The following is a 57,671-nucleotide window of genomic DNA, read 5'->3' as shown; positions in this document are numbered from 1 at the left end:
CATGTACGAGGCGTACGGCCCGAACGGCATCGCCCTGCTCGTCGAGTGCCTCACCGACAACAAGAACCGCGCGGCGGCCGACGTCCGCACCGCCATGACCCGCAACGGCGGCACCATGGCCGACCCGGGCAGCGTGGCCTACAACTTCGCGCGCAAGGGCGTCATCAGCGTGCCCCACGGCGAGAGCGTCACCGAGGACGACGTCCTCGGCGCGGTCCTCGACTTCGGCGTCGACGACGTCCTCGACCACGGTGAGAGCTTCGAGGTCCGAGTCGAGCCGAGCGAGCTCGTGCCGGCCCGGTCGGCGCTGCAGGAGGCGGGCATCGACTACGACTCAGCCGATGTCGAGTTCGTCGCGTCGCTCCAGGTCGAGGCCGACGCCGAGACCGCCCGCAAGGTGTTCCGGCTGATCGACGCGCTCGAGGACTCGGACGACGTGCAGAACGTCTACACGAACCTCGACATCACCGCTGCGGTGCGCGCCGAGCTCGAGAACGAGGAGTGACCCGGTGACCCCGGGTCGACGGGGAGGCGCGCGCTGATGCGCGTCCTCGGGATCGATCCGGGGCTCACCCGGTGCGGCGTCGGCATCGTCGACGTCGCCCGCGATCGGCGGGCCACTCTGGTGCACGTCAGCGTGCTGCGCACTCCCGTCGACGACCCGCTCGAGCGGCGCCTGCTGGCGCTGGGCGACGGCATCGAGGCGCTCCTCGACGAGCACCGCCCGGACGCCGTCGCGATCGAACGCGTCTTCGCGCAGAACAACGTGCGCACCGTCATGGGCATAGCCCAGATCAGCGGAGTGGCGCTCGTCGCGGCGGCCCGCCGCTCCCTCCCGGTCGGCATGCACACGCCGAGCGAGGTGAAGGCCGCGGTCACGGGCTACGGAGCCGCCGACAAGCGGCAGGTCACCGCGATGATCCAGCGCGTGCTCCGCCTGGACGCGCCTCCGACTCCGGCCGACGCGGCCGATGCGCTGGCTCTCGCGGTCTGCCACGCGTGGCGGGCTCCGCTCGCCGCCGGACCGTCGTCCGCGACGGAGGGGGAGACGCCGGCGCAGCGTGCGTGGCGCGCCGCGGAGGCCTCCACTCGAACGCCTGTTCGAGCATCTAGACTGACGCGGTGATCTCCTCCCTCCGCGGCACCGTCCTCTCCGCCCGCGGGAGTCTCGCCGTGATCGACGTCCACGGCGTCGGCTACGCGGTCAACGTGACTCCGCAGCACGCGCTCGAGATGCGCGTCGGCGACGAGACGACGGTCACGACCACGCTCATCGTCCGCGAGGACTCGCTCACGCTCTACGGCTTCCCGGACGAGGAGCAGCTCGAGATCTTCGAGCTCCTCATCGCGGTGACCGGAGTCGGGCCGAAGTCGGCTCTGGGCGTCCTCGGGGCCGTCGAGCCCGAGCGCATCGCGCAGGCGGTCGCCGACGAGGACGACGCGGTGTTCCGCAAGGTCTCGGGCATCGGCCCGAAGACGGCGAAGCTCATCATCCTGTCGCTCGCGGGCAAGCTCGCGGTCCGCCCGCGCGCCGCCCGCGGCTCGGGGCCGGGAGCGACCGCCGCGCAGAGCGTGCTGTCGGCGCTCGTCGGCCTCGGCTGGCCCGAGCGCATCGCGGCCGAGGTGGTCGACGAGATCCTCCTCGACGCCCAGGCGTCCGACGCCGCGAACGTGCAGGCTCTCCTGCGCCTCGCACTCGCCCGACTCGGGCCGGCGGCCCGCTCGTGAGCGGCGACGGACTGCTCGGGCCCGAGGTCGTCTCCGAGGCCGAGATCGCCTTCGAGGGCGCGCTGCGGCCCAAGAGCCTCAGCGAGTTCGTCGGGCAGCGCAAGGTCCGCGGGCAGCTCGAGCTCCTGCTGAAGGCCGCGGCGATGCAGGCGCGGACGCCCGACCACATCCTGCTCGCCGGTCCTCCCGGCCTCGGCAAGACCACTCTCGCGATGATCGTGGCGGAGGAGAGCTCGTCGCCGCTGCGCCTCTCGAGCGGTCCGGCGATCCAGCACGCCGGCGACCTCGCGGCCGTCCTGTCGTCACTCCTTCCCGGCGAGATCCTCTTCATCGACGAGATCCACCGCATGGCCCGCTCCGCCGAGGAGATGCTCTACCTCGCGATGGAGGACTTCCGGATCGACATCATGGTCGGCAAGGGCGCCGGAGCGACGTCGGTGCCGCTCGACCTCGCCCCGTTCACGCTCGTCGGAGCCACCACCCGGTCGGGCCTGCTCCCGAACCCCCTCCGCGACCGCTTCGGCTTCACCGCGCACCTCGAGTTCTACGCCGAGGACGAGCTGCGCCAGGTCCTCGCCCGCGCCGCCCGGCTGCTCGAGCTCGACATCGACTCGGACGCGATCGCCGAGATCGCCGGTCGCTGCCGGGGCACGCCCCGCATCGCGAACCGCCTGCTGCGGCGCGTGCGCGACTTCGCCCTCGTGCACGGCGGCCGCGCCGACGTCACGGCCGTCCGGGCCGCGCTCGATCTCTACGACGTCGATGCGCTCGGCCTCGACCGCCTCGACCGCGCCGTCATGGAGATCGTGCTGACCCGGTTCGACGGCGGGCCCGTCGGGCTCAACACCCTCGCCGTCTCGGTGGGGGAGGAGGCCGAGACCGTCGAGGCAGTGGTCGAGCCCTTCCTCGTGCGGATCGGCCTGCTGACCCGCACTCCGCGCGGCCGCGTCGCCACTCCCGCGGCCTGGCGGCATTTCGGGCTCGACCCGCGCGGGGCCGCCGGGTCCCAGCAGTCGCTCTTCGGGGATGACCTATAATCTTCAAGGCCCGACGGGCCGCTCGATCCCGCGCACCCGGCTGAGACGCCGCGCGGAGTCGCCACCCACTCCGGAAGGCTCACCCATGGATCCGACGATCATCCTGCTCGTCCTGCTGCTCGCCGTGATGATCATCTTCATGTTCCGCAACAACAAGAAGCGCCAGCGCGACGCGGAGAACATGAAGAACAACCTGGTCCCGGGGGTCGAGCTGATGACCGGCTCCGGCCTCTTCGGCACCGTCGTCTCGATCGACGACGACGCCAACAAGATCGTCATCGAGTCGACGCCCGGCACGCTGCTGACGATCCACCGCCAGGCCATCGCGCGCCTGATCGACCCGAGCGAGAACGAGGTCGCGGCCGACGAGGACGAGACCGTCGCCGTCGACGGCACCGCCCCCGCGTTCGGCGAGCGCGACGCCGCGCACCAGGCCGACCCGCTGGTCGACCCGATCGAGCGCGACCGCAAGCCCGACGCGCAGTAGTCTCCTCGGCGGGCACGGGCGCACGAGCGCCCGGCCCGCCCCTCGTTCCTCCGGGTCCGTCCCGGCACGTCATCGCCGACCGAAGAGAAAGCTGAGCCCTGGGTGGCCGCATCAACCCCCGTCCGGAAGGCCCGGCGCTCTCTGAGCTGGCTCGGTGTCCTGATCCTCGCTCTCGTCGGTCTGAACACCGCCGCCGTCCTCTGGGGCGGCGGGTCCTGGACTCCGAAGCTCGCCCTCGACCTCGAGGGCGGCACGCAGATCGTGCTCCAGCCGCAGCTGAACGACGGTGACACGGTCTCGTCGGAGCAGCTGACCCAGGCGGTCTCGATCATCCGCCAGCGCATCGACGCGTCCGGCGTCTCCGAGGCCGAGATCACGACCCAGGGCTCGAGCAACATCGTCGTCTCCATCCCGGGAACTCCCGACGACGAGACGCTGCAGCGCATCGAGGCGTCGGCGAAGCTCGACTTCCGTCCCGTCCTCGTCGGCAGCCAGGCCACGAACACCGCGGTCGGAGGCGACTCCACGTCCTCGCCGACGCCCACGCCGGTCGATCCCGCGCTCTCGACCGAGCCCACCGCGGAGCCGACCGACGCCAGCGACCTCGCATACATCACTCCGGCGCTCGAGGCGCAGTACACCGCGTTCGACTGCGCGTTCCTCAACAGCCAGGATCCGAACCTCGCCCCCGCGGACCAGCCGCTGATCACCTGCGACGACACCGGGACGGTCAAGTACATCCTCGGCCCGGTCGAGGTGACCGGCGAGGACATCGCCGATGCCTCGAACGGCCTCGTCACGACGCAGTCGGGAGCCAGCACCGGCACCTGGGCCGTGAACCTCTCGTTCGACGACGCCGGGACCACCGCCTTCTCGGATGTCACGACCCGCCTCGTCGCCCTGCAGGGCGCTCAGAACCAGTTCGCGATCGTGCTCGACGGACGCGTCATCTCGGCGCCGTCCACCAACGCCGCGATCACCGACGGCAACGCGCAGATCACGGGCTCCTTCACCCAGGAGTCGTCGAAGACGCTCGCGGACCAGCTCAAGTACGGCGCCCTGCCGATCGGCTTCCAGGTGCAGAGCTCGGACAGCATTTCGGCCACGCTCGGCACGGCTCAGCTCGCGAGCGGTCTGCTCGCGGGCCTGATCGGCCTGATCCTCGTCGTCGTCTACTCCCTCGCCCAGTACCGGGTGCTCGGAGCGGTCACGATCGCCTCGCTGATCGTCGCCGCGGTCGTCACCTACCTCGTCGTGACGCTCCTCTCGTGGCGGGAGGGACTGCGCCTCTCGCTCGCGGGAGTCGCGGGTCTGATCGTCGCGATCGGCATCACGGCCGACTCCTTCATCGTCTACTTCGAGCGCATCCGCGACGAGCTCCGCGACGGTCGCGGCCTGGAGTCGGCGGTCGAGGCCGGCTGGCGGCGTGCGCTGCGCACCATCTTCGCCTCCGACATGGTGAACCTGCTCGCGGCGGTGGTGCTGTTCATCCTCGCCGTCGGCAGCGTCCGCGGCTTCGCCTTCACGCTCGGCATCACGACGCTGATCGACCTCGTGGTCGTGATCCTCTTCACGCACCCGATGCTGCAACTGCTCGCCACGACACGGTTCTTCTCGGACGGGCACAAGCTCTCCGGGCTCGATCCCCGGGCGCTGGGCGCCGTCTACCGGGGCCGTGCGGCGTTCCGTCCGCAGGACGCCGTCGTCGCCGGCAAGGGCTCCTCCGCCGCCCGCGAGGCCGCGAAGCGCCAGACCATCGCCGAGCGCAAGGCCGCCGAGGCGGCGCGCACTCCCGGCTCCTCCGACTCGACCAAGGACGCGTGATGGCCAGCTTCTCGCAGTTCGGCAACGACCTCTACACCGGCAAGCGCTCGATCGACTTCGTCGGACGGCGCCGCACCTGGTACCTGATCTCGCTCGTCCTGATCCTGATCACGGTGCTCGGCACGGTCGCCCGCGGCGGCTTCAACTTCAGCATCGAGTTCACCGGCGGCTCCGAGTTCACGGTCTCCTCGCCGTCGAGCCTCGACCAGGCGACGGCGACCGACGCGGTCACCGCGGTCTCGCCCGAGACCGTTCCGCGCGTCTCGGTCGTCGGCGACGACTCGATCCGCGTGCAGACCGATCAGCTCTCGACGGACGAGTCGACCGCGGTCCGCAACTCCCTCGCTGAGGCGTACGACGTCCCGAACGACCAGGTCACGTCCTCCTTCATCGGAGCATCGTGGGGCAACGACATCACGCAGCAGGCCCTGCGCGGTCTGATCATCTTCGTGGTGCTCGCCTCGCTGGCCATGTGGGCCTACTTCCGCACCTGGAAGATGTCGCTCGCCGCGATCGTCGCCCTCGTGCACGACCTCGTGATCGTCGCCGGCGTCTACGGCATCACCGGCACGGAGGTGTCGCCCGCCGCGGTCATCGGCCTCCTGACGATCCTCGGCTACTCGCTCTACGACACCGTGGTGGTGTTCGACAAGATCCGCGAGAACACGGCCGAGGCGCTGGGCAGCACGACGAAGACGTTCGCCGAGACGGTGAACCTCGCCGAGAACCAGACCCTGGTCCGCTCGATCAACACGTCGATCGTGGCGGCGCTGCCCGTCGGCGCGATCCTCGTGATCGGCGCGTTCGTGCTCGGAGCCGGGACGCTCCGCGACATCTCGCTCGCCCTGCTGATCGGCATCATCGTCGGCACGTACTCGACGATCTTCGTCGCGGCGCCCCTCTACGCGCAGCTGCGCGGCCGGGAGGTCGACGTCGCCCGCAATGACAAGCGCGTCGAGGCGGCGCGCCTGAAGGCGGGCACGCCCGCCGTCGAGCAGAGCGCGTAGGAGCAGCGATGGCCGAGTTCTCGCAGGTCTCCGCGGCCGACGCCGTCGGACTCGTCGCGCGCGACGAGGTGTGGCTCCTGGACGTCCGGGAGCCGCACGAGTGGGCGCTCGGCCACGCCGCCGCCGCGCACCACATCCCGATGAACCAGATCGGCGCACGCCAGGACGAGCTGCCCGCGGAGGCGCCGATCCTGGTCGTCTGCCACTCCGGGGTCCGCTCCGCGATGGTCGTGCAGGCCCTCGAGGGCGCGGGCTACGAGGCGGCCAACGTCGACGCCGGGATGACCGCGTGGGCGGCCGCCGGGGGAGACGTCGTCGACGACGAGGGCCGCCCCGGACGCATCGACTGACGGCTCCGGGGTTCGCCCCGGGCGGATCGGTCGGCGGCACGTTCCGCAGGCGCGATAATGGGGCGATGGAGATGCCCGCGTGACGGAAACCACGACCACGTCGTCGACCGCTGCCCTGCGCAGACTGGTCCCCCGGATCTTCTCGCGCGCGCAGCCCTCCGGTGCGGTCGACACCCTCGTGCGCACGGTGCGGATGCACCACCCCAAGAGCGACATCGCCCTCATCGAGCGTGCGTACTCGGTCGCCGAGCGCGCCCACTCGGGGCAGAAGCGCCGGAGCGGCGAGCCCTACATCACGCACCCGCTCGCGGTCGCGCAGATCCTGGCCGATCTCGGCATCGGCTCGAAGACCATCGCCGCGGCCCTCCTGCACGACACGGTCGAGGACACCGACTACAAGCTCGACGAGCTCCGCGCCGACTTCGGCGACGAGGTCGCCATGCTCGTCGACGGCGTCACCAAGCTCGACAAGGTCAAGTACGGCGACAGCGCCCAGGCCGAGACCGTCCGCAAGATGATCGTCGCGATGTCGAAGGACATCCGCGTCCTGATCATCAAGCTCGCCGACCGCCTGCACAACGCGCGGACCTGGGGCTTCGTGCCCGCCGAGTCCGCCGCCCGCAAGGCGACCGAGACGCTCGAGATCTACGCGCCCCTCGCGCACCGCCTCGGCATCCAGGCGATCAAGTGGGAGCTCGAGGACCTGTCGTTCGCGGTGCTCTATCCCAAGATCTACAACGAGATCGAGAGCCTCGTGAAGCGCCGGACGCCTCAGCGCGAGGAGTTCGTGCAGAGCGTCATCGACCTGATCGGCGAGGATCTGCGGGCCGGCAAGATCCGCGGCCGCGTCGTCGGGCGTCCGAAGCAGTACTACTCGATCTACCAGAAGATGGTCGTCCGAGGTCGCGAGTTCGACGAGATCTACGACCTGGTCGGCATCCGCGTCCTCGTGAACTCGGTCCGCGACTGCTACGCCGTGCTGGGGTCGATCCACGCGCGCTGGACGCCGATGCCGGGCCGGTTCAAGGACTACATCGCGACCCCGAAGTTCAACCTCTACCAGTCGCTGCACACGACGGTCGTCGGCCCCAAGGGCCGAGCCGTCGAGATCCAGATCCGCACCAACGAGATGCATCAGCACGCCGAGTTCGGCATCGCGGCGCACTGGAAGTACAAGGAGCAGATGGCGACGGGCAAGGTGCCCACGTCCGGCTCGAACGACACCGACCTCGCCTGGCTGGCGCACCTCTCGGACTGGCAGTCCGAGACGACCGACCCGAACGAGTTCCTCGACTCCCTCCGCTTCGAGATCGGCGCGAAGGAGGTCTACGTCTTCACTCCGAAGGGCCGGGTCATCGGCCTGCCCACCGGAGCGACCCCGGTCGACTTCGCCTACGCCGTGCACACCGAGGTCGGCCACCGCACGATGGGCGCCAAGGTCAACGGCCGTCTGGTGCCGCTCGAGTCCTCGCTGACCACCGGCGATGTCGTCGAGGTGTTCACCTCGAAGAACCCCGACAGCGGCCCCAGCCAGGACTGGCTGAACTTCGTGCAGAGCCCGCGGGCCCGCAACAAGATCCGCCAGTGGTTCACGAAGGAGCGCCGCGACGAGGCGATCGAGCAGGGCAAGGACTCCATCGCCCGTGCCATGCGCAAGCAGAACCTGCCGCTGCAGAAGCTGATGAGCCAGGACACCTTCACCGAGGTGGCCAGCCAGCTGCGCTACAACGACGTGGAGGCGCTCTACGCGGCCGTCGGCGAGGGGCACGTGTCGACGCAGTCGGTTCTCGAGAAGGTCGTCGCGTCGATCCAGGGCGATCCGGAGTCGGACGAGAACGAGGTCACGCTCCCGCGCTCCCCGCGACCGCGGAGCCGCAGCAGCGAGTCGGGCGTCCTGGTCAAGGGCGCGCCGGACATCCTGGTCAAGCTCGCGAAGTGCTGCACCCCGGTCCCGGGCGACCAGATCGTCGGCTTCGTCACGCGCGGAGCCGGGGTCTCGGTCCACCAGGCCAACTGCCACAACGTGCAGGAACTCCTGAAGGAGCCCGAGCGGATCGTGGACGTGGAGTGGGCGCCGTCCTCCAAGAGCATCTTCCTGGTGCAGATCCAGGTCGAGGCGCTGGACCGCTCCGGTCTGCTGAGCGACGTGACGCGCGTGCTCTCGGAGCACCACGTCAACATCCTCTCGGCGACGGTGTCGACCTCCAGCGACCGGCTCGCGATCAGCCGCTTCGTCTTCGAGATGGGCGACACCACTCACCTCGACCGCGTGCTGAACGCCGTCCGGCGCATCGACGCCGTCTACGACGTGTACCGGGTCAACGCGGGCTGAGAGGCCCTGACGGCGGCCGCGCGCCCAGCGCGGCCGTCAGTCGGCGTTCGGCGATGCGGCGTCCGGCCACGGCGCTTCCCGCCGACTCGAGTGCAGCGAGAACGTCCTCCAGAGCGGTGCCGGTCGTCAGCGCGAGCGACCGGAGCAGGGAGTCGTCGCAGGCGTCCGGGACGCGGGTCAGGTCGATCAGGGTGCGCACCGGAGTCGTGACCGGGCAGCCGCCGATCGAGACGACGTCCGCGGCGGGCAGCCGAACCTCGTGGAAGCGCACGCGGGCACGGGGCTGTGGCCGGAGGCGGTGCTCGCGGTCGATCGAGGCGCTGTGCAGCGCGGGCGGCTCGGTCGTCGCTCCGTGCACCCAGGCGGCGCTCGAGCGGTCGGCGACCGTGCCGCGGGGCAGGACCGCGAGGAGCGCGGCCCCCCGCTCCGCTGCTCCGGTCGGCAGATCGCACAGCACGAATCCCTCGTCGAGGGCACGGACCTCGCCGTCGAGGCGGGCGGCGCACAGCTCGGCGAGCGGGAGATGGCCGGGGAGCAGAACGGAGGGGAGGCGCGTCATCCCTCGAGAGTGGACGACGCGCCTCCCCTCCGGAGGCGTTCACGGCGATCTGTGGAGGGATCGGAGCGGGGGAGGGAGGACCCTCCGATCAGCCCAGGGCGTCCAGCCACACCTTGCGGGCGTCGAGCGCCTCCTGCGCCTGGGCGATGGCCGCGCGGTCGCCGCGGGCCTTCGCCTCGTCGAGCTCGTCCTGCAGCTTCTGGATCGCCGAGGTGAGCTGCGAGGCGAGACCCTCGGAGCGCGCCTTCCGCTCGGGGTTGCTGCGGTTCCAGTGCTCCTCGTCGAGCTTGCGCACGTGCGCCTCGACCTTGCGGAGCCGGTCCTCGATCGTGCGGACCTGCTCGCGGGGGACGCGGCCGACCTCGTCCCAGCGCTCCTGGATGGAGAGGAGCGCGCGCTTGGCCTTCTCGCGGTCCTGCTCCTGCAGGAGCGGCTCGGCCTCCTCGAGGAGGGCGAGCTTGCGGTCGAGGTTCTCGGTGTACTCGACGCTCTCCTGCGCGACGATCTCGGCCTTCGCGCCGTAGATCGCATCGCCGGCCGCCTTGAAGCGGGCCCAGAGCGCGTCGTCGAACCGCTTGCCGGCGCGTCCGGCGACCCGCCAGCTCTCGAGGAGGGTGCGGTACTCCGGGATCGCGTCGGCGCCGCGCGGCACGAGCGCCTCGGCCTGGTCGATCAGCGACTGCTTCGCCGCCTTCGCCTCGCGGTGCGCGGAGTCGAGGTCGGCGAAGAACGCCTTGCGGTTCTGCTCGATCGTGGTGCGGGCACCGCGGAAGCGGCGCCAGAGCTCGTTGGCCTCGTTCTTGGGCAGCCGGGGACCCTGCTGCTGGTGGCTCTGCCAGCGGGCGAACAGCTCGTCGATCGCGGCGCTCGCCTGCTTCCACTGCGTCTTGGCGGGGTCGACGGCCGCGAGGGCCTCGGCCTCGGCCACGATCGCCTCGCGGTACGCGAGCGCCTCGGCCAGCACGGCCTTCGACTCGGCGGCCTGCTGCTCGGTGAGGTCCTCGACCGATCCGCTCAGTGCGCTGACGCGGGTCTGCAGGGCCTCGAGATCACCGACGGCGTGCGCCTCGGCGATCGCCGCGGTCAGCGACTGCACGGTCCGGGCGACGTCCGCGGCGGGTGCTCCGCGCTTCGCCCGCTGCTCGAGCAGGGAGACCTGCCCGGCCAGCTCGGTGTACTTGCGCTCGTAGTAGGCGAGCGCCTCCTCGGGGGTGGCGTCGGGGTACTGGCCGACCTCGCGCTCCCCGTCTCCGACTCGGACGTAGACCGTCCCGTCGTCGTCGACTCGTCCCCACGGCTGCTGGTCACTCATCGCTCGGAGCCTCACCTTGCTGTTCGATGTCGTGCTGTTCGATGTCCGTCGCGTCGGGTGGCCGATCGGGCTCGACGGCCGGTAGGCCGGGTACCGCGCTCGGCCGCGAACGGGCAGTGACGATCAGCCTATTGCACGGGGGCGCCCCCGGCTCCTGCCCGCGTGGGCGGCGGCCGGCCTCAGCGCGTCTACTGGAGCGTGACGGAGGTGATCGCGACCGGCTCGGCGGGCGCGCCGTCGGTGGATCCGTCGGCGGTGCCCTTCGCGACGACGTCGGCCACGAGGGCGTCGAGCCCGGAGGTCACCTGTCCGATGACGGTGTAGCCGCCGGCCGCGTCGGCGGGGAGGGTCGTGTCCTCGTAGACGACGAAGAACTGGCTGCCCTGGCTGTAGCCGTTGCCCGACTGCCGCGCCATCGCGATGGTCCCCGCGGGGTAGAGCCCGTCCTCCGGGGCGTTCTCGACGGGGCCGTAGCTGTAGCCCGGTCCGCCGGTGCCGTCCCCGTCGGGGTCGCCGCACTGGAGGACGAAGAGGCCCTCGGTGGTCAGGCGGTGGCAGGAGACGCCGTCGTAGAAGCCCGACTGCGCGAGGGAGAGGAAGGAGGAGACGGCCTGCGGGGCCGCAGCGCCGGCGAGCGTGATCCCCAGTGCGTCCGTGTTGATCGTCATCTCACCGGTCCAGTCGCGGCCCTCGGCGATGTCGGCCGAGGGCACATCGCCGGTGTTCTCGCCGGTGGCGGCGGGGGTCGGGGTCGCACTCGTGCTCGCGGACGGCTCGGCGACGGGGGTGCCCGGTCCGCCGGAGAAGTAGAGGACCTGGGCGAGGACGGCGAGGGCGATCACGACGACTCCGGCCACGGCGGCGATCACATTGTCGCGTCGGCGGCGCTCCGCCCGCGTGCGGTGGAGGGCCTGGCGGGCCTGGTAGGCCCGGAGCCGGGTGCGCGCCTCGCGATCGTTCGACTTTCCCTGGGCCACGTGTTCCTCCGACGTCTCCGGTCGCGCCCCGGCGGCGCGGCGCTCCGCGCGCAGGCGCAGACCGAGAGGAGCCTACGAGAATCGGCGCGGCGACTCCACACGGCGCTCCGCCCGCGCCGGTGCCCGTGTCGGAGCCCCTGGTTACGCTGGTGCGCATGACCATGCAGCAGGCAGGACTCCGCTCGGGGGCGACTCCGCTCGCCGTGCGGATGCGCCCGCGCAGCCTCGACGAGGTCGCCGGGCAGCGCCACCTGCTGACGCGGGGCTCGCCCCTCGTCGCCCTCGCCGCCGACACCACGGGGGAGCGCGGCGCCGTGTCGGTCATCCTGTGGGGGCCGCCGGGCACCGGCAAGACGACGCTCGCGCAGGCCGTGGCGCACTCGAGCGGGCGGCGGTTCGTCGAGCTGTCGGCGGTCACGGCCGGAGTGAAGGACGTGCGGCAGGTGATGGAGGAGGCGCTCTCCACGCGCGATCTGTACGGCACCTCGACGGTCCTGTTCCTCGACGAGATCCACCGCTTCACCAAGGCGCAGCAGGACGCGCTGCTGCCGGGGGTCGAGAACGGCTGGGTCATCCTGATCGCCGCGACGACCGAGAACCCGTCGTTCTCGGTGATCGCGCCCCTGCTGTCGCGCTCGCTCCTGCTCACCCTCGAGCCGCTGAGCGACGACGACCTCGGGATCCTGGTCGATCGCGCCCTCGTCGACGAGCGCGGGCTGCGTGGCACCGTCGCCCTCGATCCCGAGGCCCGGGCGAGCATCGTCCGGCTGGCCTCGGGCGACGCGCGCCGCGCGCTGACGGCGCTCGAGGCGGCGGCGACGTCCGCGCGCTCCGATGCGAGGGAGGCGGACCGGGCCGCGCGCGCGTCCGACTCCGACGAGGAGGACGACGAGGACGACGACGTCCCCGTCGAGGACGACGCCCCGGCCCCGGAGCCCGAGCTCCCGCTCATCACGACCGAGGTCGTCGCCCGCGCGGTCGACCGGGCGCTGCTGCGCTACGACCGCAACGGCGACGAGCACTACGACGTCATCAGCGCGTTCATCAAGTCGATCCGCGGCTCCGACGTCGATGCGGCACTGCACTACCTCGCCCGGATGATCGAAGCGGGGGAGGATCCGCGGTTCATCGCCCGGCGCATCATCGTCTCGGCCTCCGAGGACATCGGCATGGCCGACCCGCAGGCCCTGGTCATCGCCGTGGCGGCCGCCGACGCCGTCCAGCTCATCGGCATGCCGGAGGGGCGGATCCCGCTCGCCCAGGCCGTCGTGCACCTCGCGACCGCTCCCAAGTCGAACGCGTCCTACACCGCGCTCGACGCGGCCATCGCCGACGTGCGCGCGGGCAAGGCGGGCCGGGTGCCGCCGCACCTGCGCGACGCGCACTACCCGGGCGCCAAGCGGCTCGGCCACGGGAAGGGCTACCGCTACCCGCACGACGCCGACCTGGGCGTCCTGCAGCAGCAGTACCTGCCGGACTCGCTCGACCGCGCCCGGTACTACGAGCCGACCGAGCACGGCAACGAGCGGGACGTCTCGGCTCGGCTGTCGAAGCTGATGAGGATCATCCGGGGCTCCTGAGCAACCGAGTGAAGGCCGATCGGCGCCGAAGCCGATCCGGGCGGAGACCGCGCAGGGCTGAGGAACGCGGCTCCTCCGTGATAGTCTTCTCCGGTTGCCCACCGCTCTGTAGCCGAGCGGAGCAGCGCATCCCTCTGAATCGCGCAGCTCGTCACCGCGGTCACCCTTCCGCACGCACCCGCGAGCGGACACGACCACGGCGCCCGCGCTCCACCCGGAGCACGTCGGCGAGAGCTGCGACCGAACCTCTCAGACCTTGGAAGGACCACAGTGTCGACCACCTCCCGTTCACGCTCGAAGACGCGCCTCTCGCGCGCCCTCGGCATCCCGCTGACCCCGAAGGCCGCCCGCTACCTCGAGAAGCGTCCCTACGCTCCCGGTGAGCACGGCCGCTCGAAGCGCAAGGCCGACTCCGACTACGCGGTCCGCCTGCGTGAGAAGCAGCGTCTGCGCGCCCAGTACGGCATCCGCGAGAAGCAGCTCCGCATCGCCTTCGGCGAGGCCCGCCGCACCCAGGGCCTGACCGGTGAGAACCTGGTCGAGCTCCTCGAGATGCGCCTCGACGCCCTCGTCCTGCGCTCCGGCTTCGCCCGCACCACGGCGCAGGCCCGCCAGTTCGTGACCCACCGTCACATCCTCGTCGACGGCAAGACCGTCGACCGTCCCTCCTTCCGCGTGAAGCCGGGCCAGGTCATCCACGTCAAGCAGCGCTCCGAGGGCACCGAGCCCTTCCAGGTCGCCGCCGCCGGTGGACACGTCGACGTGCTCCCCAAGACCCCGGGCTACCTCGAGGTCGAGATCGACAAGCTCCAGGCGACGCTGCTGCGCCGTCCGAAGCGCGCCGAGGTTCCCGTGACCTGCGAGGTCCAGCTGGTCGTCGAGTACTACGCCGCCCGCTGATCCACTCCTGACCCGGTCGCTCGACCGACGTCCCAGAAGGCCCCGGCTCACCGCCGGGGCCTTCTGCCGTCCCGGGGGCGCATCGGCCGGAGCGCACGCCCGGCCGGTGCTCCTGCCGGCCCGGCCCGCGCCTCGTCGCTAGGCTGGAGTGCCGCAATCGGGCGGCGCCGAACGGAGGTCACCGTGTCCGGTGGAGACATCGCAGGACTCATCGCCGCAGGAGTGTTCGCGATCCTGGTCGCGATCGCCGCGATCCCGCTGTGGAAGCTGGGACGCGTGTTCGACAGCACCAGCGAGGCGATCAAGCAGGCCAGCGACGGTCTCACCCCGATCCTCGACGAGTCGGCCTCCACGCTCCGCGAGGCCAACCAGCAGCTCGCCCGCGTCGACACGATCACCAAGGACGTGGCGGAGGTGACCGGCAACGTGAACGCCCTCGTCGCCCTCACCGCGGCGACCATCGGCGGGCCGCTGATCAAGCTTGCCGGCTTCACGGCGGGCGTCCGCGCGGTGCTGGTGGCCGGACGGACGGCCGACAAGGTCGGCGAGGCCGCCGGGCGGACCGCGGCGAAGCGCTCGAAGCCCACCCGCAGGTCCTCCTCCCGATAGCCGCAGGCTCGCGCCCTAGAATCGATCCGGTCGCCGCGCACCGCCGCGCCGCCCGCCACCCACCGCCGCGGAAGGAACCACCGTGAAGAACCTCGTCCTGGTCGTCGTCGGGATCGGCCTCGGCTTCGCGCTCGCGCACCAGGTCGCCCGCACGAGGGCCGGCGCCCGCCTCTTCGAGGACATCAACCGGAAGGCGAAGGAGCTCGGAGACGCCGTCTCCGAGGGCTACCACCAGCGGGAGGCCGAGCTGAAGGCCGCCATCGGCGAGGGCTGATCCCGCCCGCACTCCCGGCCGTCCGGCCACTCCCGCGTCGACACCGACCGAACACGTAACGGAACCCATGCAGACCGCCGAAATCCGCACCCGCTGGCTCGACTTCTTCGGAAGCCGCGGTCACACCGTGGTGCCGTCCGCCTCGCTCGTCAGCGAGGACCCGAGCCTCCTCTTCACCGTCGCCGGCATGGTGCCCTTCGTGCCGTACCTGACCGGAGTGGTCCCCGCGCCGTACCCGCGCGCGACCAGCGTGCAGAAGTGCATCCGCACCAACGACATCGAAGAGGTCGGCAAGACCCCGCGTCACGGCACGTTCTTCCAGATGAACGGCAACTTCTCCTTCGGCGACTACTTCAAGGAGGGGGCGATCGGCTACGCCTGGGAGCTCCTGACCGGCGCCGAGGGCGACGGCGGCCTGGGCTTCGACGAGAAGGACCTGTGGGTCACCGTCTACAAGGACGACGACGAGGCCATCGCGCTGTGGAAGACGATCGCGGGTCTGCCCGACGAGCGGATCCAGCGCCTGGACAAGGACACCAACTACTGGTCCACCGGCCAGCCCGGTCCGGCCGGCCCCTGCTCCGAGATCTTCTTCGACCGCGGACCCGCGTACGGCATCGACGGCGGCCCCGCCACCGACGACGACCGCTACGTCGAGATCTGGAACCTCGTCTTCATGCAGTACCTGCGCGGCGAGGGCACGAGCAAGGTCGACTTCGACATCCTGGGCGAGCTGCCGCGCAAGAACATCGACACCGGCATGGGGCTCGAGCGCGTCGCGTTCCTCAAGCAGGGCGTCGAGAACATGTACGAGATCGACCAGGTCCGCCCGGTCCTCGACCGCGCGGCCGAGATCTCGGGCCGCCGCTACGGCGCCGATCACGATGACGACGTGCGCATGCGCGTCATCGCCGACCACGTGCGCTCCTCGCTGATGCTGCTGTCCGACGGGGTCACTCCGTCGAACGAGGGGCGCGGCTACATCCTGCGACGCCTGATGCGCCGCACGGTGCGCGCGATGCGCCTGCTCGGCGTGGACACCGCCGTCTTCCCCGAGCTGTTCGCGGCCTCGCGCGACGCGATGGCCGCCGCCTATCCCGAGGTGCAGACGGAGTACGAGCGCCTGTCGACGAGCGCGTTCGGCGAGGAGGAGGCGTTCCTGCGCACCCTCGCCGCGGGTACCGAGATCCTGGATCTCGCGGTGCTCAAGACCAGGAAGGCCGAGGCGGAGACGCTCCCGGGCGACACGGCGTTCCTCCTGCACGACACCTTCGGCTTCCCGATCGACCTCACCCTCGAGATCGCCGAGGAGTCCGGGCTCAGCGTCGACCGCGAGGCGTTCGACTCGCTGATGTCCGCGCAGCGCGCCCGCGCCAAGGCCGATGCGAAGTCGAAGAAGTCGGCCCTCGCCGACCTCTCGGTCTACGCCGCGTTCCGCGCGCACGGCGAGACCCTCTTCACCGGCTACGACGTCCTCGACACCGAGTCCCGCATCGTCGGCCTCGTCGTGGCCGGTCAGTCCGTGGCGAAGGCGTCGGCGGGCGACATCGCCGAGGTGATCCTCGAGGCGACCTCGCTCTACGCCGAGTCCGGCGGGCAGGAGGCCGACGCCGGCCGCATCGTCGGCAACGGCTTCGACCTCGAGGTCCTCGACGTGCAGAAGCCCGTCAAGGGGCTCATCAGCCACACCGTCCAGGTCGCGAGCGGCGAGGTCGGGGTCGGCGACGCCGCCACGTCGGTGGTCGATCGCGACTGGAGGCGCGGAGCGACGCAGGCGCACTCCGGCACGCACCTGATCCACGCGGCCCTCCGCCAGGTCCTCGGCCCGCAGGCGCACCAGTCCGGCTCCTACAACAAGGCCGGCTACCTGCGCCTCGACTTCTCCTGGAACCAGGCGCTGTCGCTCGACACCCGCAGCGAGATCGAGGACATCGCGAACACCGCCATCCGCGACAACCTCCAGGTCGTCACCCGCGAGCTGCCTCTCGACGAGGCCAAGGCGCTCGGCGCGATGGCCCTCTTCGGCGAGAAGTACGGCGACGTCGTGCGCGTCGTCGACATCGGCGGCCCCTGGTCGCGCGAGCTCTGTGCAGGCACCCACGTGGGGAGCTCCTCCGAGATCGGGCTGATCAGCCTGGTCAGCGAGTCGTCCGTCGGATCCACGAACCGCCGGGTCGAGTCGCTCGTGGGCCGGGAAGCGTTCCAGGACCTGGCCGCCGAGCGCGCGCTCGTCAGCACGATCTCGTCGTCGCTGAAGACGCCGCGCGAGCAGCTGCCCGAGCGGATCGCCGACCTCGTCGCGAGCCTCAAGGCCGCCGAGAAGAGGATCGCCGCCTTCGAGGCGAAGGCCCTCGCCGACCGCGTCCCCGCGATCGTCGCGAACCAGCGCCGGGTGAACGGCGTCACCGTCGTCGCCGAGAACGTCGGCACGGCGGGCTCGAGCGACGAGCTCCGCTCGCTGGTGACCTCGGTGCGCGAGCGCCTCGGCTCCGAGCCGGCCGTCGTGGCCCTCGCGGCCGACGTCTCCGGCAAGCCCGCCGTGATCGTCGCGACCAACCAGGCCGCGCGCGACTCCGGTGCCAAGGCGGGCGTGCTCGCCAAGCTGGCCGCGGGCGTGCTCGGCGGCGGCGGCGGCGGCAAGCCGGACCTGGCCCAGGGCGGAGGCTCGGACGTCTCGGCGATCGGCGCGGCCCTCGAGGCCGTGGTCGCGGAAGCGACCCGCTGAGCATGGACCGGTTCGGCGTCCGGCTCGGCATCGACGTGGGCCGCGCCCGCATCGGTGTCGCCCGCTGCGACGCCGACGGTCTGCTCGCGGTGCCGGTCGAGACCGTCGCCCGCGAGAAGGACGCCGAGGGGGACGCGGACATCGCGCGCCTCGCGGCGATCGCCGAGGAGCACGGAGCGGTCGGCATCACCGTCGGACTGCCCCTGTCGCTCTCGGGGGCCGAGACGGCCTCCACCGACGACGCGCGCGCGTTCGCCGCGCGTCTGGCCGCGGCGGTGCCGAGCGCACCCGTCCGGCTCGTCGACGAGCGTCTGTCGACGGTGACGGCGCAGAGCGCCCTCCACCGCTCCGGACGCGACACCCGCGGCTCCCGCGCCGTGATCGACCAGGTCGCCGCCGTGGTGATCCTGCAGCACGCCATCGATTCCGAGCGCTCCAGCGGTCTCCCCGCCGGCTCCCCGCTCGAACCGAACGAAGGACGACCCACCCGTGACCGACGTCCCCCCGAGCCGCCGCGACGCCCGCGGCGCCGATCAGCCGAGTCAGCTCCCTCCGAACCGAGGACCGCTCCCCGGTTCGACTGAGACCGAGACGACGTCGTCCGGCGCGGATCAGCTCGACCGCCTCTTCTCCGGCCCCGACGTGCCCGTCGCCCGCGACCGCGGCGACGCGGTGGAGCCGGCCCATCCCGACGCGGCAGCGTCGACCCGACGTCGCCGGGAGCGCTCCGGCGGAGCGACCCGCACGCGCCGCAGCCGTCGCGGGCTGATCGGCGGACTCCTCGCGTTCGGCGTCTTCGTGGCGCTCGTCGCCGTCGCCGTGACGATGTTCGTCGAGCCGGTCCGGGCGCTCTTCGCCGAGCCCGAGGTGGCCGACTACGCGGGCACCGGCACGAGCGAGGTCGTGTTCACGATCCACCAGGGCGACGGCGGCAGCGATATCGCGAGCAACCTCGTCGCGGACGGGGTCATCAAGTCGTACGCGCCCTTCTACGAGCTCCTCGTCTCCACGAGCCCGGAGCCCGTGTTCCAGCCCGGCGCCTACTCGCTCAAGGCCGAGATGAGCGCGAAGTCGGCCCTGGCCGCCCTGCTCGACTCCGAGTCGACGCGCCTGGCGAACACTTTCGTCATCCCGGAGGGGACGGCTCTCGCGAGCGCCCTCCCGCTGATCGCGGACGGCACGGGGGTCCCACTGGAGGAGCTCCAGGCAGCCGCCGCGGACGTCGGCTCCTACGGGCTGCCCGCCGAGGCGACCAGCCTCGAGGGCTTCCTCTTCCCGGCGACGTACGACATCGATCCGAGCACCCCCGCCCACGACATCCTGCAGACGCTCGTGACGCGGATGTTCCAGGCGCTGGACGAGGCGCAGGTCGCGCCGCAGGACCGCTACCGGGTCGTCGTGTTCGCGTCGCTCGTGCAGCGCGAGGCGCGGATCGCCGAGGACTTCCCGAAGGTCGCGCGCGTCTTCCAGAACCGCCTCGACCAGGGCTGGCGGCTGCAGTCCGACGCGACCGTGGCCTACGGCACCGGAGCGACGGACCGCGTGTCGACGACCGACGCCGAGCGCGCCGACGTGAACAACGTCTACAACACCTACCAGCGTGACGGCCTGCCGCCCGCTCCGATCTCGAACCCCGGCGACGTCGCGATCGAGGCCGTCCTGCGTCCCGCCGAGGGCACCTGGATGTACTTCGTCACGGTGAACCTCGAGACGGGGGAGACGGTCTACTCGACCACCGACGCCGAGCACAACGCCGCGGTCGACCAGTGGCAGGCGTGGATGCGGGCGAACCCGGAGTACCAGTGACGGCGGGTGCGCGCCTGGCGGTCCTCGGATCGCCGATCGCGCACTCGAAGTCGCCGGCCCTGCACGCGGCCGCGTACCGCGTGCTGGGGCTCGACTGGAGCTACACGGCCCTCGAGACGACGGAGGCGACGCTCGCGGCCGTGCTCGCCGATCCGGTCGCCCGGTGGCATGGGCTCTCGCTGACGATGCCGCTGAAGCACGCGGTGCGGCCGCTGCTGGACGAGGAGGACCGGGTCGCCCGCGCGACCGGTTCGGTGAACACCGTGCTGCTCGAGCGCGGGGCCGGCGTCGTCCGGCGGAGGGGCTTCAACACCGACGTCGCCGGGATCGTCCGGGCGCTGGGCGAGGCGGGGGTCCCCGCCTCCGATCGCGTCGAGATCCTCGGCGCGGGAGCGACGGCCGCCTCGGCGATCGCCGCCGCGGTCGAGCGGGGGGCGACCCGCATCACCGTGACCGCACGGTCACCGCAGCGCGCCGAGCCTCTGCGCCGGGTGGCGGCGGCCCTGGGCGCGGAGCTCGACATCCGCTCGTTCGACGACTGGGAGTCGGGGGAGCCGCATCCGCTCGTCGTCTCGACGCTCCCCGGCGGCGCGTCCGGAGCGCTCACGGTGCCCGACGCCGTCGTCGCCGCCTCGACGCTCTTCGACGTCGCCTACTCGCCGTGGCCGAGCCCCCTCGCCGTCCGCTGGCGGGCCGGAGGCTCTCCCGTCGTCTCCGGGCTCGGGATGCTGCTGCACCAGGCTCTGGTCCAGGTCCGGATCTTCACGGCCGGGGATCCGGCCGCGTCGCTGCCCCGCGAGGACGAGGTCCTCGCGGCCATGCGCGCCACTGTGGAAGACGGGGACTGACCGGCCGAGCAGCGAGCGCGAGCCCGTGGCCCGGCGGTGCGCTCCGGCCCCGTGTGCGAGAATCGGAGGATGCTCCGTTGGCTCACGGCCGGGGAATCCCACGGTCCCGAACTCATCGCCGTCCTCGAAGGACTCCCCGCGGGGGTCCCCGTCTCACTCGAGGACATCCGCAGCGATCTCGCTCGGCGCAAGCTCGGCTACGGCCGCGGCGCGCGGATGAACTTCGAGCAGGACGAGCTCACCGTCTCCTCCGGCATCCGTCACGGCGCCACCATGGGCAGCCCGATCGCCCTGCGCATCGGCAACACGGAGTGGCCGCGCTGGGTCGACGTGATGTCGGCCGAGCCGCGCGATCCCGAGACCCTGCCCAAGGGGCGCGGAGCCGCACTGACGCGCCCGCGGCCCGGCCACGCCGACCTCGTCGGCATGCAGAAGTACGGCTTCGCCGAGTCGCGCAACGTCCTCGAGCGCGCCTCCGCCCGCGAGACCGCGGCGCGCGTGAGCCTGGGCGCGATCGCCCGCCGCTTCCTCGGCGAGCTCGGCATCGAGCTCGTCAGCCACACCCTCGCGATCGGCCCCGTGCGCGTCCCCGAGGGCTCGCCGCTGCCGTCCGCGGCCGACGTCGACGCGCTGGACGCGGATCCGCTCCGCTGCCACGACGCGGCCACGAGCGCGCTGATGGTGGCCGAGGTCGACCGGGCGCACGACGACGGCGACACGCTCGGCGGCGTCGTCGAGGTCCTCGCCTACGGCCTCCCGCCGGGCCTGGGCTCCTACGTCCACTGGGACCGCCGCCTCGACTCCCAGCTCGCCGCCGCGCTCATGGGCATCCAGGCCATCAAGGGAGTCGAGGTCGGCGACGGCTTCCTCACGACGACCCGCCGCGGCTCCGAGGCTCACGACGAGCTGTTCCAGGACGCCGCCGGCATCTCGCGCTCCAGTGACCGTGCGGGCGGCACCGAGGGCGGGATGAGCACCGGCACGGTCCTCCGCGTCCGCGCCGGCATGAAGCCCATCGCCACCGTCCCGCACGCTCTGCGCACGGTCGACGTGGCGACCGGTGAGGCCGCCGGCGCGCACCACCAGCGGTCCGACGTCTGCGCGGTGCCCGCCTCGGGCGTGGTCGCCGAGGCGATGGTCGCCCTGGTGCTCGCGAACGCCGTGCTCGAGAAGTTCGGCGGCGACAGCATCGGCGAGACGCGCCGCAACCTGCGCGGCTACCTCGACGCGATCCCCGAGGAGCTGCGCACCGCCACGGCGAGCAACCCGGCCCTCGGAGCCTCCTGATGCCCGCCTCCGCCGCCCGGCGAGAGCGCTGATGGCCGGACACGATACCGGCGCGGCCCGCGCCCGAGTGGTGTTCATCGGTCCCATGGGGGCCGGGAAGACGACCATCGGGAAGCGGGTCGCGAAGTCCCTCGCGGCGCCGTTCGTCGACTCCGACGCCGACTTCGTCGCCGCCCACGGCCCGATCGCGGCCTACTTCGACGCCCACGGCGAAGCGGCCTTCCGGCGGGAGGAGCGGCTCGTCGTCGCTCGCGCGGTGCGTCGCGACGTCGTGCTGAGCCTGGGCGGGGGAGCGGTGCTCGATCCGCTCACGCGGGCCGACCTGGCCGACGTGCCCGTGGTCCTGCTGGCCACGACCGCCGAAGCCGTCCGCGACCGCCTCGGCTCGGGCAGCAGACCGCTCGTGCGCGGCGGAGTCGCGGACTGGACGCGCCTGCACGAGCAGCGCCGTCCGATCTACGACGCGCTGGCGGACCTCACGGTCGACACCTCCCGCCGGCCGATCACCGCGATCGCCGCGGAGATCGCCGAGTGGGTGCGCGCGAGCGAGAACGACTCCCGACACGACGCGACCGCCGCCGGCGGCCGTGCAGACGACCCGGCGGCCGCCTCCGGCCGCCCGAGCGGAAGACTCCCATGAACGACGGCTCCACCGCCATCACCGTGACAGGCGCCACCGGCTACGACATCACCGTCGGCCGGGGGCTCCTCGACGGCCTCGCCGACGCCATCGGCCCGCGCGCGGCCAAGGTGCTCATCGTGCACCCGCCGACGCTCGCGGTCCTGGCCGCCGAGATCCGCGAGAGCCTGCTCGAGCGCTACGAGGTGCTCCTGGCCGAGGTCCCCGACGCGGAGGCGGCCAAGCGCGTCGAGGTCGCGGCCTTCTGCTGGCAGGTCATGGGCCAGTCGGACTTCACCCGCACCGATGTCGTCGTCGGCTTCGGCGGAGGATCGATCACCGACCTCGCCGGCTTCGTCGCGGCGACCTGGCTCCGCGGTGTCGGCGTCGTGCAGGTGCCGACCACGGTGCTGGGGATGGTCGATGCCGCCGTCGGCGGCAAGACCGGGATCAACACGGCCGAGGGCAAGAACCTCGTGGGCGCCTTCCACGCGCCGCGCGCCGTGGTCGCCGATCTCGACGTGCTCTCGAGCCTCCCGCGGAACGAGATCCTCGCGGGCTTCGGCGAGATCGTGAAGTACGGCCTCATCGCCGAGCCGCAGATCCTCGACATCATCGAGTCCGACGTCGACCTGGCGACGGATCCGACCTCCGAGGAGTTCCGACGCCTCGTCGAGCTCTCGATCGGCATCAAAGCCCGCGTCGTCGGCGAGGACTTCACCGAGCAGGGACTGCGCGAGATCCTGAACTACGGCCACACCCTCGGCCACGCGATCGAGCACGCCGAGCGCTACCAGTGGCGGCACGGCGCGGCGGTCTCGGTCGGGATGGTCTTCGCGGCCGAGCTCTCGCGGCTCACGGGGTCGCTGAGCGACGCGGCGGTCGACCGCCACCGCAACGTCCTCGAGTCGCTCACGCTGCCGACCAGCTACCCGCTGGGCCGCTGGGAGACGCTCCTCGCGGCGATGCAGCGCGACAAGAAGTCCCGGGCGGGCATCCTCCGCTTCGTGGTGCTCGACGACATCGCACGCCCGAGCATCCTGCAGGGGCCCGAGACGTCGCTGCTGTTCGCCGCCTACCAGGAGATCGGCTCCTAGGCTCGCGCGGCCGCTCCGGTCAGGTGCGGCCCTCGAGCGCCGCGCGCCTCGCCGAGGCGTGCTCCTCGTCGCTGAGAGTGCCGTCGGCGTGCAGCCGGTCGATCTCGGCGAGGCGCTCGCTGAGCGGTCGGCCGCCGCCGAAGCCGTCCTTCGCGAGCTTCGCCGCGAGATCGGTCTGGAGAGTGAGCGGATTCACTCCGAGCTTCTTCGCGCGTCGCAGGTTCACGACGATCAGCACGACCATGAGGACGACGATCGCGGCGATGACGATCGGGACCGCGGTGAACGCGGCGTCGACCGTGCCGGAGTCGAAGGGTGTCGTGACGTCCGCCATGGCGGGTCTCCTCTCGTGACGTCCTCCCACCCTCCACCCTCCGCGAGGACCCGGTGCGGATTCGCACCGGCCGTCCAGGCTCCCTCGGCCGCGCCGTGCCCATCGACTACACTCGACGGGTCAGCCGTACCGGCCGATATCGCCGCGCCCGGAGTCGGGCCCACCGGCAGCAGACTTCCACCGAAACGGATCCCCCTTCGCATGGCCTCTACCACCGACATCAAGAACGGCACCGTCCTCAACATCGACGGTCAGCTCTGGAACGTCATCGACTTCCAGCACGTCAAGCCGGGCAAGGGCGGCGCGTTCGTCCGCACCAAGATGAAGAACGTCCTCACCGGCAAGGTCGTCGACAAGACGTTCAACGCGGGCGCGAAGATCGACACGGCGAACGTCGACCGCCGCGACTTCCAGTACCTCTACCGCGACGGCCAGGACTTCGTGTTCATGGACACGTCGGACTACGACCAGATCACCGTGCCCGAGGCGGTCGTCGGCGACGCGGCAAACTTCATGCTCGAGAACCAGAACGTCACCCTGGCTCTGCACGACGGCGACCCGCTCTACATCGACCTGCCCGCCTCCGTGGTGCTCGAGATCACGTACACCGAGCCGGGCCTGCAGGGCGACCGCTCGACCGGCGGCACCAAGCCCGCCACGGTCGAGACCGGCTACCAGATCCAGGTCCCGCTGTTCCTCGAGCAGGGCACGAAGGTCAAGGTCGACACCCGCACGGGCGACTACCTCGGCCGCGTCAGCTGAGCCGGGCCGTCCGTGAGTGCACGCACGAAGGCGCGCAAGCGCGCCCTCGACATCATCTACAACGCCGACGTCCGGCAGATCTCCCTCGCCGACTCCCTGCGGGCCGAGGCGGAGCGGGCGGTCCACGAGCCCGCCCGTGAAGCCTCCTGGCTCTACGCGCGGGAGATCGTCGACGGCGTCATCGACCACGCCGCCGAGATCGACGCGCTGATCGAGCGCCTCTCGAAGGGCTGGACGCTCGCGCGCATGCCCCTCGTCGACCGCGCGATCCTCCGGATCGGCGTGTGGGAGATCCTGCACAACGACCAGGTGCCCGACGGCGTCGCGATCTCGGAGGCCGTAGAGGCCGCCACGGTGCTCTCGACCGACGACTCCGCGGGCTTCATCAACGGCCTGCTGGCGTCGGTGGCGGAGTCGCGGACCCCCGCCTGACCATCGGGTCCGAGCACTGCACCGCCGACCGGGCGGTCCGTCCCCGCAGGGGAACGGGCCGCCCGGTCGCGTCTCAGGAGACGACGATCGCGTCGAGGATCAGGTTCGAGCCGCTCGAGGCCGCGTTCCTGGTGCTGCCGCGCTTGATCGTGATCGTGTGCGTGCCGGCGGGGAGCGCGTCGCTCGTCCACACGGTCTGGTTGTACTTCGTCGACGCGCTGTAGCGGTCGACGGTCGTGACGAGCGCGCCGTCGAGGTAGACCTCGTTGGTCCCGGAGGACGACGTGCGTCGGCTGACCCAGCTGACCTTCGTCCCCGAGAACGTCAGTGCCGCCGAGGCGCCGACGCTGGTCGAGTACGAGATGCTGCCGCCGTTGTCCGCGGAGGACGACAGCGACGACCAGTTCCCCTCGGTGACGATCGCCGCGTCGCCGTTCTGGTAGGTGCCGGGTCCGGCCGCCGTCGGAGTCGGAGGGGTCGTGACGGGGGTGTTCTCGACGACGAACGCGTCGAGGATGATGTTCGATCCGCTCGAGGACGGGTTCCTCGTGCTGCCGCGCTTGATCGTGATGGTGTGCGTCCCGGCGGCGAGGGGGCCGCTGGTCCACACCGTCCGGGCGTACGCGGTGGACGAGCTGTAGCGGTCGACCGAGGCGACGAGGGCGCCGTCGATGTAGACCTCGTTGATGCCGGAGGAGCTCGTGCGACGGCTGACCCAGCTCACGGCGGTGCCGGTGAAGGTGAGCGTCGCCGAGGCTCCCGTGCTGGTGGAGTAGGCGATGCTGCCGCCGTTGTCCGCCGAGGCGGAGAGCGTCGACCAGGAGCCCTCGGTGACGATGGACTCCGACCCGTTCTGGTAGGTGCCCGCCCCGGGTGCCGTCGGCTGCGGCGGGTTCGGCGTCTCGTCGACTGGCCCCTCGGCCAGCCAGCGGTCGAACAGGTCGAGCATGTCCTTGTTGGTCGCGCTCGGCACCACGTGACCGTAGGGAGCGCCCTCGCCGGAGTGGCGGAGGACGCTCGTCTCCTTCGCGACCGGCAGCGCCTTCTCGTGCAGCGCGAGGCCGTGCTTCGCGAACGGGACGATGATGTCGTCGTCCGAGCCGCTGATCCGCAGCCGCGTCCCGGCCCAGACCGACTGCGGCAGCAGTGCCGGGTTCGTGGCCGGGACGGTGGAGAGGTCGTTGTCGTAAGCGGGCAGGACGCGCAGCGGATCGCGCTCGGCGATGTCGGCCATGTCGAAGGTGCCGCTGGCGATGTAGGCACCGCGGATGTTCGGCACGAGCCGGTTGCCGTACGCCCAGCTCAGCAGGGTGCCGCCACCGGAGTTGGAGCGGAGGAAGCTGGCTCCGACCTTCCACTGCGCGGTGACCCACTTCACGGCGTTGCCGTGAGCCGCGATCGCCTTGGGCCCGGTCCACTCGCTGCCGCCGTAGTTCGGGCAGATGCAGACGAAGCCGCGGTCGACGGCCTGGTCGGCCGCGTACTGGAAGGCGCCCGAGAGCGCCGCGTAGCTGCTCCCGTTGGCGTGGTAGTACCAGAGGAAGGTCTTCGCGGAGGTGAGGCTCGGCGCGGCGGTGTGCGGCACGAAGAGCCGGGTCCGGTCGCCGCCGATCGAGACGTCGATGACCTCGTAGGGGGTGCGGCCCACGCGCGACAGGACCGTGTCCGTGCGCGAGATCTCGCCGAGGAGCTTGGGGATCACCGAGTAGTTCGGCGCCGCGGCGGCGGGGGAGGCCAGCACGATCGTCGCGCCGATCCCCGCGATCGATCCGGCGAGGACGGTGCGGCGCGAGAGCGGGGCTGCGCCGAAGGAGGACGTGGTCATGCGGGGATCCTTACTTCCGGCGGGCACAGCGGCCGGGACGTGAGCGGGTCGCTCGGGGGAGTGCGCCGGGGGCGTTCCGCGGGAGGGGGATTGGGCGGAACCAGCGACGGGAGGAGGGGCGGCGCGCCGTCGTCACCGGTCACAGGCTACCGGGGACGGGGTGGGAACGGGCGTTCTCTTTCCCCGGATCCGCCTCCCGAAAGGGGGACCCGTGATGGTGTGCCGCCGCTCCGCCGCCGGTGCCGGTCCTCGGCGGGAACGGGGCCGCGACTGGTCGAGCGACCTCTATACTCGGGGGGACATTTCCTTTAAGGCCGTCCGGAGAGACGGGGAAGGAGGTCGGTGTGACGGCACGGATCGTGCTCAACGGCGCTGACATCTCGCGTGCTCTGACGCGCATCGCCCACGAGATCCTCGAGTCGAACCGGGGAGCGCAGTCGCTGGTGATCCTCGGGATCCCCACCCGCGGCGTGGTCCTCGCCCGGCGGATCGCCGATGCCATCGCCCGCATCGAGCCCGACGCCGCCCCCGTCTTCGCCGGCGCCCTCGACGTGACGATGTACCGGGACGACCTCTCCCGCCACCCCGTGCGCACCCCCGCGAGGACGACCGTCCCCGCGACCATCGACGGGCGCACCGTCGTCCTCGTCGACGACGTGCTCTTCTCGGGGCGGACCATCCGCGCCGCGCTGGACGCCCTGAGCGACATCGGCCGCCCGCGCGCCGTCCGCCTCGCCGCCCTGGTCGACCGCGGCCACCGCGAGCTCCCCATCCGGGCCGACTTCGTGGGCAAGAACCTTCCGAGCAGCCTCAGCGAGAGGATCAACGTGCGCCTGGTCGAGACCGACGGAGAGGACCTCGTCGCCATCGAGTCCGCCCGCGACGGTGGATCCGACGGACGGAGCGACGCGTGAAGCACCTCCTCTCGACCCGCGACCTCGACCGCTCCTCCGCGATCGGCCTCCTCGACATCGCCGAGGACATGGCGGACGTGCAGAACCGGGAGGTCAAGAAGCTGCCGACTCTGCGCGGGAAGACGGTCGTCAACCTCTTCTTCGAGGACTCCACCCGCACCCGGATCTCGTTCGAGGCGGCCGCCAAGCGGCTCTCGGCCGACGTGATCAACTTCAGCGCCAAGGGCTCGAGCGTCTCGAAGGGCGAGAGCCTCAAGGACACCGCGCAGACCCTCGCCGCGATGGGCGCCGACGGAGTCGTCGTGCGGCACAGCGCCTCGGGCGCCCCGGCCGTGCTCGCGGCGAGCGGCTGGATCGACGCGTCGATCCTGAACGCCGGCGACGGCACGCACGAGCACCCCACGCAGGCGCTGCTCGACGCCTTCACCATCCGCCGGCGCCTGCACGGCCCGTCGGCCTCCCGCGGCAAGGGCCTGGACGGAGTCGCGGTGACGATCGTCGGCGACATCCTGCACTCGCGGGTCGCGCGGTCGAACGTCTGGCTGCTGACGGCGCTCGGCGCCGAGGTGACCCTCGTCGCCCCGCCCACCCTGGTGCCGGTCGACACCGCCGGCTGGCCCGCGACCATCCGCTTCGACCTCGACCACGCCCTCGACTCGGGCCTGCCCGACGTCGTGATGCTGCTGCGCATCCAGCTCGAGCGGATGTCGAGCGGCTTCTTCCCCAACGGCCGCGAGTACGCGCGCATCTGGGGTCTCGACGACGAGCGCCTCGCCCGGTTGGGCCCCGATACCATCGTCATGCACCCCGGACCCATGAACAGGGGCGTCGAGATCTCCTCGGCCGCCGCCGATTCGAGCCGCTCCACGGTGCTCGAACAGGTCACCAACGGAGTCTCGGTCCGGATGGCCGCGCTCTACCTGCTGCTGTCCGGCGAACGGGAGATCCACTGATGAGCACGCCACTGACCAGCACCCGCGGACACGGGCGGATCCTGATCTCGGGGGCGACCCTCGCCGACGAGAGCACCGCCGACGTCCTGATCGACGGCGGAGTCGTCGTCGACATCGGAGCCGACCTCGACTCGAGCGGGGCCCGCGTCGTCGACGCCGACGGCCTGCTGGCGCTGCCCGGCCTGGTCGACCTGCACACCCACCTCCGCGAGCCCGGCTTCGAGCAGAGCGAGACCGTGCTCACCGGATCGCGCGCGGCCGCCGCAGGAGGCTTCACCGCCGTCTTCGCCATGGCCAACACCTCCCCGGTGCAGGACACGGCCGGGGTCGTCGAGCAGGTGCAGAGCCTGGGCGAGGACGCCGGCTACGCGACGGTGCGGCCGATCGGAGCCGTCACCGTGGGCCTCGCGGGGGAGTCCCTCGCCGAGCTCGGCGCGATGGCCCGCAGCCGTGCCGCCGTGCGGGTCTTCTCGGACGACGGGAAGTGCGTCTCGGACGCGCTGCTGATGCGCCGCGCGCTCGAGTACGTGAAGGCCTTCGACGGAGTCGTCGCGCAGCACGCTCAGGAGCCGCGGCTCACCATCGGCGCGCAGATGAACGAGGGAGCCGTCTCGAGCGCCCTCGGACTCACCGGGTGGCCCGCAGTGGCGGAGGAGGCGATCATCGCCCGCGACGTCCTGCTGGCCGAGCACGTCGGCTCCCGCCTGCACGTCTGCCACGTCTCGACCGCCGGCTCGGTCGACGTGATCCGCTGGGCGAAGGCGCGCGGGATCGACGTGACCGCCGAGGTCACTCCCCACCACCTGCTCCTGACCGAGCAGCTGATCGCGGGGCAGGACGGGGGCGGCGGCTACGACGCTCGCTTCAAGGTGAACCCGCCGCTGCGCCGCGACGAGGACGTCCTGGCCCTCCGCGAGGCCCTCGCCGACGGCACGATCGACATCGTCGCGACCGACCACGCCCCGCACCCCGTGGAGTCGAAGGACTGCGAGTGGGATGCCGCCGCGTTCGGCATGGTCGGTCTCGAGAGCGCGCTCTCGGTCGTCCACGCCGCGGTCGTCGACGACGGCCGGATGACCTGGTCGGACATCGCGCGCGTCCTCTCCGCCGCTCCGGCGCGCATCGGCCGGCTCGACGGCTACGACCGCGGTCTCGCGGTGGGCGCGCCGGCGAACGTCGTGCTCTACGACCCGGAGGCGCGCCGCCGCTTCTCCACGGCCGACCTGCGCGGCCGCAGCGCGAACTCGCCCTACCTCGGCCGAGAGCTGCCCGGTCGCGTCGTCGCCACGTTCCACGACGGCTACCCCACGGTGCTCGACGGCCAGCTCGTCGATGCCGTCGAGGTCGCCGCCGCCGCGAGGTCCGCCCGTGGATAGGACCGTCATCACGATCGTCATCGCCGCGGTCGTCGTCCTGGTGTTCGCCGGGATGGCGCTGTCCTGGCGCGCGCGTCGTCGCCGCTCCGCCGACCTCGCACCCGAGGCCGTGCCGGCCGAGTCGCTGGGCGCCGAGCTCGAGTCGGTCGAGCTGCCCTACGTCGCCACGACCCGCTTCGAGCAGCCGCTCGAGCGCGTGGTGCTGCCAGGCCTCGGCTTCCGCGGGAAGGCGACACTGCGCCTCCACGAGCGCGGCGTGGTCCTCGCGCCGGTCGGCGAGCGCGAGACCGTGATCCCGGCGGCCCTGCTGCGCGGGGCGGGCGAGGGCAGCTACGCCATCGACCGCGCCGTCGAGGAGGGCGGCCTGCTCGTCCTCTCGTGGTCGCCGCGCGGTGCCGAGACGGTCGACTCCTACCTCCGCGTCGCCGAGCCGCCCCTGCGTCGGCACCTCGTCGCCGAGATCCGCCGGCTCGCCGGCCCCTCCTCCTCCCCCTCCACCCCGGGAGCCGCCGACGGCGACTCCTCCCCGACCCAGAAGGGCTCCTAGTCCGTGCCAACGTCACGCCTCAGCACCGAACCCACCGCCGTCCTCGTCCTCGAGGACGGGCGACGATTCTCGGGTCAGGCCTACGGCGCGCGCGGGCGCACCCTCGGCGAGATCGTCTTCGCGACCGGCATGACCGGCTACCAGGAGACCCTGACCGACCCGTCGTACGCCGGGCAGATCGTGGTGCAGACCGCGCCGCACATCGGCAACACCGGGACCAACGACGAGGACAAGGAGTCGCGGCGCATCTGGGTCGCCGGCTACGTCGTCCGCGATCCCTCCCGCGTCGTCTCGAACTTCCGCGCCCAGCGCTCGCTCGACGACGATCTCGAGTCCGACGGCATCGTCGGCATCTCGGGTGTCGACACCCGCGCGATCACCCGCCACATCCGCTCGGCCGGCTCGATGCGCGCCGGGGTCTTCTCGGGCGACGAACTCGCCCTGGGGGAGGAGGAGCAGCTCGCGCTGGTCCTCGGCGGCGCGCAGATGGAGGGGATGAACCTCTCCTCCGCCGTCTCGACGACCGAGCAGTACACGGTGCCCGCCCAGGGCGAGCGCGTGGGCTCCGTCGCGGTCATCGACCTCGGAGTGAAGACCTCGACCGTGCACTACCTGTCGGAGCGCGGCTTCGACGTCCACGTGCTGCCGGAGTCGATCACCGCCGACGAGGTCCTCGCGCTCGACCCGTCCGCCCTCTTCTTCTCGAACGGACCGGGCGACCCGGAGGCCTCCGACCGCCACGTCGACCTGCTGCGCACCACGCTGCGCGCCGACCTGCCGTTCTTCGGCATCTGCTTCGGCAACCAGCTCCTGGGTCGCGCGCTCGGCTTCGGCACGTACAAGCTGCCCTTCGGCCACCGCGGCATCAACCAGCCGGTGCTCGACAAGCTGACCGGCCGCGTCGAGATCACCGCGCAGAACCACGGCTTCGCGGTGGACGCGCCCATCGACGGCGAGCTCGACTCGCCCGAGGGCTTCGGCCGCGTCGAGGTCAGCCACTACAGCCTGAACGACTCCGTCGTGGAGGGACTGCGCTGCCTCGACATCCCCGCCTTCTCTGTGCAGTACCACCCCGAGGCGGCCGCCGGACCGCACGACTCGAACTACCTCTTCGACCGCTTCCGCGCCATGGTCGTGCAGCGCACGGCCGAGCAGGGCGGCGCCGAGCCCGCGAACGACATCCTTTCGACCAGCACCACCGGAGAGCAGAAGTAATGCCGCGCAGGGAAGACATCAACAGCGTCCTCGTCATCGGCTCCGGCCCGATCGTGATCGGCCAGGCGGTCGAGTTCGACTACTCGGGCACCCAGGCGTGCCGCGTGCTGCGCGCCGAGGGGGTGCGCGTGATCCTCGTCAACTCGAACCCGGCGACGATCATGACCGACCCCGACTTCGCCGACGCCACCTACGTCGAGCCGATCACCCCGCAGGCGATCGAGGCGATCATCGCCAAGGAGAAGCCGGACGCGATCCTGCCGACCCTGGGCGGCCAGACCGCCCTCAACGCGGCGATCCAGCTGCACGACCTCGGGATCCTCGAGAAGTACGACGTCGAGCTGATCGGCGCGAGCTTCGAGGCGATCAACCGCGGCGAGGACCGCCAGATCTTCAAGCAGCTCGTGCTGGACGCGGGCGCCGACGTGGCGAAGTCCTACATCGCGCACACCGTCGAGGAGGCGATCGAGTTCGCCGAGGACCTCGGCTACCCGCTCGTCATCCGCCCGTCCTTCACCATGGGCGGTCTCGGCTCCGGCTTCGCGTACACCCGCGAGGAGCTCGTGCGCATGGTCGGCGACGGGCTGCACCAGAGCCCCACCACCGAGGTGCTCCTCGAGGAGTCGATCCTCGGCTGGAAGGAGTACGAGCTCGAGCTCATGCGCGACACCGCCGACAACACGGTCGTCGTCTGCTCGATCGAGAACGTCGACCCGGTCGGCGTCCACACCGGCGACTCGATCACCGTCGCTCCCGCGCTCACACTGACCGACCGCGAGTACCAGAAGCTGCGCGACATCGGCATCCGGATCATCCGCGACGTCGGAGTCGACACCGGCGGCTGCAACATCCAGTTCGCGGTCGACCCCGCCGACGGCCGGATCATCGTCATCGAGATGAACCCGCGCGTCTCGCGCTCGTCGGCCCTCGCCTCCAAGGCGACCGGCTTCCCCATCGCCAAGATCGCGGCGAAGCTGGCCATCGGCTACCGCCTCGACGAGATCCCGAACGACATCACGAAGGTCACCCCGGCGAGCTTCGAGCCCACGCTCGACTACGTCGTGGTCAAGGTCCCGCGCTTCGCGTTCGAGAAGTTCCCGGCGGCCGACAAGACGCTGACGACCACCATGAAGTCGGTCGGCGAGGCCATGGCGATCGGCCGCAACTACGCCCAGGCCCTGCAGAAGGCGCTCCGCTCGCTCGAGAAGCGCGGCTCCTCCTTCCACTGGGGCGAGCAGCAGCATTCGGTCGAGGAGCTCCTCGAGATCGCGAAGACTCCGACCGACGGCCGGATCGTCACGGTGCAGCAGGCGCTGCGGCTGGGCGCGAGCGTCGAGCAGGCGTTCGAATCCACCAAGATCGACCCCTGGTTCCTCGACCAGATCGTGCTGATCAACGAGATCGCCGACCTGGTGCGCGAGCACCCGTCGCTGGACGCCGGGCTGCTGCGCCTCGCGAAGGACCACGGATTCTCGGACCTGCAGATCGCGGAGCTCCGCGGCCTCGAGGAGGCGGAGGTGCGCGCCACCCGTTACGAGCTGGCCGTCCGCCCCGTCTACAAGACCGTCGACACGTGCGCGGGGGAGTTCCCCGCGCTCACCCCGTACCACTACTCCTCGTACGACGAGGAGACCGAGGTCGTCGCGGCCGACCGCCGCAAGGTCGTCATCCTCGGCTCCGGCCCGAACCGCATCGGCCAGGGCGTCGAGTTCGACTACTCGTGCGTGCACGCCTCGTTCGCCCTCTCGGAGGCCGGCTACGAGACGATCATGATCAACTGCAACCCCGAGACGGTCTCGACCGACTACGACACCTCGGACCGCCTGTACTTCGAGCCGCTGACCCTCGAGGACGTCCTCGAGGTGATCCACGCGGAGTCGCAGTCCGGCGAGCTCGTCGGCGTCGTCGTCCAGCTCGGCGGCCAGACCGCCCTGGGCCTGGCGAAGGGCCTCGAGGAGGCGGGGGTCCCGATCCTCGGCACGACCCCCGCGGCGATCGACCTCGCGGAGGAGCGCGGCGCGTTCTCCCGCATCCTCGACGAGGCCGGTCTGCTCGCTCCGCGCAACGGCACGGCGATCGACCTCGAGGGCGCGCTCGGCGTCGCGACCGGCATCGGCTTCCCCGTCCTCGTCCGCCCGTCGTTCGTCCTCGGCGGCCGCGGCATGGAGATCGTGTACGGCGCCGCGCAGCTCGAGGACTACTTCGAGCGGATGGCCGACCAGGGCATCATCGACGCGACCCACCCGCTGCTCGTCGACCGCTTCCTCGACGACGCGATCGAGATCGACGTCGACGCGCTCTACGACGGTGAGCAGCTCTACATCGGCGGAGTGATGGAGCACATCGAGGAGGCCGGGATCCACTCCGGCGACTCGGCCTGCACCCTTCCGCCGGTGACCCTCGGCCGCCGGCAGATCGACGAGGTCCGCGACGCGACGCTCGCCATCGCGCAGGGCGTCGGGGTCCGCGGACTCCTCAACGTGCAGTTCGCGATCGGCCAGGGCGTGCTCTACGTCCTCGAGGCGAACCCGCGGGCCTCGCGCACCGTGCCGTTCGTGTCGAAGGCGCTCGGCATCCCGCTCGCCAAGGCGGCGTCGCGGCTGATGGTCGGCGAGACGATCGCCGAGCTCAAGGCCGAGGGCCTGCTGCCCGAGCGCGACGGCTCCGATGTGCCGATGGACTCGCCGATCGCGGTCAAGGAGGCGGTCCTGCCCTTCAAGCGGTTCCGCACGAAGGAGGGTCAGATCGTCGACTCCCTCCTCGGCCCCGAGATGCGCTCCACCGGCGAGGTCATGGGCATCGACCGCGACTTCCCCCGGGCCTTCAAGAAGAGCCAGGACGCGGCCTACGGCGGCATGCCCTCCTCCGGCACCGTCTTCATCTCGGTCGCCGACCGCGACAAGCGGGCCATCGTGCTGCCGGCGCTGCGTCTGCGCCAGCTCGGCTTCGAGATCCTCGCGACCGAGGGCACCGCGGAGGTGCTGAACCGCAACGGCATCCCGACCCGCATCGTCCGCAAGTACAGCGAGGAGGCCGTCGGCGACTCGCCGTCGATCGTCGAGCTGGTCAGCCGCGACGAGGTCGACGTCGTGATCAACACGCCCAGCGGAGGAGCATCCCGGGCCGACGGGTACGAGATCCGCGCCGCCGCGGTCGCCGCCGACAAGCCGTTGTTCACGACCATCGCCCAGCTCGCGGCCGCCGTCGCCTCGCTCGATGTGGCCGACGAGCCCTTCGAGGTCACGAGCCTGCAGGACTACGCGCTGCGTCGGGCGGAGCGCCTGGCGTGACCGAGTCGTTCGGGGCGCGCCTCGAGCGCGCCTTCGACGAGCACGGACAGCTCTGCGTCGGCATCGACCCCCACGCGTTCCTGCTGGACGCGTGGGGGCTCGGCGACGACGCCGCGGGGCTGGAGTCGTTCGGCCGCCGCGTCGTCGAGGCCGCTGCGGGGCGCGTGGGCGTGGTGAAGCCGCAGGTCGCGTTCTTCGAGCGCCACGGATCGGCGGGCTACCTCGCGCTCGAGCGAGTCCTCGCCGACGCGCGCGCGGCCGGGCTCCTCGTGATCGCCGACGTCAAGCGCGGCGACATCGGCACGAGCGTCACCGCCTACGCCGAGGCGTGGCTCCGCCCGGGCTCGCCTCTCGAAGCGGATGCGATGACCGCCTCCGCCTATCAGGGGCTCGGCTCCCTCGACGGCATGCTCGAGCTCGCCGAGGAGGCGGGGAAGGGCGTCTTCGTCCTCGCCGCCACCTCCAATCCGGAGGCCGGACCTGTGCAGCGCGCGCTCGTGCAGGACGGCGAGCACGCGGGATCCCCCCTGGCCAGCGCCGTGCTGGCGGACGTGGCATCCTGGAACGCGCACAACGCGCGCTCCCCGATCGGCTCGGTCGGCGTCGTCCTGGGGGCCACGGTCGCCCTGAGCGACTACGGCATCCGGACCGACACGGCGCTCACCCCGGGGCTCCCGGTGCTGGCACCCGGCTTCGGCCACCAGGGCGCCGGCGTCGCGGACGCGCCCCGGCTGTTCGGGGCACTCGCGGCGACGACCCTCGTGAGCGAGTCGCGCAGCGTGCTCGGCGCCGGTCCCGACGGGATCGCCGCCGAGATCGACCGCCGCGCCCGAGACATCCAGGAGACCCTTGTCCGCTGAAGCCGCCCCCGCCGATCCCGGGACCGTCGCCGCCCCCCGCCGGCCGTCGCCTCCCGAGGTCGACCGCCGTGCCGCCTCCGCCGCGGCCATCGCCGCCCGGCGCGCTCGTGCCGGCGTGAAGAAGGACGTCGCCTCCGGCGAGCGTCCGGCGACGGCCGTGCTCGCCGCCGCGCAGAGCGACCCGACCGGCGTCGAGGGGCGGATGCGCGTGAGCGAGCTCCTGCGCTCGGTGCCCGCCCTCGGCGTGGTCAAGACCCCGCGCGTGATGGAGCAGCTGCAGATCGCTCCGTCCAAGCGCCTGGGCGGCCTCGGCCGCCGCCAGGTGGAGGGACTCCACTCCTTCCTCGAGCAGCGCGAGGCGCGTCAGCGTCGCGGGGAGCGCACTCGCCTCGTCGTCCTCGCCGGACCGACGGCGGTCGGCAAGGGCACCGTGTCCACCTACATCCGCGAGAACTACCCCGAGGTGCTGCTGTCCGTCTCGGCGACGACGCGCGCGCCGCGCCCGGGCGAGATCGACGGCGTCAGCTACTACTTCGTCGACGACGCCGAGTTCGACCGGATGGTCGAGGCGGGGGAGTTCCTCGAGTACGCGACCGTCCACAACGCCTACCGCTACGGCACTCCGCGCGGGCCGATCGACGCCGCCCTCGCGCAGGGGCGCCAGGTCATGCTCGAGATCGACATCCAGGGCGCGCGGCAGGTGCGCGAGCGCATGCCGGACGCCCGACTCGTCTTCCTCCTCCCGCCGAGCTGGGACGAGCTCGTGCGCCGACTGGTCGGCCGGGGCACCGAGAGCCCGGAGGAGCAGCAGCGCCGGCTGGCGACCGCGCGCATCGAGCTGGCCGCGCAGGACGAGTTCGATTTCGCCGTTGTGAACAGCACCGTGCCCGAAGCGGCCCGCGAGGTCGTAGAATTAATGTCGCCTCGTTCCGACGGCGCGCCCGCCGACCCGGGCCGCTGACGTCCGGGCCACCGACCACCTCCGGGCCGACGCCCCGATCGCCGACTGGGATCCGCCCTCCGGTGCCGCGGCGTCGAGCGCCTCCGGAGCCGCAGATCGGCACTCACGCGCCCCGCAGCGCTGACAAGCTGACAAGTCAACAAGGAGACACCATGGCCAACAACCTCGGCATCATCGACCCGCCCATCGACGAGCTCCTCTCGAAGGTCGACTCGAAGTACGCGCTGGTGATCTTCGCCTCCAAGCGCGCGCGTCAGATCAACGACTACTACGCCGACCTCCACGAGGGCAGCCTGTTCGACAACGTCGGCCCGCTGGTCGACTCGACCATCGACGACAAGCCGCTCTCGGTCGCTCTCCACGAGATCAACGAGGACAAGCTCGTCGCCCAGCCCCTCGCCGAGTAGTCCGGCCCCCTCCGGGTGCGCTCCTCGCAGAAGACCGCTCGGCGGTTGAACGTCGTCGTCGGGATCACCGGCGGCATCGCCGCCTACAAGGCGGTCGGCGTGGTGCGCGCCCTGGTCCTCGAGGGGCACGACGTCCACGTCGTGGCCACCGAGGCCGCGCTCCGCTTCGTCGGGAAGCCGACGCTCGAGGCGATCTCGCGGAACGCCGTGCACACCGAGCTCTACGAGGGCGTCGCCGAGGTCCGGCACGTGGCGATCGGCCAGGCGGCCGATCTGATCGTCATCGCCCCGGCGACGGCGCACACCCTCGCCAAGCTCGCGACGGGTCTCGCCGACGACCTCCTCGGCAACACCGTCCTCGCGAGCACGGCCCCGCTCGTCGTAGCCCCGGCGATGCACACCGAGATGTGGGCGAATCCGGCGACCGTCGCGAACGTCGAGACCCTCCGCTCGCGCGGCGTCCACCTCGTCGGCCCCGCCTCCGGTCAGCTGACCGGATCCGATTCCGGACCGGGGCGGATGGAGGAGCCGGCGACGATCGTCGCCGAGGCCCTCGCCGTCCACCGGCGCTCGGTCGGCGCGAAGCGCGACCTCGAGGGGCTCCGCGTGCTCGTGACCGCGGGCGGCACCCGCGAGCCGCTGGACCCCGTCCGCTTCGTGGGCAACCGCTCGAGCGGTCGCCAGGGCGTCGCCCTCGCCCTCGCCGCCGCGGCCAGGGGAGCGAGCGTCACCGTGCTCGCCGCCAACCTCGACGTAGAGGCCCCCCGCGGGGTCGAGGTCGTCGCCGTCGGCACGGCGCTCGAGCTGCGGGAGGCGGCACTCGCGGCCGCCGCCGACGCGGACATCGTCATCATGGCCGCGGCCGTGGCCGACTATCGTCCTGCCGACGTCTCGGAGTCGAAGATCAAGAAGGAGCAGCAGGGCGATCGTCTGGTCCTCGAGCTCGTCAAGAACCCGGACATCCTGGCCGAGATCGCGGCGGCGCGGACGGGGAACCAGCTCGTGGTCGGCTTCGCCGCCGAGACGGAGCCGGATCGCGAGGCGATGCTGGCCCTCGGACGCGCCAAGATCGCGCGCAAGGGCTGCGACCTGCTCGTCCTCAACAGGGTCGGCTGGACCGAGGGTTTCCAGAGCGACAGCAACACCGTCGTCGTCCTCGATCGGGCCGGGGATATAGTGATCGAGGCTTCCGGCACGAAGGCGTCGGTGGCCGACCGCGTCCTCGACGTGGTCGCGCGCTAGCCGACGGCGGCTGCTCTCAGGCGGTCCCGTGCGTGCGCGGACGAGGTCCGAGCGCGGCACCTCCACCGGTCGGGCGCGGAACACCCCTGAGCTCGGCGATCCGTGTCCGCACGACTCCGCGCCCCGCTGCCGTCGCCGGTGGTCCCGCTCTCCGTGGGCGCGCTCGACGCCCCGGCCTCTGCCCCCGGAACGAAATGAGACCCCCCGTATGACCTCCTCCGGATCGCTCCGCCTGTTCACCTCCGAGTCCGTGACCGAGGGTCACCCCGACAAGATCTGCGACCAGATCTCGGACCGCATCCTCGACGCGCTGCTGCGCGAGGACCCGAAGAGCCGGGTCGCCGTCGAGACGCTCGTCACCACCGGCCTCGTGCACGTGGCCGGTGAGGTCTCGACCACCGGCTACGTCGAGATCCCCAAGATCGTGCGCGACACGATCGTCGAGATCGGCTACGACTCCTCCGAGAAGGGATTCGACGGCCGCTCCTGCGGGGTCTCCGTCTCGATCGGGCAGCAGTCGCCCGAGATCGCCGCGGGCGTCGACACCGCGCTCGAGGTGCGCACCGACTCCGCCGACGACGACGCGTTCGACCGTCAGGGCGCCGGCGACCAGGGTCTGATGTTCGGCTTCGCGACCGACGAGACCCCCGAGTACATGCCCCTGCCGAGCTGGCTCTCGCACCGGCTCGCCGAGCGCCTCGCGGCCGTCCGCAAGTCGGGCGAGCTCGACTACCTCCGCCCCGACGGCAAGACCCAGGTCACGATCGGCTACGACGGCACGACGCCGCGCTCGATCGACACCGTGGTGCTCTCGACGCAGCACGCCGAGCACGTGAGCACCGAGACGATCCACGCCGACATCGAGGCGCACGTGATCCGACCGGTCCTCGAGACGGTCGACCTCGACTCCTCCGCCGTCCGCCTGCTGATCAACCCGACCGGACGCTTCGAGATCGGCGGCCCGCAGGGCGACGCCGGGCTCACGGGCCGCAAGATCATCGTCGACACCTACGGCGGAGCGTCGCGGCACGGCGGTGGCGCGTTCTCGGGCAAGGACCCGTCGAAGGTCGACCGCTCGGCGGCCTACGCGATGCGCTGGGTCGCCAAGAACGCCGTCGCGGCGGGTCTCGCCCGGCGCCTCGAGGTGCAGGTCGCCTACGCGATCGGCAAGGCCGCCCCAGTCGGCCTCTACGTCGAGTCGTTCGGCACCGGCACGATCCCCGACGAGCAGATCACGGAGGCGATCCGCTCCGTCTTCGATCTGCGTCCCGCCGCGATCATCCACGCGCTCGACCTGCTCCGCCCGATCTACTCGCAGACCTCGGTCTACGGGCACTTCGGCCGCGAGCTCCCCGACTTCACCTGGGAGCGCCTCGACCGCGTCGACGACCTCCGCTCCGCCGCGGGCCTCTCGTAGCGGGCGCGGCGCAGGCGGTGGAGACCTCCTCCGGCGCATCGGACGTCGTCGCGCGCGTCCTCCTGGACTCCCCGCTGCCCCAGCTCGACCGCCTCCTCGACTACGCCGTCCCCGAGTCGATGCTCGCGGACGTCCGGCCCGGCGTACGGGTCCGCGTGCCGCTGCGCACCGGCGGGCGCATCGCCGACGCCTTCGTCGTCGAGGTCGGCCAGGGGTCCGAGCACGTCGGGACCCTCAGCGACATCGAGGAGCTGGTCTCGCCGGTCGTGGTCCTCACGCCCGAGGTGTGGGCGCTGGCGCGCCGCGTGGCCGACCGGGCCGCCGGCGGCGCGAGCGACGTGCTTCGCCTGGCCGTGCCGCGCCGGCACGTGCGGGTGGAGCGCGCGCACCTGGCGGCGGAGCCGGTCGTGGTCCCGGTGCCGGTGGCAGCGGCTCCCGTCGCGGGGTACGCCGCCGACGCCTTCGACTCCCTGGCCGTCGGCGATCGCCTCGCCGTGGGCGCGGTTCCTGCGCCGGTGCAGCTCTCGACGGGAAGGTGGGTCGGCGGCTGGGCTCTCACGCTCGCCGAACTCGCGCGCAACACCGTGGTCGCGGGCGGCGACGCGATCCTGGCGGTGCCGGACTACCGCGATCAGGAGCAGCTCGAGCTCGCGCTGGCGGATCTGCTGCCCGCGGAGCTCGTCGTGCGGCTCGACGCCCGGCAGAAGGGAGCGGAGCGCTACGGCGCGTTCCTCCGCTGCCTCGGGCCGGGTCCGAGGGTGATCGTCGGCAACCGCTCCGTCCTCTACGCACCCTCGCGGGCTCCGCGCCTGATCGCGCTGTGGGACGACGGCGACCCGCTCTTCGCCGAGCCGCTCGCCCCGTACGCGCACGCGCGCGACGTCGCCCTCGTGCGCCAGGAGCACAGCGGAGCCGGACTCGTGCTCCTCGGCCACACCCGCACCGTCGAGGTCGAGCGCCTCGTCGAGATCGGCTTCGCGGCCGAGGTCGAACCGCGCCCTGCCAAGCGGCCGCACGTCGTGCCGACCGCCCAGCAGTCGTCGGCCGACGAGCACGACGCCGCGGCCCGCATCCCGTCGTCGGCCTGGCGGCAGGCGCGCCTCGGACTCGACTCGGGCCCCGTCCTCGTCCAGGTCGCGCGCCCGGGCTACGCGCCCGTCGTCGCCTGCGCCCGCTGCCGCACGGTCGCCCGCTGCAACCGCTGCCAGGGTCCGCTCGCCGTGCACGCCGCGGGCGCCCGGCCGAGCTGCGGCTGGTGCGGCCTGATCGCCGCCGAGTGGCGCTGCTCGGTCTGCGAGGCCACGGCGCTCCGACTCGTGACCCTCGGCGCCGGTCGCACGGCGGAGGAGCTCGGCCGCGCGTTCCCGGGAGCGAAGGTCGTCGTCGCCGACGGCCAGCGCCCGGTCCTGACCCTGCCCGACGAGCCCGCGCTCGTCGTCGCGACTCGGGGAGCCGAGCCCCGGGTGGACGGCGGCTACCACGCCGTCCTCCTCCTCGACGGCGAGCGGATGCTGGCGCGCGAGAGCCTGCGCGTCGCCGACGACGCCCTGCGCACCTGGTCCAACGCCGCCGCCCTGGCCCGGCCCGGCGCCCCGGTCCTGCTCGTCGGAGTCGGCGGACGGATCGCGACCGCCCTGGCCACCTGGCGCCAGGCCGAGTACCTCCGGGCCGAGCTGCTGGAGCGGCGCGCCCTCCGCTTCCCTCCCGCAGTGCGTCTGGCCACCGTCAGCGGCGACGCCCACGCGGTCGAGGAGGCGCTCGATGCGCTGGACGAGAGCGACCGGCACGAGGTCCTCGGCCCGGTAGGGCTGGAGGACGGCTCCGTCCGGGCCATCGTGCGCTTCGACTACGCTCGCGGTGCGGAAGTCGCCGCCCGGCTCCGATCCGCTGTCGTGCGGAACGCCACCCGTCGCCGCCGACCGCCGACCACCCCCGGCCGCTTCCGCCCGGCCCCGAAGCTGCGGGTCCGCCTCGACGATCCCGACATCCTCTAGTCCCACCCGCACCACCGCCACCCAGGAGCCCCTCGTGCGCCTCGTCTTCGCCGGCACCCCGGCTCCCGCCGTCCCGACCCTGCGCGCCCTCGCCGCCTCCGGTCACGAGATCGTGGCCGTCGTCACCCGCGAGGACGCGCCCGTCGGGCGCAAGCGCGTGCTGACGCCCTCGCCGGTCGCGGTCGTCGCGGAGGAGCTCGGCCTCCCCGTCCTGAAGGCGAACCGCCTCGACGAGGCCGTCACCGACCGCCTCGAGGCGCTGGCTCCCGAGCTCGGCGTGATCGTCGCCTACGGCGGGCTCGTCCGCGCCCGGCTGCTCGCCGTGCCGGTGCACGGTTGGATCAACCTGCACTTCTCGCTCCTGCCGCGCTGGCGCGGAGCGGCGCCGGTGCAGCGCGCGCTGATGGCGGGGGAGGGGACGATCGGCGCGAGCGTGTTCCAGCTGGTCGCGGAGCTCGACGCCGGGGACGTCTACGCCGAGCTGTCCGAGGAGGTGCGCGACCGCACGGCGGGGGAGCTCCTCGAGGTGCTCGCCGACTCCGGCGCCGCGTTGACGGTCGAGGTCGTCGAGGCGATCGCGGCGGGCACCGCCCGGGCCGTCCCGCAGTCCGGCGAGGTGACGCTCGCTCCCAAGCTCGACGTGGCGGACGGCCGCCTGGACTGGTCCGCGCCGAGCGCCCGCGTCCTCGCGCTGATCCGCGGCACGACCCCGGAGCCCGGCGCCTCCGCGGCCGTCGGCGACGCGCGGCTGAAGGTGCTCGCGGCTCGCGCGGTCCAGGAGGCCCCGACCCTCGAGCCCGGCCGGGTGCTCGTCGAGCAGGGCCGCACGCTGGTCGGCACCGGCGACGGAGCCGTCGAGCTCGTGACCGTGCAGCCCGCGGGCAAGAGGCCCATGGCCGCCGCCGACTGGGCCAGGGGCCTGCGCGAGAGCACGGTGCTGCGATGAGCGCCCGCCGCGAGGCCGCCCCCGCCCGCCGCGTCGCCTACGACGTGCTGCGCGCCGTCAGCGGGTCGGACGCCTACGCCAACCTCGTCCTCCCCGGCCGGATCCGCGCCGCGGAGCTCTCGCCCGCCGACGCGGGCCTCGCGACCGAGCTCTGCTACGGCACCCTGCGGATGTCCGGCTACTACGACCGGGTGATCGTGCTGGCGGCGGGCCGCCCGATCGAGTCCGTCGATGCGCCCGTCCTCGACGCGCTCCGCCTCGGAGTGCACCAGCTGCTCAGCACCCGGGTCGCTCCGCATGCGGCGGTGAACGAGAGCGTCGCGCTCGTGGCCGCCGACGGCTCCCGGGGAGCCGTGGCCTTCGCGAACGCCGTGCTCAGGACCGTCTCGCGGGGCTCGTCCGAGGAGTGGCGGGAGCGCGTCTCGGCCGCCGCCGTCTCGGCTGACGACCGCATCGCCGCGCTGAGCTCGCATCCGCTCTGGATCGTCAAGGCGCTGCGCCGCGCCCTGGCCGCCGAGGGGCGGGCCGACGAGCTCGACGCCCTGCTCGCGGCCGACAACGCGGCTCCGCGGGTGAACCTCGTCGCGCTCCCGGGTCTCGCCGAGGCATCCGAGCTCCCCGACGCCGCGGAGGACCGCTGGTCGCCCGTCGGCCTCGTCAGCACCGGCGGCGATCCCGAGGCCGTCGACGCCGTGCGGGAGGGGCGGGTGCGAGTGCAGGACGAGGGATCGCAGCTCGCGGCGCTGGCGCTGTCGCGCGTCCGACCGATCCGCCAGGGGGAGCGCTGGCTCGACCTCTGCGCCGGCCCCGGCGGCAAGGCCGCTCTGCTCGCGGCGGAGGCGCGTCTCGGCGGGGCCTCGCTGCTCGCCAACGAGGTCGTGCCCGGCCGGGCCGGCCTCGTCCGGCAGGCCCTCGCCGCGGTCGACCCGGACGTCGAGGTGCGCACGGGCGACGGACGCGATCTCGGCGCCGAGCAGCCCGGCGCGTTCGACCGGATCCTCCTCGACGCCCCGTGCACCGGCCTCGGGGCCCTGCGCCGACGACCGGAGGCGCGCTGGCGCAAGACCGCGGCGGACGTCGAGCCGCTCGCGTCCCTCCAGGGCGAGCTCCTCGACTCGGCGCTCCTGGCCCTCGCCCCGGGCGGCGTGCTCGCCTACGTCACGTGCTCGCCGCACCTCGGCGAGACGCGGCGGGTCCTGGCGCTGGCCCAGGAGCGCTACGGCGACGGCCTCGAGCTGATGGACACTCCCGAGGTCCTCCGCGGCGTCACCCTCGACGAGCTCGACCTGCCGGAGGGAGCGCGTCACGTCCAGCTCTGGCCGCACCGGCACGGCACCGACGCCATGTTCATCCAGCTGCTGCGGCGAGCCGAGCCGTCCGAGTCGATCTCCTAGGCTGGTCGGCATGCCTGCACGGATCAACCCCAGCATCCTCTCCGCCGACTTCGTCAACTTCGAGGCCGAGCTGCAGCGGATCGCCTCGGCCGATCTCGTGCACGTCGACGTGATGGACAACCACTTCGTCCCGAACCTCACGTTCGGGCTCCCCATGGTGCAGCGCCTCCAGGAGGTGTCGCCGCGGCCGCTCGACGTGCACCTGATGATCGACGACCCGGACCGCTGGGCGCCCGGGTACGCCGAGACGGGCGCGTTCTCGGTCACCTTCCACGCCGAGGCGGCGCGCGACGCCGTGGCCCTCGCCCGGCGCCTCCGCGACATCGGCTCGCGCGCCGGGATCGCGCTCAAGCCCGGAACGGCCGTCGAGGAGTACCTCGACCTGCTGCCCGAGTTCGACCAGGTGCTCGTGATGACCGTCGAGCCCGGCTTCGGCGGCCAGTCCTTCATGGAGGAGACGATGCCCAAGCTGCACGCGCTCCGCCGCGCCGTCCGCGACTCCGGACTCGACGTCTGGCTGCAGGTCGACGGCGGGATCGCCCCGGGCACCATCGAGATCGCCGCCGAGGCGGGCGCCGACACCTTCGTGGCCGGCTCGGCCGTCTTCGGCGCCGACGACCCCGAGAAGGCGATCGCCGCCCTCCGCGACACCGCATCCTCGATCCTGCACCGCCACTGATCCTGCCCCGGGGCGCCGCGCGTATAGACTTCCCCGGTGAAAACTTTCGACGACCTCTTCGCTGAGCTGGGCGAGAAGGCCGCCGCGCGACCCGAGGGCTCGGGCACGGTCCGCGAGCTCGACGCCGGTGTGCACTTCATCGGCAAGAAGATCGTCGAGGAGGCCGCCGAGGTCTGGATGGCCGCCGAGTACGAGGGCGACGAGCGGACCGCGGAGGAGATCTCGCAGCTGCTCTACCACCTCCAGGTGCTGATGCTGGCGAAGGGCCTGACGACGGCCGACGTCTACCGACATCTGTGAGCCTCCCTCCGATCGCCGGAGTGCGCCGACGCTCCGTCGCCGCGCGCTCCCACGCACATCGAGGCGCGTCCGCGACCGCAGCGTCGTCGACGAGACCGCCGCTCACCGAATCACCCTCGAGCTCCAGAGGACGTCCTGCCGTGACCACCACCCCGCCCGCGCTGCTGCGCGTCGCCGTGCCCAACAAGGGTTCGCTCTCCGAGACCGCCGGCCAGATGCTGGCCGAGGCCGGCTACGTCGGCCGCCGCGACCCGAAGGAGCTGCACATCGTCGACGAGCGCAACGGCGTCGAGTTCTTCTACCTCCGTCCGCGCGACATCGCGACCTACGTCGGCTCCGGCGCCCTCGACGTCGGAGTGACGGGCCGCGACCTGCTCATCGACTCGGGCTCCGAGGCCCGCGAGATCGCGAGCCTGGGCTTCGCGAACTCGACCTTCCGCTTCGCCGGTCCGGCCGGCCGCTACACCGAGCTCTCCGAGATCGACGGACTGCGCGTCGCCACGAGCTACCCCGGCCTCGTCGGCTCCTTCCTCCGCGAGCACGGCGTCGAGGTGTCCCTCATCCGCCTCGACGGAGCGGTCGAGTCGGCGATCCAGCTGGGCGTCGCCGATGTGATCGCCGACGTCGTCGAGACCGGCACCACCCTCCGCAAGGCGGGCCTCGAGATCTTCGGACCGGTCATCCTCGACTCCACGGCCGTGCTCGTGTCGGCCGCGGGGGAGCCGGAGGGCATCCCCGTCCTGCTCCGCCGGCTGCAGGGTGTCCTGGTCGCCCGCGAGTACGTGCTGCTCGACTACGACTGCCCGGTCGCGCTCCTCGAGCAGGCCACAGCGATCGCTCCCGGCTTCGAGTCGCCGACGGTCTCGCCGCTGCACGACGCGGAGTGGGTCGCCGTCCGCGTCATGGTTCCCCGCGCCGACATGAACCAGGTCATGGACCGCCTCTACGACCTCGGCGCCCGCGCGATCCTGGTCACGTCGATCCACGCCGCGCGCCTCTAGGACAACAGCGATGAGCCTCGCCGTCCGCGTCATCCCGTGCCTCGACGTCGCCGCCGGGCGCGTCGTCAAGGGCGTCAACTTCCAGAACCTCCGCGATGCCGGCGACCCGGTCGAGCTCGCCCGGCTCTACTTCGAGCAGGGTGCCGACGAGCTCACCTTCCTCGACGTCACCGCGACCGTCGACGACCGCTCCACCACCTACGACGTGGTCCGCGCCACGGCCGAGCAGGTCTTCATCCCGCTGACCGTCGGAGGAGGGGTGCGCGCCGTCGACGACGTGTCGCGCCTGCTCGCCCACGGCGCCGACAAGGTGGGCGTCAACTCCGCCGCCCTCGCCCGCCCGGCGCTCGTCGGCGAGATCGCCGACGTGTTCGGCGCGCAGGTGCTCGTCCTCTCTCTCGACGTCAAGCGGAGCGACGCCACGCCGTCCGGCTTCGTCGTCACGACCCACGGCGGTCGCCGCGAGACCACGGTCGACGCGCTGGCCTGGGCGGCCGAGGCCGTCGAGCGCGGGGCGGGCGAGCTGCTCGTCAACTCGATCGACGCCGACGGCACGAAGCAGGGCTTCGACCTCGAGCTCGTCGCCGCGATGCGCGAGGTGAGCTCGGTCCCGGTCATCGCCTCCGGAGGCGCCGGTGCGATCGAGCACTTCGCCCCGGCGATCGAGGCGGGCGCCGACGCCGTGCTGGCGGCCTCGGTGTTCCACAACCGCGAGATGACCATCGGCGACGTGAAGCGCGCCCTCGACGGCGCAGGCCTGGAGATCAGACGATGACCGAGACCGAGCTCGACACCGTCCTCGACCGTGCCTCCTTCGACGCGACCGGACTGCTGCCCGCGATCATCCAGCAGCACGACACCCGCGAGGTGCTGATGATGGGGTGGATGGACAGGGAGGCGCTGCGCCGCACCCTGACCGAGGGCCGCGTCACCTTCTGGTCGCGCTCCCGGCAGGAGTACTGGCGGAAGGGCGACACCTCCGGGCACGCCCAGTACGTCCGCGGAGCCGCCCTCGACTGCGACGCCGACACCCTGCTGGTGCAGGTGGAGCAGATCGGCGCCGCCTGCCACACCGGCGAGCACTCCTGCTTCGACGTCGACCCGCTCGACCCGGTCGCCTCCGCGGAGGCGTGAGCCGGTGAGCGGGCGCAGGCTCAAGTACTCGGTCATCCTCGGGATCGTCCTGCTCGCGGCGCTCGAGTTGACCTCCTCGACGCAGTCGTGGTTCGCGCTGGAGCTCGCGGACGACTCCGGTGCACTGGACGTCACGGGCACCGTCGCCGCACCTGCGCTCTCGGCTCTCGCGCTCGCGGGACTCGCGCTGGCGGCCGCCCTCGCGATCGCCGGTCCCGCCTTCCGCATCGTGCTCGGACTCCTGCAGGTGCTGCTCGGCGGCTCCGTCGTGCTGGCGTCCACGACCGCGCTCGGCGACCCGGTGCGCGCCGGCTCGGCCGCAGTGACGGAGGCGACCGGCATCGCGGGCGAGCGGTCGGTGGCGGCGCTCGTCGACTCCTCGAGCTCGACCGCGTGGCCCGTCCTCGCGGTGATCGCCGGCGCCCTGACCGCCCTGCTGGGCGTCCTGGTGCTCGCCACGGTCCGCCGCTGGCCGGACGCGCGGAAGAAGAAGCGCGTGTCGCGCTTCGAGCCCGCCGACGGCTACGGGCACGGCGCCTCGAGCGTCGAGACGGACGACGGCACGATCGATCCGGTCGTCTCCTGGGACGAGCTCTCCCGCGGCGACGACCCCACGTCCCGGCGCTGACAGGGAGCCCGCGACCCGCCTCCCCGGCGCGGGGGGCCTCGGGCGCGAACCGCTAGACTGCTGTGGTCCCGATGCCCGTCCAGGAGGAGAACCATGAGCACCGAGCACGACGAAGACAGCCACGGCCACTCGCCGGCCGCATGGACGGCCGTCGTCATCATGCTGGTCGGGTTCACCGTCGGCACGATCGCCTTCTGGTTCGACGTCCCGCTCGTCGTCTGGCTCTCCGCCGGTCTCGTGATCGTCGGCCTCCTCGTGGGCATGGGCATGGCCAAGGCCGGCTACGGAGTGAACGGCTCCAAGGCCAACCCGAAGGCGCGCGCCTAGGTGCTGACCGATCTGACCGCCGGCGCCCTGGCCGACGCGGCGACGCGCCGCGAGACCGTCCCCCTCGCCGAGGTCGAGCGGCGCGCAGCCCTGCGCGCTCCCGCGATCGACGCCCTGGCAGCGCTGGCCCCGGCCGAGCGCGTCCGCGTCATCGCCGAGGTCAAGCGCTCGAGCCCCTCCCGCGGAGCCCTCGCCGAGATCCCCGATCCCGCCGCCCTCGCCGCGCAGTACGAGCAGGGGGGAGCGAGCGCGATCAGCGTGCTCACCGAGCAGCGCCGCTTCAAGGGGTCGCTCGACGACCTCGAGGCCGTGCGGGCCCGGGTCTCGATCCCGGTCCTGCGCAAGGACTTCATCGCCGAGCCCTACCAGGTGCTCGAGGCGCGCGCCGCGGGAGCCGACCTGGTCCTCCTGATCGTCGCCGCCCTCGAGCAGAGCGTCCTGAGCGAGCTGCACGCCCTCGTGCTCGAGCTGGGCATGACCCCGCTCGTCGAGACCCACTCGGCCGACGAGCTCGAGCGCGCCTCCGACCTCGGCGCCCGCCTCATCGGCGTGAACGCCCGCGACCTGTCCACCTTCCAGCTCGACCGCGACCTCTTCGGCCGCCTCTCCGAGCGCTTCCCCGCCGACGCGGTGAAGGTCGCCGAATCGGCGGTCCTCTCCGCCGACGACGTGGCCCACTACAGGCGCTCCGGCGCCGACGTCGTCCTCGTCGGGGAGGCCCTCGTCACCGGCGGCGACCCCGTTTCCACCCTCGCCAGCTTCCTGGCGCACTGACACCGACTGGCGGTACTGCCATGGCCCTCCGAGACGAACTCGGCCCCTACTTCGGCGACTTCGGCGGTCGCTACGTCCCCGAATCCCTCGTGGAGGCGCTCGACGAGCTGAGCGCCGAGTACGAGCGCACCAAGGTCGACCCGGAGTTCCACGCGGAGCTCATGGAGCTGCACCGCAGCTACACCGGGCGCCCCTCGATCATCACCGAGGTGCCGCGCTTCGCCGCGCACGCGGGCGGTGCGCGCATCATCCTCAAGCGCGAGGACCTGAACCACACCGGCTCGCACAAGATCAACAACGTGCTGGGCCAGGCGCTGCTCACCAAGCGCATCGGCAAGTCGCGCGTCATCGCCGAGACCGGCGCGGGACAGCACGGCGTCGCCACCGCGACCGCCGCGGCCCTCTTCGGCCTCGACTGCGTCGTGTACATGGGCGAGGTCGACACCGAGCGCCAGGCGCTGAACGTCGCCCGCATGCGCCTCCTGGGCGCCGAGGTCGTCTCGGTGACGACCGGCTCGCGCACCCTCAAGGACGCGATCAACGACGCCATGCGCGACTGGGTGACGAACGTCGAGACGACGAACTACATCTTCGGCACCGTCGCGGGCCCGCACCCGTTCCCGGCGCTCGTGCGCGACTTCCAGAAGATCATCGGCGAGGAGGCGCGCGAGCAGGTCCTCGAGCTGACCGGCTCGCTCCCCACGGCCGTCACGGCCTGCGTCGGCGGCGGCTCCAACGCCATGGGCATCTTCCACGCCTTCCTCGACGACCCCGAGGTCCGCCTCGTCGGCTTCGAGGCCGGCGGCGACGGGATCGACACCCCGCGCCACGCGGCCACGATCAGCAAGGGGCGTCCCGGCGTCCTGCACGGCGCGCGCAGCTTCCTCCTCCAGGACGAGGACGGCCAGACCGTCGAGTCGCACTCGATCTCGGCCGGTCTCGACTACCCGGGCGTGGGCCCGGAGCACGCCTGGCTCGCGAGCATCGGGCGCGCCGACTACCGCGCGGTCACCGACGGCGCCGCGATGGACGCGCTCAAGCTCCTCAGCCGCACCGAGGGCATCATCCCCGCGATCGAGTCCGCGCACGCCCTCGCCGGCACGCTCGAGCTCGGCCGCGAGCTCGGCCCCGAGGCGACGATCCTGGTCAACCTCTCGGGACGCGGCGACAAGGACATGACGACGGCCGCGCACTACTTCGGCCTGATGGACCAGGGAGCGGTGCAGTCGTGAGCGGAGTGGGACCGAGCGTCGCCGAGACCGTCCGCCGTCGCAACACGGAGGCGGCGGGCGCCCTGATCGGCTACCTCCCGGTCGGCTTCCCCGACCTCGCGACGAGCATCGACGCCGCGGTCGCCATGGCCGAGAACGGCGTCGATGCGATCGAGCTGGGCCTGCCCTACTCCGATCCGGTCATGGACGGCCCCGTGATCCAGGAGGCGACCCAGACCGCGATCGCCGGCGGGTTCAGACTGCGCCACGGCTTCGAGGCCGTGCGCGAGATCCGCGCCCGGGTCGACGTGCCCGTGCTGGTGATGACCTACTACAACCCCGTGCTGCAGTACGGGGTCGAGCGCTTCGCGACCGACCTCGCGGAGGCGGGCGGCTCGGGCCTCATCACGCCCGACCTGATCCCGGACGAGGGCGCCGAGTGGATCGCGGTCTCCGAGCGGCTCGGTCTCGACCGCGTGTTCCTGGCCGCTCCGTCCTCGACCGACGAGCGACTGCGCCAGGCGGTCTCCTCGAGCCGCGGCTTCGTCTACGCGGTGTCCACCATGGGCATCACCGGGGCCCGCACCGACGTCGACACCGCCGCGCGCACGCTCGTCGACCGCCTGCGCAGCGCGGGCTCCGACAGCGCGTGCGTGGGCCTGGGCATCTCGACGGGGGAGCAGGTCGCCGAGATCCTCGCCTACGCCGACGGTGCGATCGTGGGCTCGGCGCTCGTCCGCGCCCTCGCCTCCGGAGGAGTCGACGCGGTGGCCGAGACGGCACGCGGTCTGGCAGCCGGAACGCGTCCGCGCGCCTGACGCCTCCCACTACAATCGGGATGCCCGTCGGGGCGCGACGTCGTCGTGCCCGGGGAGCCCCTCCGTTCGAAAGGTCGACGTACCGGTGTCCGTACCGCTGAGCATCCCGAGCCCGCCCGAGGCGTGGAGTCAGTACGACTTCACGCTCTTCGAGCGGACCTTCTCGATCCACACCTACGCGCTGTGCATCCTCGCCGGCATCGTGGTCGCCACGATCATGACGAACGCGCGCCTCAAGCGCCGCGGTGCCGAGCCGTGGGTCGTGCTCGACATCATCATCTGGGCCGTCCCGCTCGGCATCGTCGGTGCTCGCGTTTACCACGTGCTCACCCACCCCGGCGACTACTTCTTCGAGGGCGCCGATCTGTTGCGCACCCTCTACATCTGGGAGGGCGGCAACGCCATCTTCGGCGGTCTGATCGGAGGCGCGGTCGGCGCCTGGATCGGCTGCCGCTGGACCGGGATCCGCTTCTGGACCTTCGCCGACGCCCTCGCGCCCGGCATGCTCGCCGCGCAGGCCCTCGGCCGCCTGGGCAACTGGTTCAACGTCGAGCTCTACGGACTCCCGACCACTCTGCCGTGGGGGCTCGAGGTCCCGTCCTCCAACCCCGCCTTCCCCGTCGGACTCCCCGCCGACACCCTGTTCCACCCCACCTTCCTGTACGAGATCCTCTGGAACGTCGTCGGCATCGGCGTCATCCTCGTCGCCGAGCGCCGCTTCCGACTCCAGTGGGGCGACGTCTTCGGCGTGTACCTCGTCTGGTACGGCATCGGCCGCATCTGGTTCGAGTCGATCCGCATCGACCCGAGCGAGGTGCTCCTGGGGCTCCGCACCAACGTGTGGGCCGCCCTGATCGCCGTCGTGATCGGCCTCGCGATCGTCATCGTCCAGGGTCGCGAGCACACCGGCGATGAGCCGTCCCCGTACCGGCCCGGCAAGGAGTGGAAGCCCGAAGCGGCTGGGGTAGAATTCGAGGACGTCGAGTCCGACTCGCACGCACCCACCAGCACTGCTTCCGGCGACGACGCCGACACGAAGACGGTCTCCCGCACCTGACGGAGGCCGCGGAACTCCGCGGCCTCCCGTCCGATGCCCGACAACCGCACGATCGCACTCCACGGCTCAGCCACAAGCGCTGCCGCGTGTCGTCCGTGCGGTCACGCCGACGGCGCGTGACCCCCACGACACGGCCCTCCCGATCGGGGAGCCGACCCTCCATCACCACCCTGCGGGCCAGCGACGTCCCCATCCGCCACAACTCTCGTGAGGACGGTTCCTGACATGGCACCCGCCCAGCCCTCGCCCCGCGTCCCCGTCGTGCCGTTCCTCGGCACTCCGCCCGCCCAGGGGATGTACGACCCCAGCGCCGAGAAGGACGCCTGCGGACTCGCGATGGTCGCCACCATGCGCGGCACCGCCGGGCACGACATCATCGACGCCGCGCTCGACGCCCTGCGCAATCTCGAGCACCGCGGCGCGGTCGGCTCCGATGCGGGCACCGGCGACGGCGCCGGCATCATCACGCAGATCCCAGACGATTTCCTCCGCGCGGTCGCGACGTTCGAGCTGCCCCCGCTCGGGCAGTACGCCGTCGGCAACGCGTTCCTCCCGGTCGACGTCTTCGAGCGCGAGCGGGTGAAGTCGACGATCGCCGAGATCGCCCGCGAGGAGAACCTGACGGTCGTCGGCTGGCGCTCCGTCCCGGTGCAGCCCGACGAGATCGGCACGCTCGCGCGCGCCGCGATGCCCGCGATCGAGCAGCTCTACGTCCGGAGCGACCTGACCGACGAGACCGGCACTCCGTTCTCCTCAGTGCGCCTGGACCGGCTGACCTTCCGCCTCCGCAAGCGCGTCGAGCGCGAGCTCGAGGTGTACTTCATGTCGCTGTCGAGCCGCACGCTCGTCTACAAGGGCATGGTCACGACCCTCCAGCTGGAGCCGTTCTACCCCGACCTGCAGGACGAGCGCTTCACCTCGAAGCTCGCCCTCGTGCACTCGCGGTACTCGACGAACACGTTCCCGTCCTGGCCGCTCGCGCAGCCTTTCCGGATGATCGCGCACAACGGCGAGATCAACACCGTGCAGGGCAACCGCAACTGGATGCGCGCCCGCCAGTCCCAGCTGAAGAGCAAGGAGCTGGGCGACCTCTCGCCGCTGTTCCCGATCGTCTCTCCCGGCCGCAGCGACTCCGCCTCGTTCGACGAGACCGTGGAGCTCCTCAACCTCGCCGGCCGCTCGCTGCCGCACGCGATCATGATGATGGTGCCGGAGGCGTGGGAGAACCAGGCCGCCGCGATCGACCAGAAGCGCCGCGCGTTCTACGAGTACCACTCGATGCTCATGGAGCCGTGGGACGGCCCCGCCGCGATCGTCTTCACCGACGGCGAGCTCGTCGGCGCCACGCTCGACCGCAACGGGCTGCGTCCGGGCCGCTACGTCGTCACCGACGACGGTCTCGTCGTGCTCGCGAGCGAGATCGGCGTGCTCGACATCGACCCCGCGAAGGTGGTCCGCAAGGGACGCCTGCAGCCCGGACGCATGTTCCTGGTCGACACGGAGCAGGGCCGCATCGTCGAGGACGAGGAGATCAAGGGCCAGCTCGCCAAGTCCGACCCCTTCGAGGAGTGGCTCGACAAGGGCCGGATCAACCTCAAGGACCTGCCCGAGCGCGAGCACATCGTGCACACGCCGGCGTCCGTGAACCGCCGTCAGCGCACGTTCGGCTACACCGAGGAGGAGGTCCGCCTCCTCCTGCTGCCCATGGCGAAGGCCGGCGCCGAACCGCTCGGAGCGATGGGCTCGGACACGCCTGTCGCCGTGCTGTCCAAGCGCCCCCGACTGCTGTTCGACTACTTCACCCAGGCGTTCGCGCAGGTCACCAACCCGCCGCTCGACTCCATCCGCGAGGAGGTCGTCACGTCGTTGCGCCTCGGGCTCGGCCCGGAGCGCAACCTGCTGTCGGCCGGAGCCGAGCACGCCCGCCAGGTCGTCCTCGACTTCCCGGTGATCGACAACGACGAGCTGGCCAAGATCCAGCACATCGCGCCGCGTCCGCTCAGCCACATCACGACGACGATCCGCGGCCTCTACCGCGTCGATGCCGGGCCGCGCGCCATGCAGGACCGCATCGACGAGATGTGCAGCGAAGCCGACGAGGCGATCGCCGCCGGAGCGCAGTTCCTCGTGCTCTCGGACCGCGACTCCACGAAGGACCTCGCTCCGATCCCGTCGCTGCTGATGCTCGCCGCCGTGCACCACCACCTGATCCGCACCGAGAACCGGATGCGCGTCGGGCTGGTCGTCGAGGCCGGCGACGTCCGCGAGGTGCACCACGTCGCGACGCTGATCGGCTACGGCGCGTCCGCGGTCAACCCGTACCTCGCGATGGAGACCTGCGAGCAGCTCGTCCGCAGCGGCATGCTCTCGGACATCTCGCCCGAGAAGGCTGTGAAGAACGTGATTAAGGCGCTCGGCAAGGGCGTCCTCAAGATCATGTCCAAGATGGGCATCTCGACCGTGTCGAGCTACGCGGGAGCGCAGACCTTCGAGGCCGTCGGCCTCAGCCAGGCCTTCGTCGACCAGTACTTCACCGGCACCGTCTCGAAGCTCGGCGGCATCGGGATCGACGTCGTCGCCGAGGAGAACGCCGCGCGCCACCGCGCCGCGTACCCGGAGGACGGCGCGGTCGTCGCGCACGAGCGTCTGGCGGTCGGCGGCGAGTACCAGTGGCGCCGCGACGGTGCTCCGCACCTCTTCAACCCCGACACCGTCTTCCGCCTGCAGCACTCCACGCGCAACCGCCGCTACGACGTGTTCCGCGAGTACACGAAGATGGTCGACGACCAGGCGAGCTCGCTCATGACCCTGCGCGGCATGTTCACGCTCGACACCGAGGGCCGCACGCCGGTGCCGATCGACGAGGTCGAGCCGGTCGAGTCGATCGTCAAGCGCTTCTCGACGGGAGCGATGAGCTACGGCTCCATCTCGCCCGAGGCGCACGAGACGCTCGCGATCGCGATGAACCGCCTCGGCGCCAAGTCGAACACGGGCGAGGGCGGTGAGGACACGGAGCGACTGCTCGACCCCGAGCGCCGCTCCGCCATCAAGCAGGTCGCCTCCGGGCGCTTCGGCGTCACGAGCATGTACCTCACCCACGCCGACGACATCCAGATCAAGCTCGCCCAGGGCGCCAAGCCTGGCGAGGGCGGTCAGCTGCCGCCGACCAAGGTGTACCCGTGGATCGCGCGCACCCGTCACGCGACCGCCGGCGTCGGCCTCATCTCGCCGCCGCCGCACCACGACATCTACTCGATCGAGGACCTCAAGCAGCTGATCTTCGACCTCAAGCGCGCGAACCCCTCGGCCCGCATCCACGCCAAGCTGGTCAGCCAGTCCGGCATCGGCGCGGTCGCGGCGGGAACGGCGAAGGCCCTGGCCGACGTCATCCTGGTCTCGGGTCACGACGGGGGAACGGGCGCGAGCCCGGTCAACTCGCTCAAGCACGCGGGAACCCCGTGGGAGCTCGGCCTGGCCGAGACGCAGCAGACCCTCATGCTCAACGGCATGCGCGACCGCGTCGTGGTGCAGGTCGACGGACAGATGAAGACCGGACGCGACGTCGTGATCGGCGCGCTGCTGGGAGCGGAGGAGTTCGGCTTCGCCACCGCTCCGCTGATCGTCGAGGGCTGCATCATGATGCGCGTCTGCCACCTCGACACCTGCCCCGTCGGCGTCGCCACGCAGAACCCGGAGCTGCGCAAGCGCTTCTCGGGCAAGCCCGAGTTCGTCGTCAACTTCTTCGAGTTCATCGCCCAGGAGGTGCGCGAGTACCTCTCGCAGCTCGGCTACCGGAGCATCGACGAGATCGTCGGCCACCGCGAGCTGCTCGACGTCAACCAGGCGATCGAGCACTGGAAGGCGAGCGGTCTCGACCTCACGCCGATCCTGGTCGGCCCCGTCTTCACGGCCGAGGAGCCGCGCCGCCACGGACGCGCGCAGGAGCACGAGCTCGAGAAGCACTTCGACAACGAGCTCATCCGGCTCGCGGCGAACGTGCTCGACCACCGCGGCACCGTCGCGATCGAGCGCGAGATCAAGAACACCGAGCGCGCCGTCGGCACGATGCTCGGCCACGAGGTCACCGTCCGCTTCGGCGAGAACGGGCTGCCGGCCGACTCCATCGTCGTGTCGCTGCGCGGCTCGGCCGGGCAGTCGCTCGGCGCCTTCCTCCCCGCGGGCATCACCCTGCGGCTCGAGGGCGACTCGAACGACTACGTCGGCAAGGGTCTCTCGGGCGGTCAGATCGTGGTGCGGCCCGACCGCCGCAGCACCTTCGACGCGTCGACCAACGTGATCGCGGGCAACGTCATCGGCTACGGGGCGACCCAGGGCACGATGTTCATCCGCGGCATGGTCGGCGAGCGCTTCCTGGTCCGCAACTCCGGAGCGACCGCGGTCGTCGAGGGAGTGGGCGACCACGCCCTCGAGTACATGACCGGCGGACTCGCCGTGATCCTCGGCGACACCGGGCGCAACCTCGGCGCCGGCATGTCCGGCGGCACGGCCTACGTGCACGGCCTGAAGCGCGAGCTCGTCAACCGCGACGCGCTCGCCTCCGGGGAGCTCACGCTCTCGGCGCTCGACAGCGCCGACGTCGAGATGCTCCGCGACCTGCTCGAGCGACACGTCGCCGAGACCGAGTCCACCCTGGCCCAGGGCATGCTCGACGATTTCGACGGAACCGTCTCGCGTTTCGTCAAGGTACTGCCCCGCGACTTCGCCGCGGTGCTCGCGACGCGCGCATCCGCTGTCGAGGAGGGGCTCGACCCCGACGGCGACGTCGTCTGGGGACGGATTCTGGAGGTGACCGGTGGCTGATCCCAAGGGGTTCCTGAAGGTGCAGGACCGGGAGCTGCCCAAGCGGCGCCCGGTGTCCGTGCGGCTGATGGACTGGAAAGAGGTGTACGAGCAGGGCGACTCCGCCGTGCTGCGTCGCCAGGCCGGACGCTGCATGGACTGCGGCATCCCGTTCTGCCACAAGGGCTGCCCGCTCGGGAACCTGATCCCGGAGTGGAACGACCTGATGTGGCGCGGCGAGGGCCGCCAGGCCATCGAGCGCCTGCACGCGACGAACAACTTCCCCGAGTTCACGGGCCGGCTCTGCCCGGCTCCGTGCGAGTCGTCCTGCGTGCTCGGCATCAACCAGCCCGCGGTCACGATCAAGCAGATCGAGGTCTCGATCATCGATCAGGCCTTCGGCAACGACTGGGTGCAGCCGCACCCGCCCGAGCGCCTCACCGGCAAGACCGTCGCGGTCGTCGGCTCCGGTCCCGCGGGCCTCGCGGCCGCGCAGCAGCTCACCCGCGCCGGGCACACCGTCGCCGTGTACGAGCGCGACGACCGCATCGGCGGCCTCCTGCGCTACGGCATCCCGGACTTCAAGATGGAGAAGAAGCACCTCGAGCTGCGACTGAACCAGATGAAGGCCGAGGGCACCCGCTTCCGCGCGGGCGTCGACATCGGCTCCGACATCACCTGGGACGACCTCCGGGCGCGCTACGACGCCGTCGTG

The 57,671-nt window shown here is 71.9% G+C and carries 54 protein-coding genes (2 of these 54 only partly in view); 49 read left to right on the top strand and 5 right to left on the bottom strand.

What is annotated here, in order from left to right; translation table 11 throughout:
- The 9 genes from C1I63_RS15005 to C1I63_RS14965 all read left to right on the top strand — a co-directional run.
- A protein-coding gene (locus C1I63_RS15005) for a YebC/PmpR family DNA-binding transcriptional regulator (RefSeq protein ID WP_107575293.1) crosses the window boundary here: on the top strand, positions 1–505 show its 3' portion. The gene continues 257 nt to the left of window position 1, outside the view; 505 of the gene's 762 nt are visible here — the last part of the coding sequence; the start codon falls outside the window, past its left edge; the stop codon is at positions 503–505.
- Positions 506–541: 36 nt separating this feature from the next.
- Positions 542–1,126 (top strand): crossover junction endodeoxyribonuclease RuvC, encoded by a 585-nt coding sequence (ruvC, locus tag C1I63_RS15000; RefSeq protein WP_107575292.1) that lies wholly within the window; start codon positions 542–544, stop codon positions 1,124–1,126.
- Positions 1,123–1,728, top strand: coding sequence for a Holliday junction branch migration protein RuvA (gene ruvA, locus C1I63_RS14995; RefSeq protein ID WP_056867234.1), 606 nt, complete (start codon positions 1,123–1,125; stop codon positions 1,726–1,728). Before ruvC ends, ruvA begins: the two co-directional genes overlap by 4 nt.
- The gene (gene ruvB, locus C1I63_RS14990; RefSeq protein WP_055791747.1) at positions 1,725–2,765 is read left to right on the top strand and encodes a Holliday junction branch migration DNA helicase RuvB; all 1,041 of its coding nucleotides are present in this window, start codon (positions 1,725–1,727) and stop codon (positions 2,763–2,765) included. The genes ruvA and ruvB overlap by 4 nt, the downstream gene beginning before the upstream one ends.
- 85 nt (positions 2,766–2,850) lie before the next feature.
- Complete coding sequence (gene yajC / locus C1I63_RS14985) at positions 2,851–3,252, top strand: preprotein translocase subunit YajC (protein ID WP_056867232.1); 402 nt, start codon at positions 2,851–2,853, stop codon at positions 3,250–3,252.
- 102 nt (positions 3,253–3,354) lie between these two features.
- Complete coding sequence (gene secD / locus C1I63_RS14980; RefSeq protein WP_107575291.1) at positions 3,355–5,076, top strand: protein translocase subunit SecD; 1,722 nt, start codon at positions 3,355–3,357, stop codon at positions 5,074–5,076.
- Positions 5,076–6,083 (top strand): protein translocase subunit SecF, encoded by a 1,008-nt coding sequence (secF, locus tag C1I63_RS14975; protein WP_055791755.1) that lies wholly within the window; start codon positions 5,076–5,078, stop codon positions 6,081–6,083. The genes secD and secF overlap by 1 nt, the downstream gene beginning before the upstream one ends.
- A gap of 8 nt (positions 6,084–6,091) precedes the next feature.
- Positions 6,092–6,433, top strand: coding sequence for a rhodanese-like domain-containing protein (locus C1I63_RS14970; RefSeq protein ID WP_055791758.1), 342 nt, complete (start codon positions 6,092–6,094; stop codon positions 6,431–6,433).
- Between the two features lie 79 nt (positions 6,434–6,512).
- Positions 6,513–8,765, top strand: coding sequence for a RelA/SpoT family protein (locus tag C1I63_RS14965; RefSeq protein WP_055791761.1), 2,253 nt, complete (start codon positions 6,513–6,515; stop codon positions 8,763–8,765).
- Here C1I63_RS14965 and C1I63_RS14960 read toward each other — a convergent pair.
- From C1I63_RS14960 to C1I63_RS14950, 3 genes are all read right to left on the bottom strand, one after another.
- A complete protein-coding gene (locus tag C1I63_RS14960) occupies positions 8,752–9,324 on the bottom strand; it encodes a type IV toxin-antitoxin system AbiEi family antitoxin (RefSeq protein WP_107575290.1) in 573 nt (190 codons plus the stop codon). The genes C1I63_RS14965 and C1I63_RS14960 overlap by 14 nt on opposite strands.
- An 88-nt stretch (positions 9,325–9,412) precedes the next feature.
- Complete coding sequence (locus C1I63_RS14955; protein WP_056867229.1) at positions 9,413–10,636, bottom strand: DUF349 domain-containing protein; 1,224 nt, start codon at positions 10,634–10,636, stop codon at positions 9,413–9,415.
- Between the two features lie 188 nt (positions 10,637–10,824).
- Positions 10,825–11,613, bottom strand: coding sequence for a peptidylprolyl isomerase (locus C1I63_RS14950; protein WP_107575289.1), 789 nt, complete (start codon positions 11,611–11,613; stop codon positions 10,825–10,827).
- Positions 11,614–11,768: 155 nt separating this feature from the next.
- Between C1I63_RS14950 and C1I63_RS14945 the strand changes: the two genes are divergently transcribed.
- From C1I63_RS14945 to aroB, 11 genes are all read left to right on the top strand, one after another.
- Positions 11,769–13,193 carry a replication-associated recombination protein A gene (locus tag C1I63_RS14945; RefSeq protein WP_107575288.1) on the top strand — a complete coding sequence of 475 codons (1,425 nt, stop codon included), beginning with the start codon at positions 11,769–11,771 and terminating at the stop codon, positions 13,191–13,193.
- A 270-nt stretch (positions 13,194–13,463) separates the two neighbouring features.
- A complete protein-coding gene (rpsD, locus tag C1I63_RS14940; protein ID WP_055791772.1) occupies positions 13,464–14,093 on the top strand; it encodes a 30S ribosomal protein S4 in 630 nt (209 codons plus the stop codon).
- A 183-nt stretch (positions 14,094–14,276) separates the two neighbouring features.
- Positions 14,277–14,702, top strand: a complete 426-nt coding sequence (locus C1I63_RS14935; RefSeq protein ID WP_055791774.1) for a DUF948 domain-containing protein — start codon at positions 14,277–14,279, stop codon at positions 14,700–14,702.
- An 82-nt stretch (positions 14,703–14,784) separates the two neighbouring features.
- Entirely contained in the window at positions 14,785–14,976 is a 192-nt protein-coding gene (locus tag C1I63_RS14930) for a hypothetical protein (protein ID WP_107575287.1), read from the top strand.
- Positions 14,977–15,043: 67 nt separating this feature from the next.
- Entirely contained in the window at positions 15,044–17,701 is a 2,658-nt protein-coding gene (alaS, locus tag C1I63_RS14925) for an alanine--tRNA ligase (protein ID WP_107575286.1), read from the top strand.
- Positions 17,702–17,703: 2 nt separating this feature from the next.
- The gene (gene ruvX / locus C1I63_RS14920) at positions 17,704–18,285 is read left to right on the top strand and encodes a Holliday junction resolvase RuvX (RefSeq protein ID WP_425326979.1); all 582 of its coding nucleotides are present in this window, start codon (positions 17,704–17,706) and stop codon (positions 18,283–18,285) included.
- Complete coding sequence (mltG, locus tag C1I63_RS14915) at positions 18,191–19,507, top strand: endolytic transglycosylase MltG (RefSeq protein ID WP_244907099.1); 1,317 nt, start codon at positions 18,191–18,193, stop codon at positions 19,505–19,507. Before ruvX ends, mltG begins: the two co-directional genes overlap by 95 nt.
- The gene (locus C1I63_RS14910; RefSeq protein ID WP_244907097.1) at positions 19,504–20,355 is read left to right on the top strand and encodes a shikimate dehydrogenase; all 852 of its coding nucleotides are present in this window, start codon (positions 19,504–19,506) and stop codon (positions 20,353–20,355) included. The genes mltG and C1I63_RS14910 overlap by 4 nt, the downstream gene beginning before the upstream one ends.
- 69 nt (positions 20,356–20,424) lie before the next feature.
- Positions 20,425–21,642, top strand: coding sequence for a chorismate synthase (gene aroC / locus C1I63_RS14905; RefSeq protein WP_107575283.1), 1,218 nt, complete (start codon positions 20,425–20,427; stop codon positions 21,640–21,642).
- Between the two features lie 31 nt (positions 21,643–21,673).
- Positions 21,674–22,282, top strand: a complete 609-nt coding sequence (locus C1I63_RS14900) for a shikimate kinase (protein WP_107575282.1) — start codon at positions 21,674–21,676, stop codon at positions 22,280–22,282.
- Positions 22,279–23,358: a 3-dehydroquinate synthase gene (aroB, locus tag C1I63_RS14895; protein WP_107575281.1), complete on the top strand. Its 1,080-nt coding sequence runs from the start codon at positions 22,279–22,281 to the stop codon at positions 23,356–23,358. The genes C1I63_RS14900 and aroB overlap by 4 nt, the downstream gene beginning before the upstream one ends.
- 19 nt (positions 23,359–23,377) lie before the next feature.
- On the opposite strand, the gene C1I63_RS14890 is transcribed toward aroB, so the two are convergent.
- The gene (locus C1I63_RS14890) at positions 23,378–23,692 is read right to left on the bottom strand and encodes a hypothetical protein (RefSeq protein ID WP_107575280.1); all 315 of its coding nucleotides are present in this window, start codon (positions 23,690–23,692) and stop codon (positions 23,378–23,380) included.
- A gap of 201 nt (positions 23,693–23,893) precedes the next feature.
- Between C1I63_RS14890 and efp the strand changes: the two genes are divergently transcribed.
- Positions 23,894–24,454 (top strand): elongation factor P, encoded by a 561-nt coding sequence (gene efp / locus C1I63_RS14885; RefSeq protein WP_055791792.1) that lies wholly within the window; start codon positions 23,894–23,896, stop codon positions 24,452–24,454.
- 12 nt (positions 24,455–24,466) lie between these two features.
- Positions 24,467–24,886: a transcription antitermination factor NusB gene (gene nusB / locus C1I63_RS14880; protein WP_055791796.1), complete on the top strand. Its 420-nt coding sequence runs from the start codon at positions 24,467–24,469 to the stop codon at positions 24,884–24,886.
- 73 nt (positions 24,887–24,959) lie between these two features.
- Here nusB and C1I63_RS14875 read toward each other — a convergent pair whose 3' ends face one another.
- Positions 24,960–26,711 (bottom strand): hypothetical protein, encoded by a 1,752-nt coding sequence (locus tag C1I63_RS14875; protein ID WP_107575279.1) that lies wholly within the window; start codon positions 26,709–26,711, stop codon positions 24,960–24,962.
- Between the two features lie 344 nt (positions 26,712–27,055).
- Between C1I63_RS14875 and pyrR the strand changes: the two genes are divergently transcribed.
- The 27 genes from pyrR to C1I63_RS14740 all read left to right on the top strand — a co-directional run.
- Positions 27,056–27,625, top strand: a complete 570-nt coding sequence (gene pyrR / locus C1I63_RS14870; RefSeq protein WP_107575278.1) for a bifunctional pyr operon transcriptional regulator/uracil phosphoribosyltransferase PyrR — start codon at positions 27,056–27,058, stop codon at positions 27,623–27,625.
- Positions 27,622–28,578 carry an aspartate carbamoyltransferase catalytic subunit gene (locus C1I63_RS14865; RefSeq protein WP_107575277.1) on the top strand — a complete coding sequence of 319 codons (957 nt, stop codon included), beginning with the start codon at positions 27,622–27,624 and terminating at the stop codon, positions 28,576–28,578. The genes pyrR and C1I63_RS14865 overlap by 4 nt, the downstream gene beginning before the upstream one ends.
- Complete coding sequence (locus C1I63_RS14860; RefSeq protein ID WP_107575276.1) at positions 28,578–29,954, top strand: dihydroorotase; 1,377 nt, start codon at positions 28,578–28,580, stop codon at positions 29,952–29,954. Before C1I63_RS14865 ends, C1I63_RS14860 begins: the two co-directional genes overlap by 1 nt.
- Entirely contained in the window at positions 29,947–30,501 is a 555-nt protein-coding gene (locus tag C1I63_RS14855) for a PH-like domain-containing protein (RefSeq protein WP_107575275.1), read from the top strand. The genes C1I63_RS14860 and C1I63_RS14855 overlap by 8 nt, the downstream gene beginning before the upstream one ends.
- Before the next feature lie 3 nt (positions 30,502–30,504).
- A complete protein-coding gene (gene carA, locus C1I63_RS14850) occupies positions 30,505–31,716 on the top strand; it encodes a glutamine-hydrolyzing carbamoyl-phosphate synthase small subunit (RefSeq protein WP_107575274.1) in 1,212 nt (403 codons plus the stop codon).
- Positions 31,716–35,006 carry a carbamoyl-phosphate synthase large subunit gene (carB, locus tag C1I63_RS14845; RefSeq protein WP_107575273.1) on the top strand — a complete coding sequence of 1,097 codons (3,291 nt, stop codon included), beginning with the start codon at positions 31,716–31,718 and terminating at the stop codon, positions 35,004–35,006. Before carA ends, carB begins: the two co-directional genes overlap by 1 nt.
- Complete coding sequence (pyrF, locus tag C1I63_RS14840) at positions 35,003–35,866, top strand: orotidine-5'-phosphate decarboxylase (protein WP_107575272.1); 864 nt, start codon at positions 35,003–35,005, stop codon at positions 35,864–35,866. Before carB ends, pyrF begins: the two co-directional genes overlap by 4 nt.
- Positions 35,856–36,827: a guanylate kinase gene (gmk, locus tag C1I63_RS14835; RefSeq protein ID WP_055791823.1), complete on the top strand. Its 972-nt coding sequence runs from the start codon at positions 35,856–35,858 to the stop codon at positions 36,825–36,827. The genes pyrF and gmk overlap by 11 nt, the downstream gene beginning before the upstream one ends.
- 152 nt (positions 36,828–36,979) lie before the next feature.
- Positions 36,980–37,234 carry a DNA-directed RNA polymerase subunit omega gene (gene rpoZ / locus C1I63_RS14830; RefSeq protein ID WP_055791825.1) on the top strand — a complete coding sequence of 85 codons (255 nt, stop codon included), beginning with the start codon at positions 36,980–36,982 and terminating at the stop codon, positions 37,232–37,234.
- A 45-nt stretch (positions 37,235–37,279) separates the two neighbouring features.
- Positions 37,280–38,476: a bifunctional phosphopantothenoylcysteine decarboxylase/phosphopantothenate--cysteine ligase CoaBC gene (gene coaBC, locus C1I63_RS14825; RefSeq protein ID WP_107575891.1), complete on the top strand. Its 1,197-nt coding sequence runs from the start codon at positions 37,280–37,282 to the stop codon at positions 38,474–38,476.
- 208 nt (positions 38,477–38,684) lie between these two features.
- On the top strand, positions 38,685–39,893 hold the full coding sequence (metK, locus tag C1I63_RS14820) for a methionine adenosyltransferase (protein ID WP_107575271.1): 1,209 nt from the start codon (positions 38,685–38,687) through the stop codon (positions 39,891–39,893).
- Between the two features lie 17 nt (positions 39,894–39,910).
- On the top strand, positions 39,911–41,887 hold the full coding sequence (locus C1I63_RS14815) for a primosomal protein N' family DNA-binding protein (protein WP_107575270.1): 1,977 nt from the start codon (positions 39,911–39,913) through the stop codon (positions 41,885–41,887).
- Positions 41,888–41,921: 34 nt separating this feature from the next.
- Complete coding sequence (gene fmt, locus C1I63_RS14810; RefSeq protein ID WP_107575269.1) at positions 41,922–42,833, top strand: methionyl-tRNA formyltransferase; 912 nt, start codon at positions 41,922–41,924, stop codon at positions 42,831–42,833.
- Positions 42,830–44,227 carry an RsmB/NOP family class I SAM-dependent RNA methyltransferase gene (locus C1I63_RS14805; protein ID WP_107575268.1) on the top strand — a complete coding sequence of 466 codons (1,398 nt, stop codon included), beginning with the start codon at positions 42,830–42,832 and terminating at the stop codon, positions 44,225–44,227. The genes fmt and C1I63_RS14805 overlap by 4 nt, the downstream gene beginning before the upstream one ends.
- Positions 44,228–44,237: 10 nt before the next feature.
- Positions 44,238–44,906 carry a ribulose-phosphate 3-epimerase gene (rpe, locus tag C1I63_RS14800; protein ID WP_055791839.1) on the top strand — a complete coding sequence of 223 codons (669 nt, stop codon included), beginning with the start codon at positions 44,238–44,240 and terminating at the stop codon, positions 44,904–44,906.
- 36 nt (positions 44,907–44,942) lie between these two features.
- Positions 44,943–45,206, top strand: coding sequence for a phosphoribosyl-ATP diphosphatase (locus C1I63_RS14795; protein ID WP_055791842.1), 264 nt, complete (start codon positions 44,943–44,945; stop codon positions 45,204–45,206).
- Between the two features lie 161 nt (positions 45,207–45,367).
- A complete protein-coding gene (gene hisG, locus C1I63_RS14790; protein WP_107575890.1) occupies positions 45,368–46,207 on the top strand; it encodes an ATP phosphoribosyltransferase in 840 nt (279 codons plus the stop codon).
- Between the two features lie 10 nt (positions 46,208–46,217).
- Positions 46,218–46,982 carry an imidazole glycerol phosphate synthase subunit HisF gene (hisF, locus tag C1I63_RS14785; RefSeq protein WP_055791845.1) on the top strand — a complete coding sequence of 255 codons (765 nt, stop codon included), beginning with the start codon at positions 46,218–46,220 and terminating at the stop codon, positions 46,980–46,982.
- A complete protein-coding gene (gene hisI / locus C1I63_RS14780; protein WP_107575267.1) occupies positions 46,979–47,341 on the top strand; it encodes a phosphoribosyl-AMP cyclohydrolase in 363 nt (120 codons plus the stop codon). Before hisF ends, hisI begins: the two co-directional genes overlap by 4 nt.
- A 4-nt stretch (positions 47,342–47,345) precedes the next feature.
- A complete protein-coding gene (locus tag C1I63_RS14775) occupies positions 47,346–47,969 on the top strand; it encodes a Trp biosynthesis-associated membrane protein (protein WP_107575266.1) in 624 nt (207 codons plus the stop codon).
- A 93-nt stretch (positions 47,970–48,062) separates the two neighbouring features.
- Positions 48,063–48,296: a DUF6704 family protein gene (locus tag C1I63_RS14770; protein ID WP_055791855.1), complete on the top strand. Its 234-nt coding sequence runs from the start codon at positions 48,063–48,065 to the stop codon at positions 48,294–48,296.
- Positions 48,297–49,070 (top strand): indole-3-glycerol phosphate synthase TrpC, encoded by a 774-nt coding sequence (gene trpC, locus C1I63_RS14765; RefSeq protein ID WP_107575265.1) that lies wholly within the window; start codon positions 48,297–48,299, stop codon positions 49,068–49,070.
- Between the two features lie 20 nt (positions 49,071–49,090).
- Positions 49,091–50,302: a tryptophan synthase subunit beta gene (gene trpB, locus C1I63_RS14760; protein ID WP_107575264.1), complete on the top strand. Its 1,212-nt coding sequence runs from the start codon at positions 49,091–49,093 to the stop codon at positions 50,300–50,302.
- A complete protein-coding gene (trpA, locus tag C1I63_RS14755; protein ID WP_107575263.1) occupies positions 50,299–51,099 on the top strand; it encodes a tryptophan synthase subunit alpha in 801 nt (266 codons plus the stop codon). The genes trpB and trpA overlap by 4 nt, the downstream gene beginning before the upstream one ends.
- 85 nt (positions 51,100–51,184) lie before the next feature.
- The gene (gene lgt, locus C1I63_RS14750; protein ID WP_235576891.1) at positions 51,185–52,156 is read left to right on the top strand and encodes a prolipoprotein diacylglyceryl transferase; all 972 of its coding nucleotides are present in this window, start codon (positions 51,185–51,187) and stop codon (positions 52,154–52,156) included.
- A gap of 225 nt (positions 52,157–52,381) precedes the next feature.
- A complete protein-coding gene (gene gltB / locus C1I63_RS14745; RefSeq protein ID WP_107575262.1) occupies positions 52,382–56,977 on the top strand; it encodes a glutamate synthase large subunit in 4,596 nt (1,531 codons plus the stop codon).
- Positions 56,970–57,671, top strand: partial view of a glutamate synthase subunit beta gene (locus C1I63_RS14740; RefSeq protein ID WP_107575261.1) — the 5' portion only. Its footprint extends 756 nt past the window's final position; 702 of the gene's 1,458 nt are visible here — the first part of the coding sequence; it begins with the start codon at positions 56,970–56,972; its stop codon lies off the right edge, out of view. Before gltB ends, C1I63_RS14740 begins: the two co-directional genes overlap by 8 nt.

This window comes from Rathayibacter caricis DSM 15933 (assembly GCF_003044275.1).
GTDB classification, from domain to species: domain Bacteria; phylum Actinomycetota; class Actinomycetes; order Actinomycetales; family Microbacteriaceae; genus Rathayibacter; species Rathayibacter caricis.
The sequence above is the reverse complement of the archived record's forward strand: the minus strand, read 5'-3'. Positions and strand labels throughout refer to the sequence as shown.

Bases quoted from the DNA above. Each gene is read 5' to 3' on its own strand.
- ruvC (WP_107575292.1), top strand. From the start codon at position 542: ATGCGCGTCCTCGGGATCGATCCGGGGCTCACCCGGTGCGGCGTCGGC.
- yajC (WP_056867232.1), top strand. From the start codon at position 2,851: ATGGATCCGACGATCATCCTGCTCGTCCTGCTGCTCGCCGTGATGATC.
- secF (WP_055791755.1), top strand. From the start codon at position 5,076: ATGGCCAGCTTCTCGCAGTTCGGCAACGACCTCTACACCGGCAAGCGC.
- C1I63_RS14970 (WP_055791758.1), top strand. From the start codon at position 6,092: ATGGCCGAGTTCTCGCAGGTCTCCGCGGCCGACGCCGTCGGACTCGTC.
- C1I63_RS14960 (WP_107575290.1), bottom strand. From the start codon at position 9,324: ATGACGCGCCTCCCCTCCGTTCTGCTCCCCGGCCATCTCCCGCTCGCC.
- C1I63_RS14955 (WP_056867229.1), bottom strand. From the start codon at position 10,636: ATGAGTGACCAGCAGCCGTGGGGACGAGTCGACGACGACGGGACGGTC.
- C1I63_RS14945 (WP_107575288.1), top strand. From the start codon at position 11,769: ATGACCATGCAGCAGGCAGGACTCCGCTCGGGGGCGACTCCGCTCGCC.
- alaS (WP_107575286.1), top strand. From the start codon at position 15,044: ATGCAGACCGCCGAAATCCGCACCCGCTGGCTCGACTTCTTCGGAAGC.
- ruvX (WP_425326979.1), top strand. From the start codon at position 17,704: ATGGACCGGTTCGGCGTCCGGCTCGGCATCGACGTGGGCCGCGCCCGC.
- aroC (WP_107575283.1), top strand. From the start codon at position 20,425: ATGCTCCGTTGGCTCACGGCCGGGGAATCCCACGGTCCCGAACTCATC.
- C1I63_RS14900 (WP_107575282.1), top strand. From the start codon at position 21,674: ATGGCCGGACACGATACCGGCGCGGCCCGCGCCCGAGTGGTGTTCATC.
- aroB (WP_107575281.1), top strand. From the start codon at position 22,279: ATGAACGACGGCTCCACCGCCATCACCGTGACAGGCGCCACCGGCTAC.
- C1I63_RS14890 (WP_107575280.1), bottom strand. From the start codon at position 23,692: ATGGCGGACGTCACGACACCCTTCGACTCCGGCACGGTCGACGCCGCG.
- efp (WP_055791792.1), top strand. From the start codon at position 23,894: ATGGCCTCTACCACCGACATCAAGAACGGCACCGTCCTCAACATCGAC.
- C1I63_RS14875 (WP_107575279.1), bottom strand. From the start codon at position 26,711: ATGACCACGTCCTCCTTCGGCGCAGCCCCGCTCTCGCGCCGCACCGTC.
- C1I63_RS14860 (WP_107575276.1), top strand. From the start codon at position 28,578: ATGAGCACGCCACTGACCAGCACCCGCGGACACGGGCGGATCCTGATC.
- carB (WP_107575273.1), top strand. From the start codon at position 31,716: ATGCCGCGCAGGGAAGACATCAACAGCGTCCTCGTCATCGGCTCCGGC.
- rpoZ (WP_055791825.1), top strand. From the start codon at position 36,980: ATGGCCAACAACCTCGGCATCATCGACCCGCCCATCGACGAGCTCCTC.
- metK (WP_107575271.1), top strand. From the start codon at position 38,685: ATGACCTCCTCCGGATCGCTCCGCCTGTTCACCTCCGAGTCCGTGACC.
- C1I63_RS14805 (WP_107575268.1), top strand. From the start codon at position 42,830: ATGAGCGCCCGCCGCGAGGCCGCCCCCGCCCGCCGCGTCGCCTACGAC.
- rpe (WP_055791839.1), top strand. From the start codon at position 44,238: ATGCCTGCACGGATCAACCCCAGCATCCTCTCCGCCGACTTCGTCAAC.
- hisF (WP_055791845.1), top strand. From the start codon at position 46,218: ATGAGCCTCGCCGTCCGCGTCATCCCGTGCCTCGACGTCGCCGCCGGG.
- hisI (WP_107575267.1), top strand. From the start codon at position 46,979: ATGACCGAGACCGAGCTCGACACCGTCCTCGACCGTGCCTCCTTCGAC.
- C1I63_RS14770 (WP_055791855.1), top strand. From the start codon at position 48,063: ATGAGCACCGAGCACGACGAAGACAGCCACGGCCACTCGCCGGCCGCA.
- trpB (WP_107575264.1), top strand. From the start codon at position 49,091: ATGGCCCTCCGAGACGAACTCGGCCCCTACTTCGGCGACTTCGGCGGT.
- gltB (WP_107575262.1), top strand. From the start codon at position 52,382: ATGGCACCCGCCCAGCCCTCGCCCCGCGTCCCCGTCGTGCCGTTCCTC.